The following is a 55,074-nucleotide window of genomic DNA, read 5'->3' as shown; positions in this document are numbered from 1 at the left end:
GCGAGTCGCCGGCAGACGGTGGCTTCGAGTTCGTCCCGATCGGTCGCCTGAACGACTGCCTCCGTCGTCTCTTGCAGCGTTTGAGTGATTCGGGTGAGTTCTTCGAGCCTGTCTCGCTGGCGTTCGACCGTCCGCTCGCGCTCACGCCGCGCAGTGACATCACGGATGCTCAATACGATGTTCGGATGCGCGTCGGCGTGGCCTTCGAGGACGCTCGCCGAGACCTCAGTCTCGATGACGGTTCCGTCCTTCCGGATACACGAAAGCGCCCCGGTCCGCGCTCGGCCATCCTCGAGTACGCGCTGGACGAACGCCTCGTACGCGTCTTGATCCTCGCGGTGGAGGTCAGCGGACGGCGACAGCGACACCAACTCAGACTCAGCGTAGCCAAGTAGTTCCGTCGCGCGGGGATTGCACTCCGCGATACGGTCGGCCGCTGGGTCGATAATCAAAAGAGCATCGTCGACAGCGGCGAAGATCGTCTCGTAGCGCTCTTTGCTCCGTTCGAGCCGAGTCGTGAGGTCTGCAGAGAGCCGCCGTCGTTCGAGGAGGTTTTCGAGTCGTCGTCGAAACTCCGGGACCTCAAGCGGCGTCGTGATCGTCTCGTCGACGACCGATCGGAGAGCGTCAGTAAGCGTCTCACCGCTGTCGGCCGTCGCGAGCAATACGGGGAAGAATCGCGGACGTTCGCGTTCTTTGCACGCTTCAACCCACTCGTGGTGGCGTGCGAGTGCAGCAGGGTCGACGAGACAGAGGTCGCCATCGACCGCGTCTTCGGGATCGGAGACGACGACGGGGGTGTACGGCGAGTCATCCCGGAGCCACCGTTTGAGGTGTCGTCGATTCTCCTCGTGCTCCAACAGGAGGAGGATTCGCCTGTCGCGCTGCACGGTCGGTGATTGGGGATCGCGCGGGTCGAGGCGGCCGTCAGTCATCGGTACGGGGCGACTCCCACTCGGGCGTGCCCGAGAGGATACCGCGGAGCCCCGTCAGCGGTTCACCGACGGAGAGCCCATCTTCGGTAATCTCGAACTCCCGGAGTGAACGCTCGAAGTTGCTGGTGCGTTTCTTGAGAACTCCGCCGATCTTCCGGAGCGTCCCTTGATGCTCGATGTGCTGGAGAACGACGATGTTGTCCGCGAGATAGCTCAGTTTGGCCCCCGTCGCCGAGAAATCGCCGGTCACAGTGTATGTCTCGTCGACGAGGATGACCGTCACACCCATATTCTTCAGATACCGGCTCAGCGCGTGCAGACGTCTGGTGAGTTCGTCTTCGGGACCGCGGACGGAAACCCGGTAGCCGTCGATACCGTCGATCATCACGATATCGGCGCCTTGCTCTTCGACCTCCTGTCGGACGCGCCCCGCGAACTGTTGCGGTGACAGTTGCAGCGGTTCCATCTCCTCGACGTACAGCGAGCCCTGCTCGCACATCTCCGCCACGGGGACGTCGACCGACTCAGAGCGCTCGTGGAACGTCGCCATATTCTCCTCGAAAAGGTAGATCACTGAACGCTCGCCGCGCGCTGCGGCTTCCTTCATAAAATGCGTCCCGAGGGTGGTCTTGCCGACGCCCGTAGGCCCGCTGATCACCGTGACCGTTCCCCGTTCGATACCGCCGTGAAGCAGTTCGTCGAGACCAGGAACGCCCGAAGAGAGCGGTTCGGCGACGAACTGCTGAGTGTGCTCGTCGGGCTGTAACGCCGGATAGACGACCATTCCTTCGTCCGATATCTCCATCGCGTGCGTTCCGCTCTGGGCCGCCGATCCGCGGAATTTCGGAACCGAGATCGATTGACCCCGATCAGCGTCGCCGAGTTCGATCGTCCCGTCGCTGAGGAACTGCAGGTCCTCGTCGGATGAACTCGCAGTATGTTGAGAGGTGAACAGCACAGTCGCGTCGTCTCGGGTGAGATACTCGAGGAAGCCAATCGCCTGTTTTCGGAACCCGCGGTCGTCGCGGGTCAGATGCCGCAGCCGAGTGATCGGGTCGACGAAAATGCGGTCGGGATCGATCGCTTCGACCGCGTCGGTGACGCTCTCGGCGAACGGCTCCCGTTCGACATCGCTCGCCTCGAAGACAGTGTACGATTTGTCCTCGAAGAACACGTCCGCACTCGGGCTCAGATCCAGGAACTCGACGGCGTCGAGATCGAAATCCAGCGCCGTGGCGTTCTGTTTGATATCTTCGGCGGATTCCTCGAGGTTGATGAACAGCGTCGTCTCGGCTTGTCGGACGCCTTCGAGTAAGAAATGACAGCCAAGAATTGTCTTTCCGGTCCCCGGGTCACCGCGAACAAGATAACTACGACCGGGGATCAGACCACCCTGCAACACCGAGTCGAGTCCGTCGACGCCCGTCGAGAGTCGACGATCAGTCACAGCGTGTCCCCCCACAGCCCGTATGACCGACAGGGGAGCACACGGCACTCGTTGTGTTCCCTGAGACAGCGTCCGGGTTCCCCACTACCATTTGGTTGTGCGTATGGCTGTGTTTACGATAGAAAAATTACTGTGATCATATGTACATATGAACTTTTATTTATATTGGATATTTCCACTCAGCGGCCAGTGTCAGCAGATCGACCATCGAGGAGGCTGCTGAGGAGGTGCCGCTGTGCTGCCCGAAGGCGGTTGTGGAACGACGAGGAAGAAATGTCCATCTTCGCGGCGAGTTCGGTACCGGAAAGCCCCTTCGGAGACTCGAAGTATCCGCCGTAATACGCAAGTTCGATGGTCTCTCGCTGACGGTCGGTGAGTCCGTCGAGGATGGACCCCGAAGAGTGCTCTGAGACGACAGGCGGGTCCTCCGGTTCCGTCACCGCGAGGAGTTCTGCGTCCGGATACGTCGCCGAGACGATGTCGACAGCGCGATGGACGGGCATCGTCGACGGAGTCGTAACACGGATCCGGGCATTGGTTTCGTCTTCGCCGACGATCTGCTGGAGCCGGATGCCGTGCTTGGCTAAGATGGTCGCGATAAACGGGTCTGAGAACGTCACCTGGAACAACACGTGGTCGCCGCCGTCACCGAGCTGTCGGATGGACGTGATTCCAGTCGACTCCACCGCCGTCTGGACAACCCGTTCGGCCGAACCCGCGAGCAGTCGTACGAAGACCGTCGTCTCGCCGCTTTCCTTCTGGTGGAGTCCGTCGAACGAGACAGAACACTGATGTTCCAGTGCGATCCGGATGAGCGGACACGACTGCGAGCGGATCTCGAAGTCGAGTTTTTGGCCCTGCTCCGAGAGAACAGCATCCTCCCACTCCATCATACTCATCATACAGCCCAGGAGTTCACCACACTCTTCGAGTACGGCGGTGGTCCACTCCGACACCGCGCCACGCTCGCTCGCGAAGACCGTGAGGACGCCGTAGAGAACGCCCTGGTACTGGAGCGGGATCGCGACAGCCGATCGAAAGCCACGGCGTACTGCGTCCCGACGCCAGGGTTGGTGTTGGATATCTGTCGCCGTATTCTGGACGACAGTCGTCTCAACGGTGCGAGCTGTCCGAACTGCGGGCTCTGCGACGGTCTCGTCGAGAGTGAACGCGTCAGTGTCGAGGTACCCCTGGTCCTGGCCAGCCCACGCTTCGGGGACGAGTTCGTCGCGTTCTGGACTCAGGCTCCCAACCCACGCGAACGTGAACGGGTCGGTGGTGCTAAAGAGTTCACACGCTTTCTGCTCGAGTTCCGCACGCGTGTCTGCCGTAATAGCGATCCGAACGATCTCACGGATGTCCGCGTTCAGTTGTTCGATCTGCTGGAGCGTCTCTGTCTGCGCTTCGAGTTCGCGGCGCTGTCGTCGCATCTCCTGTTCGCGCTCCGTGCGGGCAAAGACGGCCTCCGCGTTTCGCGAAAGCAGTTCGAGTAGCCGCTGATCCGTGACTTCGAACTCGTCGACAGAGGTGTGGCCGCAGACGATCGCTCCGAAACCATCGATCGGGGCAACGAGGACGCTCCGGATCGGCGTATCCGAGCTTTGGATGCACTCGTCCGTGCGGGCGTCGGCGAGTCGAACCGACTCGCTCGTCAGATATGCCTCACCGATGATACTCTCGCCGAGCGACAGCGGCAAGAGATCACCGAACGCCTCCGGGACGCCGTCCGAGTGCGCGATCGGATGCAGTCGTTCGTCGTCGGGATCGAAGAGATAGACTGCGACGAAGTCCCGATTGATGGTCTCGACCGCCGTCTCGACGATCGACTCCGCGATTTCGACGTCGGTCTCGGCGCGAACCAAGTCGCGCGCGTTCTCGTGGAGTTCTTCGAGCGTCTGCTCGTACCAGACTTGATCGGAGATATCGCGAAAGATACCGTGGATCAGCGTCTCGTCTGTCGGCGCATCGTCTGGCGCCTCGACGGCGGCGACGCTGATCTCCACGGGGACGGTGTCGCCATCCGCATCGACGACGTGGATCTGCTCGCCGTCAGGCCGATACCGCAGCGTACCACCCACTTCGAGGTGTCTCTCGAAGACTTCCTCGTATCGGTCCGATTCATCACCAGGGTGCAATGTCGTTATCTTCTCGCCGATCAGTTCGGATCGCGATCGCCCAGTCAATTGCTCGGCTTTGTCGTTCAGTTCGCGGAGATGTCCCGTCTCGTCGCTCACGAGAATCGGAACCGGTGCGTTTTCGACGAGCGCACGGTAGGGGTCGGCTGCCGCATCGGACTGCAGCGCGCCGTTCGTCGCCCCATCGAGACGACCGACGACGAAGCGCTGCTCCGCCGACTGGATCGTCGATTCCCAGACGAGGAGGTGGGAGCGTCTCTCACCGGCCGCGGAGGCACCGCCGATCACGATCGGTTGCTCGTCGACGCTCGGGTCCTCGGGGTCGCTGGAGTCTGACTCGAGTCGCTCGCGAAACGCCTCTCGAGCGTCTGCACGGCTGTGGGCGGGAACCAGCGCGTCGAACAGATCCGCATCGCGAAGCGTTTCGCTGTCGGTGCTGACGGCGTCACAGAACGTATCGTCGACGTACCTGATGCAGCCATCAGCGTCGACCGTCACGATCCCCGCCGAGAGCGATTCGAGAACCGATTCGAAGAACTGCGCTGACGGCATTCGAACTGCACTCCTTCCCCCTGACTGGTCATTCTATCGGTACGCGTGAGAGTCGCCACCATTCGACAATAATCCGAGGCGCAGGACGAACCACACACGGAGGGATGGGGACTTTTCACCCGCGACCTCGTTCGGGCGGGTATGGATACCCGCCGCACACTGCTCGTAGACGCCTTCGCCGCCGAACCGCTCGCCGGCAACGCGGCCGGCGTCGTCCCGGAGGCGGACGGCCTCACAGCGGATCAGATGCGAGCGATCGCCCGCGAACTCGCCGTCAGCGAGACGGCGTTTCTGCTCCCCTCGGAGACGGCCGACCGCCGAATCCGCTACTTCTCGCCGGAGCAGGAAGTCGACCTCTGCGGGCACGCGACTGTCGCCGCGCACGCACATCTCCGCGAGGCCGGGGCGATAGACGAGGGCGAACACACCATCGAGACGAACGTCGGCGTCCTCGACGTCGAGGTCGAATCTGACGGGAGCATCTGGATGACCCAAGAGATGCCGCGGGTCGAACGCGTCGAGGTCGACTACGAGCGGCTGGGGAACGCGCTCGGAATCGACCCCGCGGCGCTTCGCGATGTCGGCGCGGACGCTCCCGTTGCGGTCGCCTCGACGGGGCTCCCCTTCCTGATCGTTCCGGTGAACTTCCTTCAGAACCTCGGGTCGGCCGATCCAAACGACGGGGCGGTCGAAGCGATCGCCGACGAGCACGACGTCGCTGGCATCTACGCGTTCACCTTCGACGCGCTGGGCGCTGATTCGACGCTGCACGCGCGGGCGTTCGCGCCGTCGGTCGGCATCGCCGAGGATCCGGCGACGGGAACCGCGAGCGGCGCCTGCGGCGCGTACCTGCGCGACGTCGGCGCCTTCGAGGACTTCCCCGAGGAGATGGTCTTCGAGCAGGGGCACTTCGTCGACCGGCCCAGCGAAGTCCGCGTGCGCGTCGCGGGAGACGTTCGCGTGGGCGGGCGCGCGGTGACGTCGCTCGACGGCCGGCTCGCGGTCCCGCCGGCAGAAGAAGACGACATCGTCGAGGCGTGAGCACTCGACGCCGACGGGCGTACCGCAGACCGCGTATTCGGGAGGCGAACCGATCCGAACCAACCTGGATCGGCCGCAGTCTCTATTACAGGATCCGACTCAGCCGATGTACCGCAGGTCGTCGTCGGTCGGCATCCCCTGCTGTTGGCTCTGCATCTCCTGAATCTTCTCTGCGACCTCTTTCATCTCCTCGGCGCGCTCTTCGAGGGAGTCGTAGCCGACCTCGAAGCCGATGACGTCCTCGAGAACTTCGAGAACCACTTGCGCGCTCGTGGGATCGACCAGATAGCCGCTCGTCTCGCCCATCAGGCACGCGGCCGAGAAGTCGCGGCGGCCGCCGAGCCCGAGGAGCAGACCGCTGACGCCGACGATGCCGCCGGCGGGTTCGCCCTCACGGAACTCGACGCCGGCCTCGGCCAGCGCGTCGATGGCGTCGGCGTCGCTGACGGCACCGAGAACGTCCGGCTCCTCGACGAGTTCGCCCGTCGGGACGCCGCCGAGCGCGTAGATCTCGTCGACGCCGAACGACGTCGCGACGTCGAGGAAGGCGTCGGTGACGTGGTAGTGTCCCGAATGTGACTGTGCCTGGTGGTCGCCGGTGAGAACCAGGAGGTCGCGTTCGCCGGCGTCGACCGCGTGGAACTCGGCGCAGGCCAGCGAGGCGACGCCGTCGTCGTCGACGCCGACCTGCGGGGGGAACTCGTCGGAGTAGACGCGGGCGACGAGGTCCGAATCGAACTCCTCCAGTAGGTGCTCTACAGCCAGTTTTCCGACGTGACCGACGCCGGGTAGTCCCTCGACGAGAGCCGGCTCGCGGAGCTCAGGCTCTGCGAGCGTCTCGATTTCGATGTCGTCCATACCCTCACTCGCGGACGCGGCGTTTAAGAGCGCGTCGGTACTCGCCGTAGGCGTCCTCGGGGTCGAACGGCGCGGGCGCGGAGTTTTCCGTCTCGGCGCCGCACTCGGGACAGGTAGAAGAGAGCGTGTAGACCGGGCGCTCGTGGACGTCGCGCCAGGCGGAACACACGCGGATGTCGGATTTCACGAGCGGAAGGTGAGTCGTGGTCGCAGTCGGTCAGTCGGGGGCGTTATTCGTCTTCTTCGTGCCGGTCGCGGTGGTAGTTGGCGGTGCCGCCGTCGGCCTCGATCGACTCGCTGGCCCGGCCGGCCGCCGCCTCGAGGGCGTCCTCGGCCGTCTTGTAGTCCGGCGCGCGGACGCGGATGCGGTACTCCGGCGAGCCGACGTAGGTGACTTCGAGTTCGATCTCCTCGGGGATCTCGTCCTCGTCGCCCTCGGCCGCCTTGAGCGCCTCCTTGATCCGATCGACGCCGTCGCCGGTCGGACACCGGAGGTCGACGTAGCCCGTGACGTTCACGTACGGGACGGAGACGTTCTGGCGTGCGGTGTCGACGATCGCCTCGATCTCGTCGTCGTCGAGGTCGACGTCTTCGAGCGCGCTGGTGCCGTGGATCGCGGCCGACTCGAAACTGTCGTAGAGAGACTCGAACTCCGCCAGCAGCGCGTTCGCGACGGCGCTGTAGCGCTCGTCGTCGACGTCGTCGCCGAACGCGATCTCCATCCAGTTGTCGGCCTTCTGCTCGTTCTTCCACTCCTGGATCTTCTCTTTCCGCTGGTGCTCGTTGACGTCCTTGATCGAGAGATCGATCTGCTGTGAGCTCTCGTCGACGTCGATGACCTTCGCCACGACGGTCTGTCCCTCGCGGACGTGGTCGCGGACGTTCTTGATCCAGCCGCTGGCGACCTCGCTGATGTGACAGAGGCCGCGTTTGTTCTCGTACTCGTCGAGGTCGACGAAGACCCCGAAGTCCGTGATCTCGTCGACTTCGCCGACGACGAGTTCACCGGATTCAGGCCAACCGCTGTACTTCATATATTGGAACCTCCGAGCGGAGACTTACGCCTCGGCCGAGCGTCGCTCGACCGTCTCGATGACTTCGCCGTGGATCTCGGCGTCGCCGCCGGTCGGCGTCGCGAGCGTCGTCCCGCAGACGGCGCAGTTGACGGTCGTGGACGCCTTGCCGAAGACGACCTGTTCGTTGTCACAGTCCGGACACTGAACGCGGTAGAAGTTTCCTGCCATCGTTACTCCTGGAATGTGAGACGGCCTGCGCGCCACCCTTCTCGCATGTGGGCTTTGCCGCAGTCCGAGCAGATGTACTTCAGGTGGGTCTTCTTCGTCGGCTTGTCCCCACCGGGCACTTTCGAGAACTTACCGGCGTTTCCGATCGTCGCTTTTCCGCGGCGGGTCTGCCGCGCGTTCCACTTCATTCCGGTCGACCGGCCCGTTCGGACCTTCTCGACCTCGTGCTCGTGGTGCCCGTCACAGTTCGGGCAGTACGTGTTGAATCGGCGTGGCATCTCCATAGATATCGACCTTGTGCGCTTTTCGATGTGGCCAGTTAAAACCCGTTTGGTTCGGATCGACGCTCGCGACGCCCGCCAGACGGCTTCGGGAGGCCGGTCGCGTGTGAGACAACGACGAGCGGACGCGGAGGGGGAGATCCGCCGCGGTGGCCGCTGAGAGACGTCGGGAGCGCCCCCGAGGCGTCTCCGAAGCGATTAAGCCCCGACTGAGCAAACGTCGTCGTATGAAGAAGGTCATCATCCGCGGGGATCCGGACATCAATCGCGGCGCGACCATCGAGGTCGACGGCGAGGAGGTCGTCTGCTTCTCGATCGACCGCCAAAGCGACTACCACGGTGCCGAACGGCCGCAGCTGTGGTGTACGGTCGGGGCCGAAGACGAGCGCGAGGCCTTCGAGAAACGCGAGTTCGTCCCGCACTTCCTCGACGTCGTCGCCGTCGACGCCGAGGCCGTGAACGTGATTTCCAAACGCGGCGCGTAAGTCGGCTCGATCACGGGTCGATCAGCCGCTCGCCGGCCGATCGGTCGCTGTTTCTGCGGGAGGCGAGAGTGGCTACGCGGCGTCAGACGATTCTCGCTGGAGGTCTCCGAGCGCGACCTCGTAGATCGTCACGTCGCCCGAGCGGTGGACCGCCTCGATGGCTTCGGATCCGAACGATACCGAACCATAGCGCGCGCGTTCGTTGGGTCCGACCCAGATGTACTGTACCTGATACTCGTAGAGGAGCGCCGCCCGCGCCGAGGCGTTGCCGGTGTAGATCGTGTCGACGTCGCGCACGCGGTCGAAGTACGCCTCGCGCCCGCGGTAGCCGATCTCGTGTCGCCAGCCGGCCACGGTCGGCACGCCAGTTAGACTCGACGCGGGGTTTGCGTTCCAACTGTACATCGCGCGCTCGCGGCCGTCAGTCCCGCCGGGATAGGTGGTCGTTCCGGGCGCTTCGAGGATCGTCGGTCGGCCCTCCAGGTCGTCGATCCAGTCGATCGCCGCCGCTTGTTCGGGGTGGTCGGTCTCGACGAACTGCGTGGCGTCGAGCGTCGGTCCGCCAGCGGGGGCACGCTCGACGTGCGCGCCGACCGCGAGCACGCCGTAGACGCTCGTCGAGGTGACGAGGGCGACAGCGAGACCGATCGTGCCGACGCGTCGCCAAGGGATCTGCGACCACAACGTCGATCCAGAGGTGTCGCCGTCGCCACCGCCGTCGCGTGCGGCGTCTCGGTCACCCGTTGCCCACGGCCCGAGCACGAGCCCGGGGAGCGCGACGCCCATCGCGGTGCCCCAGAACGCCCAGATCTGCGCGTACGTCTTGAAGACGGTGTTCATCCGGCCAGGGCCAGCCTGCTCGTTGACGTACACGAGTTCGACGAGGGTGACCAGACCGGCACCCGCGACGACGAGCACGGCCTCGTAGCCGATCGACCGCGACGTGCGGAGGCCGACCCAAGCGACGACGAGGAGCGGCACCGAGACCGCGAGCGCGGCGAAGCCGATCGAGTGGCCGACGTAGCCTGCGGCGAGGAGTCCGGCCGCGAGGAGCCACGGGCGGGCGACGCGCAGGCGCGAGAGGAGGTAGCCGCCGAGGCCGACGACGAACGCGCCGTGGACGAGCAAGAGCGCGCCGAGTCCGCTTCGCATCTCGGGACCGAGGAGTTCGATCGACCGTTCGCCGCCGCCCGTCGCCGTGCCCAGGAGGAAGGGTGCAGCGAGCACGCCGGCGACGACCGCGGCGACGCCAGCGACGACGAGCGAACCGAAGATGCGGCTGCTCTCGGCCGTCGCTGCGGCGGTCGGCCCGTCGCCGTCAGCGGGTGCGATTCGCCCGGAGAAGCGGCGGAGTCGCGAGCGAAGCCCCGCCGTGCCGGGAAGGAGCGTCCACGGATCCGCGGGCGCGAAGGTCACCGCGAGCCACCCGAGCGCGAGCACGCTCGGGAAACTCCAGGTGTTCTGGACCGCCTGCCAGGCCGCGAGCACGGGGACGACGAGGAAGGCGAGCGCGCGCCTGCGACCCCGCTCGCGCGCGGGCGTTCGGTAGTACGCGTAACCGACGGCCGCCGCCAAAAGGAGCGTCGGCGTCCCCATCATATGTGCGTGCAGATCGCCGTTCAGCCACGCGAACAGCGGAAATTCGTTTATCGTCCTGGGGATGACGCGCGAGGCGTTCCAGTAGCTGAACGAGTCCGCTCCGGCGAGGATCCGCTCGGCCGTGTAGTCCGTTCGCGCCGCGACATAGGTGGCCGCCGACCGCCGGAGCGACTCGGGGAGCGCGAGCAGCGCGAACCGACCGGCCGTGACGAGGTTGCTCGCGAGGCCGACAAAGAAGACTGCGACGCCCCCGGCGAGGCGGCGCGGGAGTCCCCGATCGGCGCCGATCGAAGCCGCGAGTTCGAACGCGGCAGTGACGAACGCGGCGTAGAAGCCCGCGAGCGCGAGGTTGTAGGCGAACCGCGGCGGCGTGCCCGTCAGCCACGCGAGCAGCGTCGTCGTCAGGTGGCCGCCGTAGTAGTACTTCACCGGCGCGTTCGCGAACCAGAAGTCCTCCGGCGGGAGGACTGCCGAGCGCTGGAGCGTCTTCAGGAGCCCGAAATCGAGGAACTTCTCGCCGCCGCCGGGGTGGACGGCCGGGTCGAACGCGCGGAGCGCGACGACGAAGACGAAGCCGAGGAGGAAGATAGCCGCCGCGTCGCTCGCGGCGTTGCGGTCGATGTCCACGCCGAGGCGAACCCGACCGTCACGGAGGGCTGTGAGGTCGAGCGCGGCAGTCGCACTCGCGACGAGCAGCGTCAGAGCACCCGCTGCGAGCGCGAGCGGACCCCACGTCAACTGACCGACCCAGTAGGCGGGGACGCTGAGAACGACGAGCGCGGCGGGGACGGCGAGGCCCGCGCCCCGGCCGCTCGCGCGAGGGAGGAGCCTGGCGACGAGCGGGAGACCGAGAGCGAAGAGCGCGGCGTAGAGGACCAGCCAGCGGGCGACGAGGGCGTACTCCATTCTCCGTATCGCACGGACCGAGACGCCGAGACATACGTTTTGTGATGCGCCGGGCGGATACCGGAGGAAGTGACTCTCCGCCGACCGCTAGCGGTTCGTTTTTCACACAGAAGCCGGTATCTGGGGGTGATGACTCGTTCCGTCGGGATCGTCGTCCCCGCCTACCGGCCCGATCCCGAGCGTCTCGGCGCGTATCTCCGTGCGCTCGCGGAGCGACTCGATCCCGCGGTGGTCCGAGTCGAACTCGACGCGCCGCGGTCCAATCCCCGCAGTCAACTCGGCGCCCTCCCCGACTGTGTCGAGATCGCTGCCGTCGACGCCAGACGCGGCAAGGGGGCTGCGATCACGGCTGGGTTCGAGGCGCTCGTCGACTCGGTCGACGTGCTCTCTTTCGCCGACGCCGACGGGAGTACGCCGGCAGCGTCGTTCGCGGCTGTCGTCGACGCCGTCACGTCTGGAGACGCCGACGTCGCGACCGGCTCCCGTCGGCACCCCGACGCCGACGTCGCCTCGCATCAGACGTTCGCCCGTCGCCGCCTCGGCGACGGCTTCGCGTGGCTCGCGCGCCGCTTCCTCGACGAACGGCTCTACGATTACCAGTGCGGCGCGAAGGCGATCACTGCCGATGCCTGGCGCGAGGTCCGCGGACACCTCTACGAGCCCGGCTTCGCCTGGGACATCGAACTCGTCGCCGTCGCAGGCGCGCTGGATCACCGGATCGCGGAGGTCCCGGTGCGCTGGGAGGACCGCCCCGGATCGACCGTCTCGCCCGTCCGAACGACGCTTCGGCTCGGCCGAGCGCTCGTGACGGCGCGACACCGTGCGCGTCTCCTGCGGGAGGACCGGCTGCACGAACTGCTGGACGCGCGCCGCGAGGCCGAGCCGTCGCTGATCGAGCGCCTCGCTGCAACGGACGCCGCAGACGCCGTTGAGGCCGACTGAATGGTCCGCGAGACGGTCGACGCGCTCGCCTCGGGCGTCCGGTTCGGCAAGTTCGTCTCCGTCGGAGCGGTCGGCGCGGTCTTCGATATGACCACCACGACGGCGCTAATCGTCGGTTTCGGGATTCTCGGCGAGTACGCGAAGCTCGTTGGCGCGGAGGTCGCGATCGTCGTGATGTTCGCGATCAACGAGCGCTGGACCTTCTCGGAGCTGGGTGCGTCGGGGCCGCTCCCGACGCTGAGTCGGTTCGTCCGGTCGAACCTCGTCCGCAGCGGCGGTCTCGCCGTCCAGTTTCTGATCGTTCGAGGGCTCCGACAGCTCGATCTGTCGGTCGTCGTCTTCGGCTTCGACCTCTGGCAGTTGATTCCGATCCCGATCGCCATCGCGGGATCGATGTTCCTGAATTACGTCGCAGAGAGCCTGCTCACGTGGCGCGTAACGCGGTCCTGACCGCGAGGGAAATTGCCACACTGCGGGCGAAACACAACCCTTAACCGTAACCCACGGTTTCGTTTCAGTAGCGGGATGGGATAGCCAGGAGATTCCGCCGGGCTCATAACCCGGAGATCGGTAGTTCAAATCTACCTCCCGCTATGGTTCTGCCGAACGTAACACAGCGAGGCGTCGTATCGCCGAGTAACCCCTGCGTTCGGCAGTCATAGCACGAGTAGATTTGAACGAGACTGCGAGGGAGCGCCGCGACCGACGCAGGCGTCGTTCAAATCTACCTCCCGCTATTCTCCAGAGGCTCACCATCGAAGCCACAGCACTTTCGAGCCGATCGCACCGATTCTGAGGGCTGCTCGAACTGGACCACGTCCCGAAGAGTCCGACGTCTCTTTCGCGTGAAACGATATTCATCAACCGAATCTGACAGTACATACTGTCGACAGAACTATGTGAAAATTATCGTCAGCCGGTGGATGCCAACACGATTCACGAACTGCTGTCCGACAGTATCAGAAGTCGATCCGACCGCCCGAGGAGAGGTCGCGCTCCTCGGAGAGGCCGGGTTCGGCGGCGTCCCACTCGTCGTCGGTGAGATAGACCGCGCCGTCGTCGACGGTCACCTCGAAAGTGTCGAGGACCGCACCCTCACACGGACCGAAGTTGCAGTTTCCGCTCTGCTTTTCGAACGTCGCACCGTGTTTCTGACAGACGAGTTCGCCGTTGCGCACCAATGCGCTCGAACCCTTGTCTAATCGGACGTCGCGCCAGTGCGGACAGTAGTTCGTGAAGGCAATGACAGAACCGTCGTCGCGTCGAGTGAGGAGTCCTTCGGTCGTCTCGAATCCGGATTTCGCGGTGAAGACGACCGTCTCGTCCGCGGAGACCTCGTCGGCCGCAGCGATGCGGCGTTCCTCGTCCATAGCCGCGCGTTTGGGGTAGGGCGATTCAAGCGTGACGGTTTGGCGTCGACGCGGTGGGAGACGTGGGCGGAGTCACTCCCGGACGCCGCTGTCGCCCCCGCCATAGTGGTCGCGCTCGACGCGAGCGTCGTAGACGCGCTGGAACAGCGTCGTGAGCGGGCCGCCGCCGACGTCGATGCCGTCGACCGTTTCGACGGGGCGGACCTCCCAGGTCGTGTTCGTCACGAACGCTTCTTCGGCCCCGCGGAGGTCGTCGGGCGTGAACGCACCCTCGCGGACCGGAATGCCTTCGTCGCGGGCGATGTCGAGGACCTCTCTGCGCGCGATCCCCGGGCGGACGGGACCGTCGAGACTCGGCGTGCAGAGCGCCTCGCCGTCGACGAAGAAGAGAGTGGACGTCGCGCCCGCCGCGAGGCGACCGTCGCCGTCGAGCATCACGGCCTCGTCGGCGTCCGAAACGCGGAGTTCGATACGGGCGAGGACGCCGTTCAGGTAGTTGTGCGTCTGCGCTCGCGACGGGAGCGACTCGTCGGGGATGCGACGCGTCCGAACCGTCTGGAGCGTCGCCGGCTCGTCCCAGACGGAGGTCGAATCGACGCCGCCCCGGGGGCGCGGGGTCACTTGGACGACAACCGTCGGGTCGACCGCCGGGTCGGGCGTGAGCGCGTCCGACTGGACCCCACGGGTGACAGAGAGCTTCACAGAGGCGTCTTCGAGGTCGTTCGCCCGCAACGTCTCGTCGACACGCCGTTTCAGCTCCGGGTCCGAGAGGCCGTGATCGAGCGAGAGCGCCTCCGCAGAATCCGCGAGGCGGTCGGCGTGTGCGTCCCAGCGGAACGCGTCGCCGCCGTACGCGCGGAGCGTCTCGAAGATCGCGTCGCCGTACACAAATCCCCGGTCGCGGACGCTCACAGCCGCCGCTTCTGCCGGAACCAGTTCGCCGTCGACGTGGTAGCGGAGGTCGGCCATCCGGTCGGAGATCACGAGAGCGCTAAGACTGCTCGCGAGCGCGCTCGACCCAACCGGAGACGCGCTTCGATGAGACGCCGATATCGTCGGCGACGTCGTCGGCGTCAGCAGCCGCGAGGTCCGCGACAGTCTCGATGTCGACGGTCCCGAGTCGCTCGGCGTAGGCAGGACCGATGCCTTTGAGCGTCTCGACCGGTTCGCTCTCGTCTTCGCCGGTCTCTGCACCGGCGGCTTCGTCGTCCGCTGTCGCGTCCGCTTCGTCCGCTGTCGTATCTGCTTCCACCGCTGTCGCGTCCGCTTCGTCGTCAGCAGACGCAGCGTCGTCATCTTCCGCACTCGCATCCTCGTCTTCGCTCCCGTCTTCGGGCGCTTCCGTCGGCGTGACGGCCTCGGCGGGCTCTTGACCCGTCGCCTCGTCGACGAGCGTCTCGGTCGAGGCCGCAGCGTCGGTGTCTGCCGCGACCGCGTCGTCGGCCGTCTCGATATCCTCGGCGTCGGGGTTGGGGGAGACAGCTTCCTCACCTTCCCCGGCCGTTTCGACGGCCTCTGCGGGCTCTTTGCCGGTCTCATCGTCGAGGAGCGTCTCAGTCGACGCCGCGGCGTCGGTCTCGGCCGCTGCTGGCTCTGCGGTCGCATCCTCGATCGACGTCTCTGAGTCGGCCGTGTCCCCGGGCTCAGTCGCGTCTTCGGATTCGGTCGAGGTCTCGGCGTCGTCGGCGCCTTTGATCGTCGCCTCCGTCGACGCGTCCGCGTCCGTACGTTCCGTCTCGTGTTCGACAGAGACCTGCCCGCCCGCCCGCGTCGATCCCGGCGACGATTCAGACTCGTTCGTGCTCCCGCCGCCGACGAGCGAGCGCAGCGACGACAAGATCGTGTCGAAGATACTCATTACGTTGATGATATGGCCGTCGAGTATTTAAAAACCGTTGCGCCGCGTCGGTGTCACCGAGCGGCTGCCCGGATTGCGGTCGCTATGCGTCCGCCTCGTCCGCACTCGCGTCCGCTGCGTCGGCCTCGTCTGCGGCCTCCTCGTCGCTGTCGGCCGCGTCGTCCGCCGCAGAACTCTCGGCGGCTTCGGCCGCTTCCTGCAGTTGGCTCCGGACCTGCGGCATCGTGCCGGTGAGGTCGCCGACGAGGTCTTCGGCCTCGGCGAGCGACACAAGGAGTTCCTCGACTGACTCGACCTGCGCTTCGATCGCGTCGGGGTCGTCGAAGGCTTCCGCGCGTTGGCCCACGATGAAGGTCTTCTTCGCCTGGCGGAGGTGCTCTTCCGCCTCGCCGACGTCCAGTGCCGAACGGAGCGCGTTGAGAACCCCGAGGACGTTGTCTGCCTCCGCGTCCCACACCGCGTCGGAATCGGGGAGTTCCGCTCGCGCGTCGGCGAGGTGGCTCTCGACCTCCTCGCGCATCTCTGCAGCAGCCTCTCCGAACAGGTCGTCGTCACCGAGTGTGCTCTGGCTACTCATACCATCGGCTTCGACGCGGGAGGGGTTAAAAACACGCCCGAAAGTGAAAGTGAAATCGTGCGGCTGATGCGCGCTCGGGCGCGGTCACTCCTCGACCGCGACGAGTTTCATAAGCGGATAGTCGCCTTCCATCTCCATCCGCGTGCGGACGGTCACGCCCTCGTACTCGATCCGCATCTCGACGTCGACGAAGCGACCGGTCAGCTCCGTGTACTCGGCCGACTGCGCCTCCAACTCTGCGGCGATGCGGTCCGTTCGGACGTCGACGTCGACGTCGACGCAGTACGGCTGGTTCTCGATCGCTTCCTCCATCGCCCGGCCGAGGCTTTCGGCGCTCTGGGGGCTCACGGGCGTGCCCGCGAACTGGTGATAGAGCGTGCCGAACTTGATACCCGCCTCGAAGCACGCGCGCTCTGCATCCGTCCCTGCCTGCCCCGCGTCGGTCATATCCGGTCTCCGTCGCCGTGGGCTAAGGGACTATCGGCTACGGCGACGGATCGGCCCAGTCAGGATGGGCTCCGGGCGGGGCAGCCGACCCCCGAGACGTAGAAAACCGAAGCGAGACCTGTCGGCTCGCCGTCACGGGCGCGAATCGGACGTTTCTTGGCCTCCCTGCCCGGATGGTCGTTCGAATGGACGACCCGGTTCTCCTGACAGGGGCGGGCGGACGCGTCGGGCAGGCCATCCTCCGCCACGTCGGTTCCGAGTTCGACTGGCGACTGCTCGACCGAGAGCCGCTGCCGGACGCGAAGCGTCCCGAGAGCGTCGACGACGACGACGTGTTCGTCGCGGACGTCACCGACGACGAGGCGGTCCACGAGGCGCTCGAAGGCTGCCGCGCCGTGGTCCACCTCGCGGGCGATCCGCGCCCGGAGGCGCCGTGGGAAAGCGTCCTGCAGAACAACATCGACGGGACGCAGACGATGTTCGAGGCGGCCGTCGAGACGGGCGTCGAGAAGTTCGCTTTCGCCTCATCGAATCACGCCGTCGGCGCGTACGAGACGGACGCGCGGACGCCGGAAATGTATCGACCCGAAGACGAGTTCCGCTTGGACGGGACGGAGCTTCCCCGCCCCAGCAACCTCTACGGCGTGAGCAAAGCGACCGGCGAGGTGCTCGGGCGGTACTACCACGACCATCACGACCTCTCGGTCGTCAACGTCCGCATCGGCAACCTCACCGAGGGCCATCCCCCGATCGACTACGAGCGCGGGCAGGCGATGTGGCTCTCCTACCGCGACTGTGCGCACCTCTTCGAGCGCTGTATCCTGGCGGACTACGACTACGAGATCGTCTACGGCATCTCCGACAACGACCGGAAGTACTACTCCATCGAGCGCGCGAAGGAGGTCCTCGACTACGACCCGCAGGACAACTCCGCGGAGTGGCGCGACGACGAACGCGTCGTCGAGAAGTGAGGCACGCTCGCGGTCGAACCGAGACGATTAGTCCTCCCAGGCGTCGTGGCTCTGTATCTCCTCGCGGACCGTCTCGCAGTCGTCCGCAGAGGACATCCCGAGCGCGTCGACTACCTTCGAGCGCGTCTGTCTGTCGGCGACGCTGGTCCCGTCAGGCGTTTCGAGTCTGAACGTCGGCGACGACGAGAGCCCGCCGAGGCTCGATCCACCCGATTCGACGATCGTTGGGAGAACGCCGTGCGCCGCCAGCACGCGAACGAGCTCGTCTCGCCCGTCACCGATGGCGTCTTTGATATCGTCTTGGACTACCATACCAGAGAGTCGTACGCGCCGACAGTCGTTCAATTTTTTGACCGATTCGGGCGTTCAGTCGAACAGCCCGGCGACGTCGCGCTCTTTGCTCCGCTGCCGTTCGACGTGCCGCTGGAGTCGATCGTAGACGAGCGCGCGTCGCTCGCGGTCGGCCGCGAAGTCGAACAGCATCCCGACGAAACCCCGCGAGCGCGAGGGCGCGAGCGCCGTATCGGGCGAATCGCCGTCGGGGCTGTCGCTCTCGTCCGCCTCTGATCGCGCGTACCGAATCGCGTCGTCGACGACCGATTCCTCGAACGCCTCGTACTCGCGCGCCAGGAGTGCTGCCGCGGCAGCGACGTGCTCGAAGGAGAGATCCGTCGGCTCCAGCGCGTCGCCGTCGTAACGGAGCGCGGGCGGCCGACGACGTTCGGCGAGTTCTGGGTCGGCGGCGAGTCGCCGGAGATACGCACGCACGTCCGCGACGTTCACGTCCCGGGACGCTGCGTCGACGTCGGCGAGGTACTGCGCCGCGCTCTCGGCCAGTCCGCGCGCCCCGCTCCAGTTGCGCCGGCGGGAGTGATGTACCGCCGCCGCGTACTGGATCAGCCCGTGGAGCAGTCGCTCCTCGGGCGTCCCGTCGTCGAGGTCGAGCCACGGGTCCTCCCAGGCGTCGTGTGCGGCGCGATGGTCGCCGGCGTTGAACACCGCGATACCGATCCGGAGCGCATCTTGCACAGTCGGAAGTTGTCGTCGCGCGAGTAAATACTCGGCGTTCGGCAGGATTCCGCCCTCCTCGATGCCAGCGAGAGTGTGCCAGCAGGAGTGTGACAGTGGGTGACGAACTTATCCGCTTGCAGGACTATCGTACAGGTGAACAGCATATGACTACACAGCCCACATCCCCGCCCCGGAGGCGAAGCCAATGACCCGCGCGCACGTCACCTGTCTCGACTGCGGTACCGAGTTCGTCCGCCCGAACGGCTACGGAGGGAACTACTGCCTCTCGTGTCACGAGTCGTGGGCGGCCGACGCCGACGAGCGCGAGTCCGAGGAGACGGGCCCCCGCCGGCTCCGGCGTCGGACGACGCCCTCCGTGCGGCGACTCGACGACGATGACGCCGACGCGCCGTCGCGCTACGACGACGAGTGAGCGGCGCTGGCGAGCTTTTTTCTCAGAGGCGGCGTCTCGTGTGCTCGTCGTGTGGCGCCGGTGAAATGTAGCGTCCTGACGGAGATTTGAACTCACTCGCATCGCTTCGCGATGCTCGCTGCTCAGATCTCTTTTCGGAGTTTTGCGAGACGCAGACGACTCGCTCCGCTCGTCGCGTTGCGTCTCGCAGAAACGTCCTGACGGAGATTTGAACTCCGGTCCCTGGCTCCGCAAGCCAAGAGGATAGTCCACTACCCTATCAGGACTCATCTCTTCGTACTCCGCATTCACTTATGAGGGTTACGATGCGACGATGCTACGGCACCGACACACACGGAGGCGATCGGCCAGCAAATCGAACGCGAAGCCTGATCGAGGAGTGACACAAGAGACCGTTTGAGCCTCCGACACCGCTTTTGGGTGGTACGTGCTATCACAAAGTATGCTGCGCCGAACGGTCCTCTCGGGCCTCGCAGTCGCCCTCCCGACCGCCGTCGCCGGCTGTACCAGCTCAGAGCAGGCGACGCCGGGGACGGACACCGCGAACGGAGCCACCGAGACAGACACGCCACCCAGTTCCACCGTGACGACGAATCACATCACAGCGACGTTGGTACCGCGAGCGAAGTGCCCCGAGCCGGGCGCGGCGACCGTCTCGTTCGGCGACGACGGCGAAATCTCGGTCGTCGGCTGCGTCGTCGGCAAGAACGCCTGTACCGTCCCGCGGTTACAGGACATCAGCTACGATGCCGACACGAGCGTCGTCACCGTCGTCGTCGCAGCCGTCGAAGAACGCGAGGAAGACGAGGCGTGCGCGGAAGTGCTCACGAATCTCGGCTACGAGATCGACGTCGAGACGAGCGGCACAGCGCCGACCGGTGTGGAGGTCGTCCACGACGACGTCGACGGGCGACGGACTGTGGCGGACGTGACGAAGTGACCGCGTTCCAGCAGAGAGGAGACGGCGCGCCGGCGACGTGACGAACAGATGGCGCACCGGCACCGACGGGCGCATCGAACGTTCAGGTCCAGCGAACGTTCATATAGGACGACGGAACCACACCTCGCGTGCCAGAGATCGACCGGGGGATACAGCGCGTAGCACGGGGGCAAATCGGGGAACCGCGAGACGGCGAGACGGCCCGCACACGGCGCAGAACCACCGACAAGACAACGCTTAAGCGGCGGCCTACCCTGGCTGTGGATATGCCTGTGGCCGTATCCGCTCGACCCGCGGGTTTCGCGCTCGAACCCGACGGCCGTCGCCGCGATGGGGGTGTCGCGTAGATGGGAGCAATCGAAGACGTGTACGACGACCTCGACACCGACGTCGACTTCGAGGAGTTCGAGGCCGCCGTCGAGGACAAGGTCGAACAGATGGGGGGCCTCGCCGACGAGGAGACCGCCGCGATGCTCATCGCCCACGAACTCCGCGACGAGGAGGTCGAGGGCGTCGCCGACGTCGCACCGGGGATGGACGACGTGAAGTTCCTCGCGAAGGTGATGAGCGTCGGCGACCTCCGGACGTTCGAGCGCGACGGCGACGACGACGACGGGAGCGTCGTCAACGTCGAAGTCGCCGACGAATCCGGCCGCATCCGGATCACGATGTGGGACGGTATGGCCGAAGACGCCGTCGAAAGGCTCGAAGTCGGGCAGGTGCTCCGCGTGGCGGGGCGCCCGAAAGAGGGCTACAACGGCGTCGAAGTCGACGTCGACAAGGTCGAACCCGCCCCGGACGCCGAAGTCGACGTGGAGGCGCTCGACACCTACCGCGTCGAGGACCTCGCGCTCGGGCTCTCGGACGTGAATCTGAAGGGTCGCGTACTCAGTACCGACAGCGTCCGGACGTTCGACCGCGACGACGGCTCGGAGGGCCGCGTCGCGAACCTGACGCTCGGCGGTCCGACCGGTCGCGTGCGCGTCACGCTCTGGGACGAGAAGGCCGATCTGGCGACCGAGTTCGACACCGGCGACTCCGTCGAAGTCGTCGACGGCTACGTCAGAGAGCGCGACGGCACGCTCGAACTCCACGTCGGGAACCGCGGCGCGGTCGAAGCCCTCGACGAGGCGATCGAGTACGTCCCCGACACGACGGACATCGACGCGCTCGAACTCGGCGAGACCACCGATATCGCGGGCGGCGTCATCGAGACCGATCCCAAGCGAACGTTCGACCGCGACGACGGCTCCGAGGGACAGGTCCGGAACGTCCGAATCAAAGACGAGACCGGCGACATCCGGGTCGCACTCTGGGGCGAGAAGGCCGACCTCGACATCGACCTCGCGGACTACGTCGTCTTCACGGACGTCGAGATTCAGGACGGCTGGCAGGACGACCTCGAAGCCTCCGCCGGGTGGCAATCGACGATCAGCGTGATGGACGACGCGCCGGAAGACGCCGCCGACACTACCGCCGAAGCAGCGCAGTCGACCGGACTGGGCGCGTTCGAGGCGAGCGGTAGCAACGATACGGACGACACCACAGCGAGCGACGGAGCGGCCAGCGTCGACGGGTCGGGGTCAGGCGCAGTCGCCGCGACAGTCACGGACCAGTCGGCGGAGGCGACGACCACGGACGGGGAGACGGGCGGCACCGAGACGTTCACCGGCACGGTCGTACAGGCCGGAAGCCCGGTCGTCCTCGACGACGGGACCGAGACGCGAAGCGTCGAAACCGACGAGTCGCTCCGCCTGGGCGAGGAAGTGACCGTTACCGGCCCCGTCAGCGACGGAAGGATCACCGCGGCCGACGTCGAGCGGACGGAGTAAGCCGCGACGGAGCAGAGACGACGTTCGCCAGTCGCGCCGCGCAGAACCGCCGAGCGACGGCGTCGGACAGACAGCGAGCGGCACAGGGGTCGCTACGGAAAGGATTATACGCCGGTCGAACCGCATATGTTGGTAATGAGTGTCGAGTTGCCGTTCGCCCCCGTGGACACTATCATTCGACGGAGAGCCGGCGACCTCCGGGTCAGTTCCGGGGCAGCCGAGGAACTCGCTCGTCGCGTCCAAGAACACGGGGCGGCGCTCGCCGTCGAGGCCGCCGAGAAAGCGGCCGAAGACGGCCGCAAGACGTTGATGGCCGAGGACTTCGACGTCCAGCAGGTCGTCAGTCGTCGCGAACTCGAACTGCCGATCGCGCCGATCGACCGTATCGCCCGCCTCGAAATCGACGACCGGTACCGCGTCTCGATGGATGCCCGGATCGCCCTCGCGGACATCCTCGAAGACTACGCCGACAACGTCGCGAGCGCGGCCGCGACGCTGGCTCAGCACGCGGACCGGCGAACGGTTCAGGCCGAAGACATCGAGACGTACTTCGCCCTCTTCGAGTAGCGATGCAGTTCGGCTACAGCGAGACTTGTCTCGCACACGACACCGGCGACCGGCACCCGGAGACCGCCGACAGACTCCGCGCGATCCGCCGCGCGCTCGCGAAGCGACACGGCGTGTCCTACGTCGAAGCCGACGCCGCCGACGAGTCGTCGGTGACGGCCGTCCACGGCGCCGACTACGTCGACGAGATCAGTTCGTTCTGCGACGACGGCGGCGGCAACTGGGATCCCGACACCGTCGCGTCCGAAGACACCTGGGACGCCGCTCTCGCGTCGGCGGGGCTCTCACAGTGGGCCGCCCGGGAGGCTGCCGACGGCGCGGACGGCCGCGACACGCCGTTCGCGATCGGCCGCCCGCCCGGGCACCACGCCGTCGCCGACGACGCGATGGGGTTCTGCTTCATCAACAACGCGGCGGTCGCCGCCCAGACGGTACTCGACGATCCGGACGCGGACGTCGACCGCGCAGTCATCTTCGATTGGGACGTCCACCACGGCAACGGCACCCAGGACATCTTCTACGATCAGGGCGACGTCCTCTATGCCTCCGCCCACGAGGAAGGACTCTATCCGGGGACCGGTGAGGTCGACGAGACGGGAACTGGCGACGGCGACGGGACGACGTTGAACATTCCGCTCGCTGCGGGCGCAGGCGACGAGGACTACCTTCTGGTCGTCGAGGAAGTGCTCAGACCCGCCATCGAGCGGTACGATCCGGATCTGTTCATCGTGAGCGCCGGCTTCGACGCCCATCGGCACGATCCGATCTCGCGAATGCGCGTCTCGACGGAAGGGTACGCTCTCCTAACCGATCGGATCCGCTCGCTCACCGACGACGTCGACGCAGGACTTGCGTTCGTGCTCGAAGGTGGCTACGGCCTCGACACCCTCTCAGAGGGCGTCGCGATCGTCCACGAGACCTTCGACGGCCGCTCGCCGATGGATCCCGACGACGACCCCGACGAACAGACCGAGCGGTTGGTCGAAGACGTCCGGAAGGCCCACGGCCTCGACGAGTAAAGAGACGGACCCGACGCCAGCGATCAGCCCACCGCTATGGCTGCGGGTCGAAATACGCCGCTAACTCCGAGCCGAATTCGTCACAGAGCGTCGCGACCGCGTCGCCGACGAGCACGTCGTAGTCGTCTTCCAGTGTGGTCTGGATCCGCGCGCCGAGGCCGACCGTAAACAGTTCCTCGGAGGCGAGCAGTTCGGCGGCGTCGGTGAACTCGCGGGCCCGTTCGACGACGTATCGGTCGCCGTCGACGAACGGCCCGTAGACGTCGGGAGCAGAGTCCGAGTCGGGCTCGTCGTGTCCCTCCTCGTCGTCCGCGTACGCATCGCCGTCGTCCGCATACGCCTCGTAGAAGCCCTCAGCGTGCTGGCGAACGTGCACGGGCGGACCGTCGTGGCGTTCGATCGACGGGAGCGTCCGGTGGGCGAGTTCGACGAACAGCACCGCGCGCTCGTCGGCGAACGTCGCGGCGCGGATCGGCTCGAACCCACGGCGATCGAGTTCGTCGCGGACTCCCGACAGTGACTTTCTGAGCTGGGGGTACAGCTGATCGTCGACGATATCCGGTGCGTCGAAGACGATCGCGACGGGCGTCGTCTCGCGGCGGTCGACGTGGGTACGGACTGCCTCGGGGGCGAGCGGAGCCGGTGTCGCGGACTCGAACAGTTCCGGGCGCGGGTCGTCGAGAAAGTCGCGAGCGTAGTGCTGGAGACGCGCGAGATTCGCGGCCGAGCAGACCGCGGCGACGTTCCGCGTCGAGTCTGTCGGGTCGACCATCACGAGCGGGTCGTCGTGGGACTGCGAGCCGTGATCCTCGGGGTCGAAAACGACCGGCGGGTGCCAGTCTGCGGCCGCCTCAAGCAGCGATGCGAAGTCGCCGTGTTCGAGAACGAGCAGTTCAGAGAGATACCCCGAGAAGCCCTCGGTCCGGAGATTGCTCCCGTAGACGCCGATACCCTTCAGGAACTGTTTGAACACGCGCATCTCGGTCGCGAGGTCGTCGTCGATGTGCGCCCGGAGATAGGCGTTGTGGTGGGGCGTACGGTCGACAGCCGACTGCAACGCAGACCCCTCGCCGACGTCGTAGCAGGGAACGAGATCAACGTCGAAACTCTCGAACTCGCCGGTGACGTAGGGGTGTTCGGCGTACTCCTCGTGTCCTCCGGGGAGAACTGCGTTGCCGATTTCGAGGCCGTAGCGCTCCAGCGTCTCGCGGTCGAGCGACGGCGGGAACCGGACGAACAGGTCGATGTCACGGTCGCCGGCGAGCCACGTCCCGCGAGCCGTCGATCCCACCTGAACGACGTCGCCCTCGACCGGGAGCTCGGCGAGTTCGGCTTCGACGCGCTCGGTGAGCGACGCCACTGCGGCCCGCATCGCCTCGCGCTCCGCGGCGTCGGGCGTGATCCGCTCGCGGACGCGTTCGATCACCTGGCGTCTCTCGTCGGCATCGACCATCGTTGTCACCGCTTCGGGTGGGCTCGGCGAAAGAGTGTCGATGCGCCCAGGACAGTCGCCGTGTGGCGTCTCGACTGTGCCGGTACCTCGCATCCGTGCGGTGAAAACGAAAGCCCTATCATACTACCTCGGTGTACGTTCGTGTGCAGGCACGAGCCGTCGTAGCTCAGTTGGTAGAGCACCTCGCTGTTAACGAGGTGGTCCCAGGTTCGAGCCCTGGCGACGGCGCTTCTTCCTCTCGACGCCGAGGTCTGAGCCGCTGGTATCGTCGCTGCGGTGCCGAGTCGCGCCACGACAACGATAACGTCTAAGAGGGAGACCGCGGAACGATAGACCGTCGGGCCCTTAGCTCAGTCTGGTTAGAGCGCTCGGCTCATAACCGAGTGGTCGATGGTTCGAATCCGTCAGGGCCCATACGAGTGTCCGAGCGGAAGCGAGGACCGAGCCTGCAACGCTGACGGAATCGAATCAGGGAGCAGCTTTGCTGCGACCGAAGTTCGAATCCGTCAGGGCCCATCTTTTATTACCACCGAGCCCGCTCAGCCGAGCGAGACATCGAGATACAGCATCACGACGATACCGATGATCGTCCCGAGCGTCGCGACGCGCTCGTGGCCGCTGACGTGTGTCTCCGGGACGATCTCGTCACTGATGACGAACAGCATCGCACCGGCAGCGAAGCCCATCGCGTAGGGGAGCAAGACCGAGACTGTCTGGACGGCGTAGGCACCGAGAACCGCCAGCGGGATCTCCACGAGACCCGATCGAATGCCGGTGAAGACGGCGTATGTACGCCGATTGAGTCCCGCGTTGACGGCGGCGACGGACACGGCCAGTCCCTCGGGGATGTTCTGGATGCCGATCGCGAGCATCAGGGGGATCGCACCCGCGACGTCGCCGCTGCCGAATCCGACACCGACAGCGAGCCCCTCGGGCATATTGTGCAGCGTGATAGCAAGGATGAACAGGACCACGGGCGCGAGTCGGTCGTCGGTAAGCGGTAGCGACTCGCCCGGGTCCGCCGCGTCTGCTCGGCGACGTCCCGTCAGGAGGAAGTGCGCGTGCGGAACGAGGCCGTCGGAACGGTCGAGAAACAGCGCGCCGAGAAGGAGACCGACGAGAACCGGAATCGGATTGCCGTTCGAGTACGTCTCTATCCCCGGAATGATGAGGCTCGTGAAACTGGCTGCGAGCATCACCCCGGCGGCGAATCCGAGCGCCCCATCGAGCGCCCGTTCGGACGGGTCCCGCCAGACGAACACGAGCGACGCGCCGAGGAGATTCATCCCCGCGATCACGAGGCCGCCGACGAGGCCGTGAACGATCGGGTTCGAGCCGAACAGCTCGACGAACGTATCAGCGAGCATGTCAGCTCCCCACGCCGGGTCGAATCAGTCCCGTAGCGCCGTGGTGTCGCTGCCGTCTAGGGAGACGAGCAGGAGTCGTGAGAGCCGTCCGACAGGAAGCCATAGCAGACGACTCGTCGGCGAGGGGCTTATATCATCGGCTTCCACGTGGGAGCGTCGCTCCCGGCGGTGGATCGTATGAGAGAGATCGAAAACCCACAAGACCTAATCGGTCGGGTCCGAAAGTGTACGTATGAGTAGCCAGCGGGAGAAGCGGCCGTGGCTCGCGGCGTTCCTCGGCACGCTCGCCACCGGGCTCGGACACTTCTACCTCAGACGGTGGAAGCGTGGGCTCGGATGGTTCGCCGCCGCGGTTGCCACCTCGGTGCTGTTCGTGCCACCCGAGGCCGCACGGACGCTTCTCGACGGCGGCGGCGATCCGGCGACGCTCGCGCCCGTCCTGATAGTCGGCGTCGCGAGCGTCGCCGACGCCTACGTCCTCGCCCGGAGCCGACAGCACCGATCGCGGGTTGCTGACGCTCGTCGGGCGGCGACGGGTGGCGAGTACGGCCGCGACGGCGTCGACGGGGCGGCGGCTGACACCGCGACGTCGACGGGCGAGACGGTGACGGCGGACGCCGAGGAGACGTGTCCTCACTGCGGGAAGGAGTTGGACCCGGATCTGGACTTCTGTCCGTGGTGTACGACGCGGTTGGCCGACGGACCGCGGCGCACCGAGTGAGGAGCGTACCGCGGCCGGTTCTTATAGGGAGTACGTAACTGTTCGGGGTATCGTCCGGCGAGACATCTATGGAGACGTACGATAATCTGCTCTGTTGAATAGATGCTGAGCCACGGTTACAGCGGCTCACACAGTGATTCTATGTTGATGATGGCGAACATCAGGACAATTTCACGAAACTGGCGATACCAGCCGAGCGCTCGCACGGCGTCGCCGAGCGAGCGCTTGGCTGTTGAGTACGACGTTTCGGCCATCCAGCGCTGAGAGTAGCCGTTTGCCCGGTTGAGCGCGTTGTTCAGGGCTGATTTCGGTGATGATCCACGATAGTGAACAAGATACTCAAGGTCATACGCGGCGATCTCGTACTCGGTGTGCCAGTCTTGGAAGCCGTTGTCGGCAGCGACGGACTGCAGGTCGTCCGCGTTTCGGCGGACGACCTGCGGTCCGGTCTTCGTATCGTGCTTCCACCGTGCTGTGATGTGAACGTCAAGAACCGCAAGCGATTCCACATCAGTTAATGTCGTCACTTTCAGCGTCTGTACGGTGCTTCCCGATCGCTGGCGGAAATACGAGGAAGCACGACGACGGTCAAAGAACGTGCTGTCGAGAGCGGCGTGACCAGACTGCGGGTGCTGCTGCGCAGAAACGCGCAGCAGCGCCCGCCACACCCACATTTTCAGCCGGTCAAAAGATTTGTAGATCGTGCTGTAATCCGGCAGGTCGTCCCGATCTAGGCCGAGGGCGTCACGAACCTCAGTCAAGTACTTCAACCGATTCGGCGTTTCACGGTAGCTGTGGCCTTCTTCGAGCCGAAAGCAGTGCAGAACAACGTGGACCCAGCGGGCGAACCCGCCGCTGGCGGGCTCGCCCGCGTGCTTCCCCAACGCTTGTTTAGCTAGGTCACGACACTGCTCAACGAAGTCGAGGAGGTCGACTTCCATAGGCAAGAATCGAATTCCTCGGCTTCATCCTTCTAAACCCGTGATATCGGCTGAATAGATCGCTCTTCAACAGAGCACGATAATCCCTATTACTCTTCGGTCGGAATGCCGCTGAACTCGTCGACTGGCATCACCGAGTAATCGACGCTGAGCGTGTCTTTCGTCGCACGGATCTTGCCGACGAACGTGGAGATGTCTTCGAGACCCCCTTCCAGGACGAACAGTTCCATACAGCGGTGCTCGCCGACGTGACTGTGGAAGTTCGAGGCGACGAGGTTCTCGTACTCGTGGCGGAGTTTCATCATCCGCTCTTCGACGTTCGTCGTCTCGTACTCGAAGACGACCGTCACCACGGCCATCAGTTCTCTATCTTCCAGTCGTTTGTCCTCGAACTCTCCGAGCAGATTCCGCGAGGCCTCGCGGACGACCTCGCTCCGGCCGGTGTAGCCGTGCTCTTCGGCGAAGGCGTCGATTCGCTCGACCAACGCTTCGGGCATCGAGACGCTGACGACGGTCATATATTAACTCAGAGGCCGTCGGATATTAATTCCTAGGAATCGGGGGCGCCGTACGTCGATCGGAGAGTCTCAGCCAACACCCCGTCGCGACGAAAGACCACGTAGACGACGAGGAACGGTTCGTCCGCGGGCCGAAGGGCGAACACCGCTCGGGCTTGCTCCGTCTCGGGCGGGATCGACTCGCCGCGATCGGCGCGGCGCACGAGCGGGTCCAGCGGCGTGACACCGGTGCGAAACTCCTCGAAAAGGTCGCGAGCGCCAGCCTGCTTGGCGAAGACGTAGAGCGCGCCGTTGGGTTCGCCGTCGGTGTTCTTGGTCACGCGGCCGTTCATCGCCGCGTTGTCGGCCTCGGCGACCATCCACGTCTGTTTGGCCGCCTCGAAGATCCCGGTGACGCCGTCGTAGAACTCGAAGACGGAGTCGGCGACGACGTCGATCGATTCGAACCGCGGGTCGCCGTCGGACCACGCGAGCGTCGCGTCGACGAGCGTGCCCGCGCGGAGCGACGCGACGGCATCAGCGAGTGCACCGTCGTAGCCGGTGGTGTCGACGTACATCGGGGCGAACGCTTCGTCGGGGTCGGAGTCTGCCCGCGCTGCCTCCTCCTCGGAGTCGACAGTTGCGGCGTCTGCATCGTCGGAATCGGCAGCCACTGCGGCGGCGTCGTCGAAGTCGTCGGCCTCGACGAGCAGGAGTTCGTCGGGGTCGCGAGGGCGGCCGAGGACGCGGTATCGATCGCTCGTCTTCAGATCCATCACGCACTCATCACCGCGAGATGCCGCCACCCTGTTCGGCGACGACGCGTTCGACTTCGGCGGGCGTGACGACTGCTAGGTCGCCGTCGACGGTGCGCTTCAGCGACGCCGTCGCCGCCCCGTGTGCGAGCGCGTCGGGAACGTCGCCACCGGCGACGCGCTCGGCGAGATAGCCGCCGACGAAGGCGTCGCCGGTGCCGATGGCGTCGAAAGTGTCCGCGTCGTAGACTGCCTGTTCGAACACCTCTCCCTCGTGGACGGCGAGCGAGCCGTTTTCGCCGCGAGTGAGGACGACCGTCTCGAAGTCAAAGTCGTGCAGGAGGCCGTTTGCCACCTCGACGGGATCGCCGTCCCGACCGAGGCAGGTGGCCGCGTCGCGCTCGGCCGCGACGAGCACGTCGATATGCGGAAACAACGATTCGTAGCCCGCTTTCGCCTCCTCGGGCGTCCACAGCTTCGAGCGGTAGTTCAGGTCGAAGGCGGTGGTCACGTCCGCCCGTCCGGCCGCCCGGAGCAGCGCGTCGGTCGTCTTCGCGAGCGTCGACGAGAGCGCGGGGGTAATCCCGCTCGTGTAGAAGAACTCCGCACCGTCGAGTGCGGTCGCCGGCAGTTCGTCCGGCGTCGCAGTCGTCACCGATGCGTCCGTCCGATCGTAGATCACGTCGGTGCCGCGGGGTTCGCCCCCGTGTTCGAGGTAGTACGTCCCGAGGCGCGCGTCCTCGGAGTCGTCCCACGCGATGTCCGTCTGGACGCCGTGGCTGCGCAGTTCGGAGACGATCCGTCGGCCGAGCGGCGAGTCGGGGAGTTTCGAGACCCACGCCGCGTCACAGCCCAGTCGCGAGGCCGCGACGGCAACGTTGCTCTCGGCACCGCCCGTTCGCGCGTCGAGTTCGCGGGTCCGTTCGAGGCGCTCGCCCCGCGGCGGCGAGAGTCTGAGCATCGTCTCGCCGAAAGTCACGATATCCGCCATACCCGCTCGTTCTCCGAGGGGATACATAAGTTCCGGAGATGAGCAGTCTCCGCGCTCGGGGTGCGGCGGGAACCGAATCCGCGCTCGGGAGGCAGGAGCCGACTCTACGCTCGGGTGGATGAGACAGAAAACGCAGACTCAGGCGTCCCGCCGGCCGCCGTGTCCCGGGTAGTCGCGCTCGAAGCGGTCGCCGATCTCGTCGCCGTCGATCGCGACGACGACCGGGCGGCCGTGCGGGCACGCGTAGGGGTTCTCGCAGTCGTCGAGCGCTTCCAGCAGATCCACGACCGAACCCTCGGTGAGCGAGGTGTTGCCGGTCACGGACGGGTAACACGCCAGGTCCGCAAGCAGGTCGTCGGCGACTGCCTCGACCGTCTCCGCGCCGCCGTCGCCGTCCTCGGCGACGAACGCCGTGAGCGTATCGCGCAGGAGTTCGGGATCGAGCGCCTCCGCGAACACCGCGGGGACAGCCTCGACTGCGACGGTGCGCTGGTCGACGCGTTCGGCGCGGAAGCCAATTGACGCCAGCGCCTCGCGGTACTCCTCGAACAGCGCCGCCTCGCGCGCGGTGAGTTCGAGTTCGACGGGGTCCGCGAGCGCCTGTGTGGCGACGTCGCCGTCGAGTTCAGACTGGAGGCGCTCGTAGTTCACCCGCTCGTCGGCCGCGTGCTGGTCGACGAGCACCATCCCCGAGTCGGTCTCGGCGACGACGTAGGTATCGTGGAGTTGGCCGAGGATCCGCATCGACGGCAACGAGTCGAAGTCGGGTTCGAGCGTCGCCGCCTCACCGTGGAGGTCGCGCTGGGTCGTCGGCCCGACGATGCCCGTCGGGCGCGGCTGTGAGGCGTCCGAGCGCTCGTCGCGGGCCGTGCCGCGGGCGTCGTCGACGTCGAAATCACCGCTCGATCGGGAGTCCGTGTCTGCGCTCCGCGCCGTCTCCGTCGGATCAGCAGCCGTTCCCGGTGGCGTAGCGGTCCGCGACGACTCCCCGATCGAATCAGCCTCCGACTCGCCGAACGTCGATTGATCCGACGTCGAGGTCCGGGAGTCGCGGGCGGGCGGACGGTCGTCGCGGCCGCGCTCTCGTTCGCTGCCAGCGTCGGTGACAGTCCAGGCGTCCTCGTCCGTCGGATCGACCGTCTGAGCGCGGTCGTCGCCGTCGCCGCTGTCACGGTCGCGCTCGAAGCCGTCGCTGTCGGTGTCGACGCTGTCGGTGCCGTCTCCGGTGTCCCCCGAGCGGCCGTCGCCGCGATCCGCGAAGCGGTCGGCGTCGAGACGCTCGTCCGAGGTGGTGTCCAGATCACCCGTTTCGGAGCTGCTGTCGCGCGCTCGCCCGGTCTCGGAAGACTGCAACGCGTCGCCGTCTTCGGTGGCGGTGACGCTATCAGCCACCGTGCCTCCGGCGTCGTCTCCACTGCTCGGCTGCGGGCTGTGTCCCGCGCCGCCGCGCACCTCCGAGTCGGGCGATTCGGGCTCGATCGCGGTCTCCGCGGGTGCTGAACGGCCTCTAGGCGCCGTCGACCTGATCAGCCCCTCGTCGAGCAACGCGGTCCGCACGGCGTCGGTGACGGCCTCGCGGACGCCCGCCTCGTCGCCGAAGCGGACCTCCATCTTCCGCGGGTGGACGTTCACGTCGACCGCGTCGGCGGGGACGTCGACGAACAGGACCGCGAAGGGGTAGCGGTCGGTGGCCAACTGGCCGCCGTAGGCGTCGAGGACCGACTCCCGGAGGACGCGGGCGGTGACGTACCGGTCGTTGACGAACGTCGAGAGGTACTCCCGAGTGCTGCGGGTCGTCTCCGGATGGCTGACCAGTCCCGTGACGCGCTCGATCGGCCCCGCATCGGGGTCGTGTTCGACGCGGATCATCGACTCGGCGACCTCGCGGCCGTACACTGAGAGGACCGCCGACTGGAGGCTCCCGCGGCCCTCGGTCGCGAACACCTCGCGGTCGTCGTGTTCTAAGGAGATGGCGACGTCCGGGTTCGCGAGCGCGTAGTGCGTGACGACGGTGTTGACGTGATCGAACTCCGTCGCGGTCGTCTTCAGGAACTTCCGGCGGGCGGGCGTGTTGTAGAACAGGTCGTCGACCTCGACGACAGTCCCCTCGGGGCAGCCCGCAGCGCTCACGTCCGTTACTTCGCCGCCCTCGACGCGGAGTTCCGTGCCGACGCCGTCGCCACCGCGGGGCTTCGTCCGGATCCTCACCCGCGAGACCGCGCCGATCGTGTGGAGCGCCTCGCCGCGGAACCCGAGCGTTCCGACGCCGGCTTCGAGGTCGTCGATGTCGTCGATCTTGCTCGTGGTGTGTTCTTCGACCGCGCGCTGGACCGCCTCGCGGTCCATCCCGACGCCGTCGTCGCGGACGCGAACGCCCTCGGTGCCGCCCGCGTCGACCGCGACGGAGATGCGATCTGCGCCGGCGTCGAGGCTGTTTTCGAGGAGCTCCTTCACGACCGACGCGGGCCGTTCGACGACCTCGCCGGCCGCGATCTGTCGCACGGTCTGCTCGTCGAGCGCGCGGATCGTCGGCGTCGGATCGGCGTCTGCGGCATCGCCCGCGGCGTCGTCTCCGCTCACGGGTCGTAGACCTCCGTCGCCGTCAAAACTGCCTCGGACTGTACCGCGCTCAGTCGGTCGGCGGCCGCTTCCGGCGACAGCCACGCGTGCGTCGAGTGTTCGTGGCTGAGCTGGACTGGATCGTCGGCGACGACGTCGAGTCCGGCGGGGACCGCACACCAGTAGTAGACCGCGAAGCGTCCCTGGTCGGTGTCGTTTCGCCACGACGCCGTGTGGATGGGCCGGCCGACGTGAACGTCGAGCGCCGTCTCCTCGACGATCTCGCGGTGGATCCCGTCGGGCGCGTCCTCGTACGGTTCGAGCCGGCCACCGGGGAGTTCCCACCCGCCGTCGGTGCTCCGGCGGACGACGAGCACGTCGCCCGAGGCGGCGAAGAGGACGCCTCGCTGACTGATCGTCGCCTCCAAGTGGTCGTCGGCGTCGGTCACGTCGGCACTCCCTGCCGTGAGGTGGTCGCCTCACACCGCGTCGAACGGCCGATTCGGCCCGACAGCAGACAGCGCGGTCGCTCGTCCCAACACATTTGCTATCCGGGTACTGGTCGTATGCGCCCTAATCGTTACCGGTCGTGGCGATAGCGACGGCCGGCCCGTCGGGCGCGCTCTACTCGTCCAGCCGCTGCTTCCACTCCTGAACGGTCGTCATCAGTTCGATCGGGGATATGTCGTTCAGATCCAGTTCCGTCAGTTCGGCGGCGATGTCGTCCAGTTCCGGGTCGACTGCGGCCGGCCGCGACGAGTCGGCGTCGGGGTCTGCGGCAGAGGTGGTCGACGCATCGGCCGCCGCGTTCTCCTCGCCCGTCCGACCGCCGTCGGTCGCCTCCGCGCTCGCCGTCTCGTCGACGAACTGGCCGGCCGAGAGGTCGAAGACGGCCTGCGTCGGTTCACTATCGCCGCCACCGCTTCCGCGGGCCTCGATCGCCTCCTCGGCGCGGAGGCGCGCGAGCACCGCGTCCGCGCGGGAGACGACCGGGTCGGGGACGCCGGCCAACTCCGCGACGTGGACGCCGTAGGAGCGATCTGTCGGACCGTCCTCGATCGTCCGGAGGAACGTCACGTCGTCACCCGCATCGTCGACGGCGACGTGGACGTTCGCGACGCGATCGAGGTGGTCCGCCAGCGACGTGAGCTCGTGGTAGTGCGTCGCAAAGAGCGTCTTCGCGCGGACCTCGTTGTGGAGATACTCCGTCGCGGCCCACGCGATCGAGATGCCGTCGTAGGTCGCGGTGCCGCGCCCGACTTCGTCGAGTATGACCAGCGAATCTTCCGACGCCGAGTGCAGGATGTTCGAGAGTTCCTGCATCTCGACCATGAACGTCGAGCGGCCCTGCGCGAGTTCGTCGAGCGCGCCGACACGGGTGTAGATGCCGTCGACGACGCCGATCGTCGCCGAGCGCGCCGGGACGAAGCTCCCGACCTGTGCGAGCAGCGTGACGAGCGCGACCTGCCGCATATACGTCGACTTCCCGCTCATATTCGGCCCGGTGACGATCAGGAACTCCCGATCTCCGTCCATTCGGACGCCGTTGGGGACGAACTCGGTCGTCTGCTCGACGACGGGGTGGCGACCGGCGTCTATCTGCAGCGGTCCCGGCTCGGTCAGTTCCGGACGGGTCCAGTCGTTACCGGCGGCGTGCGTCGCGAGCGACGCCAACGCGTCGACCTCGGCGAGAGCGCGACCGACGTCCTGCAGGAGTTCGGCGTGGTCGGCGACCCGCTCGCGAAGGTCACAGAAGAGGTCGTACTCCAGATCGCCGCGGGCCTCCTCTAATCTGAGAATCTCCCGCTCGCGCTCCTCCAGTTCGTCGGTGACGAACCGCTTGGAGTTCTTCAGCGTCTTGATCTCCCGGTAGTGCTCGGGCACCTGATCGGCGACCGACTTGCCGACCTGGATGTAGTGCCCGTCGGTCTTGTTCCGATCAACGGTGACGTGGCTGAGGCCGTGCTGGCGCTTCTCGCGTTCGGCGAGCGTGTCGATCCACTCCTGTGCGTCCTCGTGGCGGTCCAGCAAGTCGTCGAGTTCGTCGTCGTAGCCGCGGCGGAACAGGCCGCCCTGCGTCACCGTCTTCGGTGGGTCGTCGGCGAGCGCCGCCGCCAGTTCCTCGCGGAGACGGCCGGCCGCATCACGGTCGGGCCGGTCGGCGACTGCGGTGAGCGGCGACGATTCGAGGCGTGATCCCTCGATAGCGTCGGCGACGTCCGGCAGGATTCCGAGCGTGTCGCGGACGGCCAGCAAGTCGCCAGCGTCGGCACTGCCGGACGCCGCCCGGGCAGCCAGCCGTTCGAGGTCGTATCCGCCGTCGAGCGCCTCGCGGACGCGTTCGCGGGCGAGTGCGGCCGCGGAGAGCGCCTCAACCGCGTCGAGTCGGCGCGTCAGTTCCGCGCGGTCGCGTCGCGGACGGGTCACCCACTCGCGGAGGAGTCGCCCGCCCGGACTCGTCACCGTGTGGTCGATCGTGTCGACGAGGGTGCCGTCGCGGTCGCCCTGCATCGTCTCCGTGAGTTCGAGGTTCCGCTGCGTCGTCGAATCGAGTTCGAGGTGCTCGTTCGTCTCGAACGAGCGCAGGCGCGTCATCGACGGCAGGACGCCCGCGCCGGTCTCCTCGACGTAGCGGAGGGCCGCGCCCGCCGCGCGGATCGCCGAGTCGCGCTGGAGGCCGACGCTGTCGAGCGTCTCGCGGCCGAAGTGCTCGCGGAGGCGGTGTTTCGCGCGTCCCGGTGCGAAGGCGTCGGCCTCGAAGAGCGAGACGGTCGCGTCGGTCTCCTCGCGAAGCCGGCGGGTGAGCGCGTCGTCGCCGCGGACGTCAGGGCCCGGAAGGATCTCGACCGGCCCAAACCGATAGAGTTCCGAGAGCGCGTCGTCGGCGTCGTCGGCGACCGTCACGAGGAACTGTCCGGTCGTCGCGTCGGCGAAAGCGAGGCCGATGCTGTCGTCGTCGGAACCCGAGACGCCGCCGGTGGATCGGCGCTCGTCACTCGTTCCGCTCGTCTCGCCCACGACTGCGGCGATATAGCGCGCGTCGGCGTCGTCGGTCTCTAAGAGCGTGCCGGGCGTGACGATCCGCGTGACGCTTCGGTAGTGGTCGCCGCTTTCGTCTTCGAACTGGTCGGCGACGGCGACCCGGTAGCCGCGCTCGACGAGTGCCTTTAAATATGGTGTGAGGTCGTCGACGGGGACGCCGGCCATCGGATACGACGACCCGTGCGAGGACTTCTCGGAGATCTTCAGATCGAGTTCGTCACCGACCAGTTCGGCGTCGTCGGCGAAGAACTCGTAGAAGTCGCCACACTGCATCGTCAGGACGTCCGCGTCGGTGTCGGATTTCAGAGAGAGAAACTCCTCGACGATTCCCTGCGAGGCCATACGCGCACCTGGGCTGCGCGCGGATAAAACGCTGCGGTGTGGGCGGACGGCGCGCGCAGATGAGCACGGCGCGACCCTGGGTTTATATCGGATGAAGAGGCCAGCGTCTCCGTGACGTAGCATCCGTCCCGCGTCGGGCAGCGGTCGTTCGGCACGTCGACGCGGGCAGTGACGCGTGTGCCGACTGTTCGCCAGCGGGTCGACGCAGAGCGCTGCCGCCGTCCCGAACGAAAGGAGGGGCTCACGAACGCCCTCGCAGCGACGGGTTCAGTCGCCGCCGACCGCACAGGCCGCCGTGTACTCCACCTCGTCGATCGAGTCGATCGGGTCGTCGCCGCAGACCGGACAGTCGGGGTTCTTGCGGTACGGAACCTTCTCGAAGGAGAGTTCCATCGCGTCGTAAAAAAGCAGTTGTCCTGTCAGCAGATCGCCGGCGTCGAGGATGAGTTTCACTGCTTCCGTGGCCTGGATACAGCCGACGGTTCCGGGCAGGACGCCGAGGACGCCAGTGGTCGCACAGTCCGGGACCGTTCCGGGCTCGGGCGCTTCGGGGAACAGACAGCGGTAACACGGTCCGCCGGGAACGAGCGTCGTCAGCTGTCCTTCGAACTTGTAGATCGCGCCGTGGGCGATCGGGATCTCCCGGAGCCGACAGAAGTCGTTCAGGAGGTACCGCGTCGGGAAGTTGTCCGAGGCGTCGACGACGAGGTCGTAGCCGGGGACCACCTCCTCGACGTTCGATTTCTCCAGTCTGGTCTCGTAGGTCTCGACGTCGACGTCCGGATTGAGGCCCTCGACGAACGCCGCCGCGCTGTCGACTTTCGGTCGGCCGACGTCGGCATCGTGGTGGATGACCTGGCGCTGGAGATTGCTCCGCTCGACGACGTCGTCGTCGACGATGCCGAGCGTGCCGACCCCCGCGGCGGCGAGGTACTGAATCACCGGCGCGCCCAGGCCGCCCGCGCCGACGACGAGCACCCGGGCGTCGAGCAGGCGCTTTTGTCCCTCGGGACCGACCTCGTCCATAATGATGTGTCTGGAGTAGCGATCCAGTTGCGTAGCGTCGAGTGAGAGTGACATAGTCGTACTCGGGAGTGGGGAGGGATAACTTCTCGTGGAAAATTAGTCCAACCCCAAACGGGAGCGGTTACTCCGCGCAGCAGGCTTCCGCTTCGTCGCCGTCGCCCTCGGCGGGGTGGGTCTCCGGTGCGTCGTCGGTGAGCTGATAGAGATTCTGTCGCGCGTCGGCGAAGTAGACGTCCTCGTCGACGACGTCGATTCCCTCGAGTCGTTCGAGTGCGTAGCGGACCGTCCGGGCCGAGAGCATCGATTCCTGGACGATTCCTTTCTGGGTTAGCGGGCCGTTGTACTCGAGTACTTTGAAGACCAACTTCGCGCTCGGAGGGAGGTCGTCGAGACTCTCCTCTTCTGCCTCTGCCATTGTTACAATTCGAGCAGTCGAACGGTCATAAACCTTCGCGAGTCGGGACGGAGAGAACGGCCAGATTACGGTGCTACAGCAGGTTACGCCCGTGTAATCACTTGGACTGTCACGGCGACGGCAGCGACGATTGATACTGTCGGACGGAACGATGTGAAAATCATCGGCACCCCGTGGGTGCCAACATAATTCACGAACGTCTGTCCGACAGTATGTACCCTACTCGGCTTCGAGTTCGATCGCGGGCCGGAACGGGACCGCCTGCTTGCGCGCTTCGACGTCTTCGCCTTCCTTCTGGACGACGATCTCGGCGTCGAACTCCCGGCCGAGGAAGTCGGCCGCGCGCTCGTAGGCGTCCTGTTCGTCGAGACCGGCGAGCGCGTCGAGTTCGTCGTCGTCGCGACCGCGGGCGAACTCGATCAGTTCACCGACGAGGTCGTTGACGGCGTTGCCGCGCTCGCGGAGATCGGGGTCCTGCATCACTTCGCCCATCACTGCGCCCTGGTCCGCACCGAGGTCGGCGACCGTGCCGAACACGTCGTGCTTCCAGTCGGCCGCGACGGTGACCCGAATGCGGTCGGGGTCCGCCTCGGGGACGTCCTCGTCGGCGTTCTGCAGGGACTGGCGGATGCCCTGGATGTCGTCGACGAGCCGTTCGATCTGCGTTTCCGCGGCCTCGATGCCGCGGTCGAGCAGGTCGTCGTCGACTTCGGGCCACGGCGCGTCCTCCGCAGGCGTGCCCGTCAACTGTTCGTGGAGTTCGTTCGTCAGGAACGGCACGAACGGCGCGAGCAGGCGCAGTCGCGTCTCCAGGACCTCCCGAAGCGTCCAGCGCGCCGCGGGGCGCGAGCGGTCCGTCCGGCGGCGGTACCAGCGCAGGTCCTCCTCGAAGTCGTAGAAGGCGGCCTGACTCGCAGTCCGGGTCTCGGATCCTTCCATCGCCTCGGTGACCGTAGCGACGGTCCGCTGGAGGCGCGACAGCAGCCAGCGGTCCGCCGTCGCCAGATCGGGGCGTTCCTCCGGGCCGGGGTCGTCGACGACGTCTTGGGCGCGGTTCCAGAAGCGCTCCAGTTGCGTCTGCACGGACTCGACCTGTTCGGCGCGCCAGTCGTAGTCCTGCCACGGCTCCGCGGAGTTGAGCAGGAAGAAGCGCACCGTGTCCGCGCCGTACTCGTCGATCGCCGCACCGGGGAGGACGACGTGCCCCTTCGAGGACGACATCTTCTCGCCTTCGAGCAGACCCATCCCCATAATGACGATGCCCGCGGGCCACTGGGCCTCGTCGAACAGTTCGGCGTGGTGGAACAGATAGAACGTCAGGTGATTCGAGATGAGGTCGTTCGCCGAGAAGCGGTAGGTGACGGGGTACCAGTAGAGCCACTCCGCACGCAGTTCCAGCGCGCGCTCGTCGGGGTCCTCAACCGCGTCGGCACCGTAGAACAGCGCGTCGAAGAACTCCCGATCGAGGTCCTCGACGGGGATCTCGTCCAGCCGGTGGGCGATCGTGTAGTACGCCATATAGATCGTCGAGTCCGACAGCGGTTCGATGACGAACTCGTCGTCCCACGGCAGGCGCGTGCCCAGCCCGTAGTTCCGGATGCAGGGCCACTCGTTCAGCCAGTCGATCGTGTGATCGTACTCGCCGCGGGTGTTCTCCGGGATCGCCTCCATCCGCGAAACCACGTCGTGGGCTTTCTGCTTCCACGCCTCGTCGTTGTAGCGCAGGAACCACGTGTCCTGTTCGGCGACGACGACGTCGCCGCCGCAGCGGCAGACGACCTCCTCGGAGAACTCCTGCATCGTGCCGAACGCGCCCTCGTCGCGGTAGGCGTCCCTGAATCGGCCGCGAACGTCTTCGACGATCTCGCCGGCGAACTCCCCGTACTCGTCGTTCAGGCGGCCGCTGTGGAACTCGCTGTTGTACAGCTCCTTCGTGGCCTCTTCGAGTGCAGGGTCAGCGCTGGACTCGATGCCGGCCTCCTCGACGGCGGTCTTCGCTGGGATGTCGCCGTAGCCCTCGATCGAGAGAATCGGAATCGGTTCGATCTCCTCGACGTCGGCGGGATCGATGCCGTACTCGCGCATCCGCTCGTCGTCGGCTTTCGCCTCCTGGAGTGCGACGTAGTCGTCCGGCGAGTGCGCCGGCACCGACATCACGACCCCGGTGGCGTTCTCGGCGTCGACGAAGTCCGCAGGCAGGACGAGGACCTCCTCACCCGTGATGGGGTTCGTGACGCGCTCGCCGACCAGGTGCTCGCCGGCGACGGTGCGTTTCGGCGTGACGTCGTGACCCTGCAGTTGGAGTTTCTCGACGGCGGGCGCGGAGACGAACCACTCCTCGCCGTCGACGTCGGCGATCACGTAGTCGGCGTCGGGGTCGATGTAGGCGTTCGTGACGCCGCGGACGGTCTCGGGGCGGAGCGTCGCCATCGGAACGACGGTGTCGCCGTGGCCGAACCGGACGAGCGTGTACTCCTGGAACTCGGCCTCCTCGCCTTCCAGTAAGTCGTGCGTCGTGACCGGCTGTTTCTCGTTTGTGCAGTACTTGACGGGGTGTAGCCCCTTCTCCAGGAGGCCGCGGTCCCGCAGCGTCTCGTACTGCCAGGTGATAAACTGCGAGTAGCGGTCGTCGTTGGTGGTGAACTCCCGCCGCCAGTCGATCGAGAGCCCGAGGTTCTTCATCCCCTTCTTGTAGTGCTGCTCGATGAAGTGGCGGGCGTAGCCCATCGGCGTCTCCAGGTCCGCGAGCGTGTCTTCGGAGACGTTGTAGGTGTCGCGGAGAACCGACAGTTGCTCTTCTTCCCCCTTCTTCAGCCGTTCGACCGCGCCGATGATCGGCGTGCCGGTGACGTGCCAGGCGATCGGGAACAGGACGTTGTCGCCCTGCTGGCGTCGGTAGCGGGCGTAGACGTCGGGGACGGTGTACGTCCGGGCGTGGCCGATGTGCATCCCGCCGCTGGGGTACGGATACGGGACGGTAATGAACGTCGCGTCCTCGTCGGCGGCGGTGTCGGGGTCGTCGGCACCGACGGGGTCGGCCTCGTAGCGACCCTCCTCGGCCCACCGCTCGCGCCACCGCGCTTCGAGTTCCTGCGGGTCGTAGTCCATATCTCCTCTCTGGCGACCCCACGGTAAAATATCTCCTAACTCGATGCCGCGGGGCGTGAGTTGGTTCGCACAGTCGGGAGGTGTGAGTTGGTTCGCACAGTCGGGAGGTGTGAGTTGGTTCGCACGGTCGAGGGTCCCCACGAAGCGCGACCGCACAGGGAAGGGACAACGCTAAGGCCGCCGCCCGGCCGCCTACGAGTATGCACGCAGACGCGGTCGTCCTCGACATCGACGGCGTGCTCCTCGACGTGGCCGACTCGTATCGTCGCGCTATCGTGGAGTCCGTCGAGCGCCTGTACGACCGGACGATCGACCGCGACGACGTTCAGTTGTTCAAGGACGCCGGCGGCTTCAACAACGACTGGGACGTGACCTACGCGGCGGCGCTGTACGTCCTCGTCGACGCGCGCGCGTCGATCGGGCTCTCGGCGTTCACCGACCAGATAGAATCCCAGGGTGGCGGTCTCGACGCCGCCGAAGCGGTCGCGAGCGCTCATCTCGACGCCGACGCGCTCGCGGCCGTCCGCGACGAGTGGGACCGTGAGGGGCTCCGCGAGGCGTTCCAGGCGCTGTATCTCGGCGCGGACCTGTATCGAGAACTAGAGGGCGGCGAGCCGCCGTTCGAGACCGCGGGATACATCCACGACGAGCCGATCATTCTCGAACCCGAGACGATCGACCGACTGCGGCAGCGCGCCGACGTGGGCGTCCTCACGGGACGCCCCGCGGCGGAGGCCGACATCGCGCTCGACCGCGTCGGACTCTCGGTTCCCGACGAGCACCGTTTCACGATGGACGACTGGGAGGAGGGCAAGCCGCACCCCCACGCGCTCGTGACGCTCGCAGAGCGCTTCGACGCCGACAGCGTCGCCTTCGCCGGCGACACCCTCGACGACGTGAAGACCGCGGTCAACGCCGCCGAGAGCGATCCCGAGCGGGAGTACTACGGCATCGGCGTCCTGACCGGCGGGCTGACCGGCGAATCGGGGCGACGGGCGTACGAGGCCGCCGGCGCGGCCGCCGTCGTCGACTCCGTGAACGACCTCCCGGCGCTGCTCTTCGAGTAGGTCCGGCGGCGGCGACAGCGCGTCTCGGCAGGTGCGCTACGAGCACCCAACGAGCACGCTTTTTGCGTCCCCGTCTAACCCTCACGCGATGGACGCGCTTCGCATCGAACGACTCGCCTGGGCCGGCATCTTCGCCGCGGTCGTCGCCGTCGTCGTGACGACCGTCCTCGCGCCCGACCCGACCGGCCTCCTGCCGCTCGGCGTCGCCCTCGGCACCTTCGTCGTCGTCGCCCCGCTGGCCGCCTGGTTCGCACTCGATTCGATCTCGCCGGAGGCGGAAGCGGGCGATCAGACCGTCCAGTATCTCGTCTTCTTCGGCGTCGCGCTCGGCGGTCGTCTCGCACTTGGTGCGCTCGGCGTCGGCGGCCCGGTCGGCGGCCTCGTCCCGCTCGCAGTCGGCTGGCTGGTCGCGACCCAGGCGAAAGGACTGAATCCGCGGCGCTGGAACGGGAGTGAGACGGTATGAGCGACGTCCGCTCGAACTTCCTCCGGTTCGCCGCAGTGGTGATCGTCGTCGACGTCCTCGGACTCGGCGTGTGGCGACTGCTGCCCCCGGAGACCTCGATCCGAACGGGTCTGCTTCTCGGGACGCTGATCGTCGCTCCCCTGGTGGGATTCCTCGTCGTGTACCTCCCGATGGCGACGGCGGCACAGGAGAGAGCGAACGACTGGGAGTGAGCGAGACGGCCAGCGACACCGCGACACAGGGGCGAACACCGGCAGCCATCCCCGGTCACGCAACCCTTTACCCGACCGCCTCCTCACGGCCACCTATGCGAATTGCACTTCTCGGCGGTACCGGCGACGTCGGCGAGGGCCTCGCGCTCCGCTGGGCCTACCACACGGACCACGATGTCGTAATCGGCTCTCGGGACCCCGACGCCGCACACGACGCCGCCGCCGCGTATCAAGAGACCGTTGCAGAACACGGCCGCGAGACGAAGATCACCGGCTTCGAGAACGCGATGGCGGCCGATCGGGCTGACGTCGTCGTCCTCAGCGTCCCGCCGTACCACGTCGCGGACACGGTCGACGCCGTCGCCGACAGCCTCGATGCGGACGACGTGCTGGTCACCCCCGCCGCGGGGATGCAGCGCGACGAGGACGGCTTCCACTACCACCCACCGGGCGCGGGCAGCGTGACCGCACTCGTCGCCGACGCCGCCCCCGAGGACGTGCCCGTCGTCGGCGCGTTCCACAACCTCGCGGCCGGGCGCCTCGCGAATCTCGACGCCGACCTCGGCATCGACACGCTCCTCGTGGGCGAGGACGAGGGCGCGAAAGACACCGTCGCCGGAATCGCAGAGGACATCGACGGCCTCCGCGCGCTCGACGCCGGCGGCATCGCGAACGCCGCAGAGGTCGAGTCGCTGACGCCGCTGTTGATCAACGTCGCCCAGAACAACGACGGCCTGCACGACCTAGGCGTTTCGTTCCGATAGCGTTCTTTTCCCGGTCTGCGGTCCGCCTCAGAACCGATCGCGGAGTTCCGTTCGGAGATCGTCGAGCGTGACGTCCTCCATCGCGAGCACGACGAGCAGGTGATAGACGAGGTCGGCGCTCTCGGCCAGCAGTTCCTCCTCGTCTTCGTCTTTCGCGGCGAGAATCGTCTCGGTGGCCTCCTCGCCGATCTTCTCTAAGACGGCGTTTTTCCCCTTCTCGTGGGTGAAAAGCGACGTCGTGTAGGAGCCCTCGGGTAGCGTCTCCTTGCGGTCCTCGATCGTCGCGAACAGTTCGTCGAGCACCTCCGCCGGCGGCGTGTCCGATTCCATACCCGAGAGTACACCGGTCGGGGGAAGAATCGTCCGATTCAGCGAGGGCCGGTGCGACTGAGCGGATCCGACGAACGCCGTGAATCAGGCCGGGTGGACCGTGATCCGCTGTTTCCGGTCGATCGCCTGTTCGAGTTCGTCCGCGATGGCGCTGCCGCGGGAGACCTGGATGTCGCCGCCGCGACCGACCGTCGCGGTGAAGAGGTACTCGCCGTCGGCGCGGATCTCGACGGTCTCGCCGACGTGTTCGTCCATCCGGACGACGACGTGCCGGGAGGTGACTTCGGGCGTGACGACGATGCCCTCGGAGGACTGGGCGCCGCCGCCTGCACCCCCGGAGCCGCCGGCGCTTCCACTCGCGCCGCCGCGACCCGGTTTCTCGTCGTGCGTCCGAACGTCGATCTCGATGCCGAGGCGGTCTTCGACGTCGGAGATACGGCCGCCGCCCTTGCCGATCACGTAGGAGATGTCGTCCTCCTCGACGTAGACGACCGCCTTGTTCTGGCCCTTGAGTTCGACGTCGACGTGCCCGCGGGCGATCGAGCGGATCTCGCGTTCGATCTCCTGGCGGGCGAGGCGGCCGACGCCGCTCTCCTCGCTCTCTCCGTCGCCGGTGAGCGGGACGGTGATGACCTGCCGGTTGAACGTGTAGATCTCGTACTCCGGTTTTCCGGTCTCGAAGTTCGTGACCTGGATGACCGGGCGTGCGAGGTCCTCCGCGGTGAGTCCTTCGGGGACTTTCACCTCCGTCTTGACGTCGTAGACGGTGTCGACGCGCCCGTCTTCGATGTAGACGACGGTGTCTACGACCTGCGGGATCATCCCGAGTTCGACGCGGCCGACGAGACGCTGGAGCGCGTCGATGGCGCGCGTGGCGTGGACGACGCCGACCATCCCGACGCCCGCGAGGCGCATATCCGCGAAGACGCCGAAGTCCTTCGTCTTCCGCACCTCGTCGTAGATCGTGTAGTCCGGGCGGACGAGGAGGAGCGAATCGGCCGTCTTCTCCATATCGCCGCCGAGCGCGGTGTACTGGGTGATGTCCGGACCGACCTGGAGGTCGCGGGGCTTCTCCATCGTCTTGACCGCGTAGTCGCTCTCGGTGAGGAACTCCGCGACGGCCTGCGCGAACGTCGATTTCCCGGCTCCGGGAGACCCGGAGATGAGGACGCCGCGCTGGCGCTCTTTCAGCCGATCCCGGAGTTCGTCGGCGAACTCGTAGTCATCCAGGTCGGTCTTGACGATCGGCCGGACGGCGGTAATCTCGATGCCGTCGGCGAAGGGCGGGCGCGCGACCGCGATGCGGTAGTCGCGGAACTGCACGATGCTCATCCCCGGTTCGGAGAGTTCGAGAAAGCCCTCGGAACTGGTGCGGGCCGTCTCCTCGATGTCGTCGGCCCACTCTTTCATCTGCGCCTCGTCGGAGACCTCGTCGTCGATCGTCTGGTAGTGCATCTCGCCGATGGCGCCGCGCTTGGCTTTCGGCTTCGTCCCGGTCTTGAGGTGGACCGACATCGTCTGGTCGTCGAAGAACTCCTCGATGACGAGTTCGCCGGAACCGCGGACGCGCGGTTCGACGTACTCGACGTCGATCCCTTTCGCCTTCGCGACCTCCGACTGGACGACGTCGCTCGTGAGAAGCGTCGCCTGCTCCTCTTCTGCGATGTCGCGGATGAGCGCGTCGATGTCGCCCTCGTGCGCGCCGGTGGCCTCGCTGGGTTTCGTCCGGCGGCCGACGTACCGGACGTCGACGTCGCCCTCGTCGGCGAGTTCCGCGAGGCGCTGGAGCTCTTCGAGGCCCGCCCAGCCCGTGTCGAGGCCGTCGTTGGCCTGGGATTCGAGTTCTCCGACGACGGCTTCGGGGACCAGAACCGTGACCTCGCCGTCCGACTCGACTCGCTCGGACACGCGACCGTCGATGACCGCGCTCGTGTCCGGCACTATCTTCATATCTCCGGATTCGACCGGCGGACAAATAAGGGTATAGACTGCTGGCGGACCAATCAGCGGCGAGACAAAACGGAGTCGTCGAAGTCAGTCATCAGAGGCCGCGCTAGCGGCGGGGCCTCCGGCATCCACGGAGCCGTCGGCGTCGCTGACAGGTTGCTCCGTCCACTCGAACCCTTCGTCGCGGTGTTCCTCGAGGATCTCGAAGGAGTCGACGAGGTCGTCGAGGTTGTTCGCGCGTTCGCAGAGCTGATCTGCCTGCGTTTCGAGTTCGGTGAGCGACTCCGACTGCTGGGTCGCGTCCTCGACGGCCGCGGCGGTCTGTGCGGTCGTCTCCTCGGAGATGTTCGCGACCTCGTCGACGCGGGCGGCGACGTCCTGCGAGGAGTCCGCCTGCTGGTCGGTCGCGTTACTCACTTCACGGATGCTCGCGTCGATTCCCTCGACGTCGTCGACGATCGACTCGAACTCCTCGATGGCCTCCGCGACGGTCTCGACGCTGGATTTCACCTGCTGGTCGGTCTCGTGAACGGTCGCGAGCGTCTCCTCGGAGCGCTCGGTGACGTCTTCGATGAGCGTCGAGACCTCGTCGGCGGACTCGCGGGTCTCCTCGGCCAGCGATTTGACCTCCTCGGCGACGACGCCGAAGCCGTCACCGGCGGAGCCGGCGTGGGCCGCCTCGATCGAGGCGTTGATCGCGAGCAGATCGGTCTGGGAGCCGACCGAGTCGATGAACTCGGCGATCTCGTCGATCTCCTCGATGTGTGCCGCTAGTTCCTCCATCGCTGCCGCCGTCTCTTCGATTCGGGCCTCGGCGGCGTCGAGTTCTTCCATCGCCGTCGTGGCGACGTCGCGGCCGGCGCGTCCGCGTTCGGCGGCGCGCTCTGCGGTCCCCGCGACCTCGTCCGCAGAAGCGGCGATCTCCTCGACGGTCGCCGAGAGCGTCGAGAGTTCCGAGGCGACCGTCTGGAGGTGTTCGGTCTGTTCGTCGGCGCCGGCTTCGATCTCGTCGACCGCGGCCGCGACGGCCTCGCTCGCTTCGGTCGCACGCCGGACGTGCGTTTGAGCGTCCGAACTCATTTCTGCGACCTGGTCGGCGAACGTCTGGACGTCGCCGAGCGTCGCCGAGAGCGTCCGGAGGAACTCGTTGTACGAGCGGGCGACTTCGCCGTAGCGGTCGTCCTCAGCGGCGAGTTTCTCGGCGGGCATCAGCGCTGTGAGGTCGCCCTCGCGGGCGCGCTCGGTCGCCTCGCCGAAGGCGTCGACCAACTGCTGGAGCGCCCGCGTGTGCGTCGTGAGGTCTGAGGCCATCCGGCCGAGCGAGTCGCCGAACTCGCCCGGAAGTCGTTCCTCGAGCACCGGATCGTCGAACTCTCGATCCGCCATCGCCGTCGCCTGCGCGGACACGAGTTGGAGGTGCTCGTGCATATCTCCGAAGTCTTCGACCAGTTGGGCGACCTCGTCGTCGCCGTCGGTCGTCGGTGGCGACGTCGAGAGATCACCGGCCGCGACGGCAGACGCGGACCTCGAGAGCTGATCGATCGGCGTGACGACGTCGCGCCGGACGATCAGGACCGTATTGAGGAACGCGACGACCGCGCCGACGAGGAGCAGCGCCGACAAGAGCGTCTGCGTCTCCCCGCTGGCGATCCACGGAAGCGCCGCCTGTGCGACCGAGATCGCGAACTGGATCCCGACCGCGACGTGCACCTTCCGGGCGACCGAGCGGGAGACGCCGAGGACGTCCATCGTCCCCCACAGGAGCCGTTCGTACGATTCGAGCAGATACATACCCTACCGTCTCTGGACGCATCCCATAAGCCTATCATTGCGTTCTCATCAGATGAAAACAGAATTTGCCGAGAGATAGCTGTCTAAATCAACGTTTGCCTCTCGCTATCAGATTCGATACGTGACGTGGGCAGCTGCCTCGAACAGAATCGGTCAGCCGGCGACAGCCGAGACAGCGGCGGCGTCAGGGCGCGCGGTCTTCGAACCACTCGGCGAACTTCGCGAAGGCGCGGCCGCGGTGTGAGACGGCGTTCTTCTCGTCGGCGGTCATCTCTGCGAACGTCGTCCCGTCGTGTTCGAAGATCGGATCGTAGCCGAAGCCGCCCTCACCGCGCGGTTCGACGATCCGGCCGCGGACGGAGCCACGGAACAGTTTCACGGGGAGTGCGTCGGCGTCCGCGGCGGCGTCGCCATTGCCGTCTTCGTCGACAGATGCCGCCCCAGCGGCCGCGGCGGCGCTGCGGTCCGCGCGGTCGACTGGGTCGGGCGATGCCGCGAAGTCGTCGCCGTCGCAGTACGCCAGCACGCACTGGAAGGAGGCCCGGCGCGGCGCGTCGATCTCGGTAGCGACGAGTCGCTGGACGGCGTCGATGCCGAGCGTCTCCTCGACGTACGAGGAGTACGGACCGGGGAAGCCCTCGAAGCCTTCGACGAACAGACCGGCGTCGTCGACGAGGACCGGCTCGCCCGCGTAGCGGTACGCTTCCCGGGCGCCGCGGGCCGCGATGGGGCCGAGATCCGAGGCCTGGACCTCGGTGTAGTCGTAGTTCAGTTGCTCGACGCCGTCGAGATACTCGCGGGCCTCGCGCACCTTGCCCGCGTTGGTCGTGACGTATCGGAGCATTCGCTCCGAGGTCGGGCGGGTCGGGAGAAAGCGTCGTCGGTTCCGCGTCGCGTCCGACCGCCGCAGTGCGACGGCGCGGCGACGGCGGAGTCGAAAGTGGAACGGTCAGTCGACGATGACTTCGACCGGGCCGCCCTCGTCCTCGTCGGCTTCCTCGGCGTCGCTGCGGGACTTCTGCTCCTGCCAGAGCAGTCCGCCGACGACGACGAGCGCGATCCACGAGCGCCAGTTCGCGAGGTTGAGCGTGTAGCCGATACCGAACGGCTTCTTGACGAGCATTCCCTTGCCGGGCTGCCAGTACGACGACAGCATTCGGCCGATCGAGGGGCGCTCGAAGTTGTACGGGATCCCGAGAATCTCACCCTGTTGCGGTTTGTCTACCATACGACAGCGTACGCCGGGCTCTAATAAATCGTTTTGGCATCGTGCTGCCGCGTTGGGCGATTTTCGCTTCGCGCCGGCGGTCCACTCCCGATGATCCTCACTGATACCGGCCGCGTCCTTCGATCGCTCGAAGCCGGGTACGGACCTCTGCGTCGCCCGCAGCGGCGTAGCCCGCCTCGAAGGCGTCGAGCAGGGGTGCGGACTCGGCCGCCGTCCCCGCAACGCTCTGTTTGAACACGTGGAGATCCATCGCGTGATCCTCGACGTGCCCGGTGTGGTAGCCGAGACCGAAATCGACGAGGTACGTCCGCTCCTCGCCGACGCGGACGTTTCGGGTCGTGGGGTCGCCGTGGACGAAGCCCGCGTCGTGGATCGCCGCGAGGTGGCGGCCGACGGCGCGGCACCGATCGACCGTGAGCGCCGCCGCGAGGTCGTCGTGGCCGACGTACTCGAAGACGAGCGTGCCGTCCTGCGGGTCGATGTCGTACACGACTGGCGTCGGGACGCCGACGCGGCGGGCAGCGCTGGTCAGGCGCGCCTCCGCGCGGGTCCGCTCGGCACGGAGACGTTCGTCGAGCGCCGGGTGGCGGTACGCTTTGGGTACGCGGCGTTTGATCACCCGGTCGTCCTCGAAGGTGACTGTCGCCTCCGCGCCGCGGATCGTCCCCGACGCGCTGGGGTCTCTGACGACCGACTCCCCCTCGCCGCGCCACGTGACGGGCACCTCGTCGGGTCGGAAGTTGGGGTCGACGGAGGAATCGGCGACGTCGAGGGTGTCGCCGGCGGCATACATCTTCGCGCCGAGCACCGCGATCATCCCCGCGTTGTCCCGCAGGAACCGCGGTTCCGGCGCGTAGAAGTCCGCGCCGCGCTGTTCGCACATCGACGCGAGCATCGCTCTGAGCCGCGCATTCTGCCCGACGCCGCCGCCGAGGACGAGTTCGTCCGTCCCCGTCAGCGACAGCGCCCGCTCTGCGACCTCCGTCAGCATCCCGAAGATCGTCTCCTGGAGGCCGGCGCAGACGTCTTCGACCGGGACGCCGTCGTCGACGGCGTCTTTCGCCGCGGACATAATGCCCGAAAACGAGAAGTCCATCCCCTTGACGACGTACGGGAGGTCGTAGTAGTCGCCGTCTTTCGCCCGCTGTTCGACCTTCGGCCCGCCGGGATGGGACCAATCGAGATGGCGCGTGAATTTGTCGATGGCGTTGCCGACGCCGGTGTCCATCGTCTCGCCGAGGATGCGGTACCGGCCGTTGTGATAGCCGAGCAAGTGTGCGTTCGCCCCCGAAGCGTTCAGACAGACCGGCGAGTCGAAGCCGGACTGGTGCCGACCGATCTCCAGGTGGGCGACCATATGGTTGACGCCGACCAGCGGGACCGAGAGCGTCTGGGCGAGGGCACGCGCCGCAGTCCCGACGATGCGGAGACACGGGCCGAGACCGGGTCCGCGGGAGAACGCCACGGCGTCGACGTCGAGACCGTCGCCATCGGCGGTTTCGGCGGCCTGATCGAGAACCGTCGCGACGACGTCGGGGATGGCCGTGCCCATATGTTCGGCCGCCTCGCGCGGGTGAATACCGCCGCTGTCGGGCTGGTAGGGATCGGATTCGATGACGACCTCGTCGGTCTCGGTGTCGTAGAGCGCGGCGCTAGCGGCCCACGCGGTTCCTTCGATTCCGACGATTCGCATCGAAAAAAGTACTCGTTAGGGCCGAATCAGGCTTCTTCGGCTTCCGCTTCGCCGCCTTCCTCGGCCTCGATCTTGTTCCGGTCGAGCATATAATCCTGCTCGATGTCGCGGGCGAAATCCGGGGAGTCGTAGACCTTCGCGTAGCCGACGGTCTTTCGCATTCCGAACTTCGTATCGAGTTCGTGGACGACGACCTCGTCGGAGTCCTTGTTGAGTTTCGCCGCGAGACTGTCGCGAACGGAGAGTCGAGACGGCGTCGCATCCTCGTGAACGATCTCGAACCGGACGTCGGACCGATGCAACATCGGGTTCTCGTCCTCGGAGATAATGTCGATTTCCATGGTTCAGTTGTTCTACCATCCATCCGAAAGGAGTAAAAGGATTTCGAAGGGGTAGAGCGGTGAGAAAATCGGTCGAGAGGCCGTTTTCACGACGCGTTTCCGATCCAGTGCCGGAACTGGCAATCGGAGTCAGTAGCTCAGACGACCGGCTGTTGTCAGCGCCGCGACAGTCACGGCGTCGGAGTCGGGTCAGTCCTCGACGCCGAGCGTCGCCAGCGCGGCGTCGACGTCGCCTTCCATCCGCTCGAACAGCGAGCGCATCTCGGCTTTCGCGTCCGCCGTCACCTCGACGCGGACCATCCCCTCTCCGGGCTGGCCGTAGACGACTGTCGCGCCCGTCGGGGCGGCGAGAACGGCTGGAAGCGCCGCGAGGTCCTCCTCGCCGTCGACGACGATGGTGATGGGGACGTCGGCGTCGAGGGCGTCGACGAGCGCAACGAGCAGGGCTTCGGAGATGACGCCGGGGGCGTTTTCGACCGCCCGACGGTGCTCGGGGTCCGAGAGCGCGACGCTGATCTCCTCGTCGACCGCCTCGCGTTCAGTCCGGCCGTCGACGAGCGCGACGGCGGGGATATGGCCGGCCTGCCGGAGGTGGTAGGTGACGACGTCGCCGACGGCGATCACTGGGCGTCCGGCGTCAGCCAGCAACGCCTCGGCGTCCTCGTAGACGGGGCCGAACGGCTCTTTGAACGCGCCACGCAGCTCCGCTGGCAGGGTGAGCATCCGTTCAGCGGACCTTCAGCGCGTAGCCGCCCGGTTCCCTGACGTTCATCTCCTCGGCGATCTCCGATTGCTCGGGATGCGTGATGACGACGTAGCCCGCCCAGTCCTCGGTGAGGCTGCTGGATCCGCAGTTTTCACACGCCTGCGCGTCGGCGTGGTTGATGTAGTGGCACTCCCGGCAGGCGAGACGGGACTCCGCCATCTACGTTCCCTCCGCCTCGGTCGTGGCGGTGTTGGCCTGTCGGTCGGCTTCGAGCCACCCGTGCTTGCCGAGACCGGGCTGTTTCGCGGTGAGGCCGATCTTCGAGTCGCGCGGGTTGCGCTCGTCGATGCTCTTCGTGACGACCCGCACGCGGACGGAGTCGCCGACGCTGAGCGTCCGGTTCGATTCGGTGGACGCGAGCTGCTGGTTCTCGCCGTCGTAGGCGAGATACTCGTCGGAGATCTGCGAGACGTGCAGCAGTCCGTCGACCGGCCCGATGCCGACGAAGGCGCCGAACTCGACGACCTCGACGACCTCGCCGTCGACGACCTCCTGCATCGAGGGATCGAAGGTGATCGCGTCGAACTCCGCCTCGTAGTAGACGCCGGCGCGGCCGGGGAGCACCGTCCCCTCGCCGATGTCGTGGACGTCGATGACGCTGACGACGCTGCCGACGTCTTCGTCCATCCGTCCTTCGAGTTTGTCCTGCAGGAGCCGCTTGACCCGCTGTGGCGTCACGTCCGCGAGGTGCGCTGGCGGCACCTCGACTGTGTCTTTGAGTCGTACCCGTTTGTACATACGTTATGGTTCTGTTATTTCCAATGTGTTTCGGCCCCTTAAACCGATTACGCGAATTCCGCGTTCGAGCAATCGGTCCCGGAGCGGCCTGTCGTTCGTGAGGACGTAATCGCCCTCGGCTTCCGCGAGTTCGACCACCGCGTCGTCGGCGTACGATTCGCCGGTCTCGACGATGCGACACCGCGAGACGAGGTCCCGACCGACGCTCGCAGCCGTCGCCTCGGCGCCGTTGCCCGACTCGCTGAGCTTCTCCAGCTCGGCGACGACCGATCTGGTGGTGACCAGATCCGCGTCCGCGCCGACGAGGCGGTCGAGCTCGTCGAAGATCCGGACGTCGAGTTCGACCGGCATCATCAGCGCGTTCGTGTCGAGTATTACCGTCGTCATCGTCTCGTGGGGTCCCGGCGTCATCTCGTGGCTTTCCGCGTCAGTTCGTCGTCCGGCGCGCGGCGTCGCTCGCGGTGATCACTGCAGCGTTCCGATTCCGATGAGTCGCCAGCGAGCGCCGACGCGGCGGTTGATGGCGATCTTCGAGCCGGATTCGGCGCAGACGGGGCGCTTCAGCGCCACCTCGGCCTCGCCGGAGCGAGCGCTCGTGACCGAGCCGACGGTCGTCGCGGTCCCGACGGTGAGCATCAGCGGCTCGCCGGTCGAGATCTCCTCGACGCTGCCCTCGTCCTCGCCGACGATCCGGTCGAGCAGTTCCACGTCCATCGTGAACTTCTCGCGCGTCGGCGGTAGCGTCCCGGGTTCGCCCGCGACCTGGCCGGCCAGTGCGTCGCCTTTCGTGAGGCTCGGGTCGAGTCCGGTCCCGATGCCGCAGAGACCGCCGGGGCGGACCTCCTCGACGGAGCGGCCGCCGGCCTGCAGCGAGCGAATCTCGGTCGTGATCGGCTGCCACTCCGAGGAGCCGCCCTCCTCGACCTCGCGGCCGGGGCGCAGTTCGAGTTCCTCGCCCGTGGCGAGTTTGCCCTGCACGACCGACCCGCCGACGACGCCGCCGGAGAGGTCCTCCCAGGTCGTGCCCGGGCGGTTGATGTCGAACGAGCGCGCGGCGAAGAGCCGCGGGGACTCCGTCTCGTCGCGCTCGGGAGTCGAGATCTCCCGCTCGATGGCGTCGATGAGGAGGTCGATGTTCACTTCCTGTTGCGCGCTGACGGGGACGATCGGCGCGTCCTCGGCGACGGTGCCGGAGACGAACTCCTTGATCTGCTCGTAGGACTCGACCGCGCGCTCGCGGTCGACGAGGTCGATCTTGTTCTGTGCGATGACGATGTTCTCGATCCCGATGATGTCGAGCGCCATCAGGTGCTCTTCGGTCTGGGCCTGCGGGACGTCCTCGGTCGCGCTCACGACGAGCACGGCCCCGTCCATAATGGCCGCGCCCGAGAGCATCGTCGCCATCAGCGTCTCGTGGCCCGGCGCGTCGACGAACGAGACCGTTCTGAGTACCTCTGTCTCCTCGCCGTCTGGGCCGGTCTCGTCGACCGTGTAGCACTCCGGCGCGTCGACGCCGGGAATCTGCCGGAACGTGGCGTCAGCGTACCCCAGTCGGATGGAGATGCCGCGCTTCATCTCCTCGGAGTGCTGGTCCGTCCACGATCCGGACAGCGCCTGCACGAGCGTCGTCTTCCCGTGGTCGACGTGACCGACGAGCCCGATGTTCACCTCCGGTTGTTGTGTTTGTTGTGTCACCATTGACCTCCTAGAGAGTAATCTTGGGAGCAATTCGCCGCGAGCGACTGATAAAGTTGCTGTTCTCTACTCGCTGTGGGAGCATAAATCGTCCGTGAACGGGGCGAAACGGCCGTCAGAGGGGTCGATCGTGTGATGTGGGACCGAACCAATGGGTCGGCGTCCACCCGCGACGACCGGGGTAGCATCCGCGCGCCACATCAGATAGCATCCGCGCGCCACTTCAATCCGAGAGCGCGCGTTCCAGACTCGTCGCTACCGACCGCGCTTTCTCCGCGGCCGCGTCCGGGACCAGCCCCGCGTCGACCGCCGCGTCGAGTTCGTCGTCGTCGACGCGCTCGACCGTGCCGTCGGGGTGTTTCACGACGTCGACGTGGAGGTCGACGTACCGGATCTCGTCGGGGAAGCACTCGACGGGCGTACAGACGTTGACGTAGGTGCCTTTCGCGTCGCCGTCGGCGCTCCGGTAGACAGTCGGGTACCACCAGCGGCCCTCGCGGAATTTCGTCAGCGCGGTGTCGCCATCCTCGCGCGTCGTTCCGAGCGCGTCGTAGGTGCCGCCGCCCGAGAGCGTCCGCGTCACGGCGATCGTCCCGTCTGCGTCCCAGTCGGTGACTTCGCCCCGGCCGAGCGAGAACGCCCGGCCATCGGGTTTCCCGTGCTCGATCTCGACGAAATCGCCCTCGACGGGGCCGAACTGCCGGGTCACGACCTCGAACGGGAACTCGCTTCCCTCACCGGGGCCGCACAGCGCCTCCGCGAGATCGACGCCGGCGCTGGCGGATTCGCTCGCTGCCTTCGTCCGGTGGTGTCCCGGCATCGTCGCGGCGACCGCGCGACGGGCGTCGTCGAGCGCGAAGCGCGACTCGCGGCCGAACCACAGCCAGCGGCCGGTTGTCGGCGCGGCGTGGAGGCCGACCTCCGTTCCGTCGGACTGGGACGGCTCGTCGAGCGCCGCGGTGAGTGCGTCCGTCCGGTCGACGGCGCGTTCGAGTGCGGCTTCGAGCGCGTCCATATCGGCGCGGGTGGCGGCGTGGGACCACTCGATGCCCCAGCCGTCTGGAGCTTCGACCGAGAGGAACTCGGTCATCCCGGCGAGTTCGCGCCCGGCGGCGTCGTCGCGGGTGTCGACCGTGACGCCGTCGCGGCCGCGAACGAGCGACGCGAGGCCGCCGTCGGCCCGGATCTCGGTGCCGAGTTGCGCGCGGTGGTCGACCCACGGCGGCGCGCTCTCGCGGACCTGCACGCGGGCGGTGTCACCCTCGTCGACGTACTCGTCGGCGTCGCTGTACGGGAGGAATCCCTCGGCGTCTCCGAGATCACAGATCGCACCGGAACCGAGCGTGTCCGTCACGCGGGCGTCGAAGAC

The 55,074-nt window shown here is 66.6% G+C and carries 56 protein-coding genes and 4 tRNA genes (2 of these 60 cut by a window edge); 18 read left to right on the top strand and 42 right to left on the bottom strand.

What is annotated here, in order from left to right; all coding sequences use genetic code 11:
- From NO362_RS05195 to NO362_RS05185, 3 genes are all read right to left on the bottom strand, one after another.
- Positions 1-935: the 5' portion of a PAS domain S-box protein gene (locus NO362_RS05195; RefSeq protein WP_256546372.1), read on the bottom strand. The gene continues 1,432 nt to the left of window position 1, outside the view; 935 of the gene's 2,367 nt are visible here — the first part of the coding sequence; the start codon lies at positions 933-935; the stop codon falls past the left edge of the window.
- Positions 928-2,382, bottom strand: coding sequence for a DUF7125 family protein (locus NO362_RS05190; RefSeq protein WP_256546371.1), 1,455 nt, complete (start codon positions 2,380-2,382; stop codon positions 928-930). The genes NO362_RS05195 and NO362_RS05190 overlap by 8 nt, the downstream gene beginning before the upstream one ends.
- Before the next feature lie 179 nt (positions 2,383-2,561).
- Positions 2,562-5,069 carry a PAS domain S-box protein gene (locus NO362_RS05185; protein ID WP_256546370.1) on the bottom strand — a complete coding sequence of 836 codons (2,508 nt, stop codon included), beginning with the start codon at positions 5,067-5,069 and terminating at the stop codon, positions 2,562-2,564.
- Between the two features lie 141 nt (positions 5,070-5,210).
- On the opposite strand from NO362_RS05185, the gene NO362_RS05180 reads away from it, so the two are divergent.
- Positions 5,211-6,110, top strand: a complete 900-nt coding sequence (locus NO362_RS05180) for a PhzF family phenazine biosynthesis protein (protein WP_256546369.1) — start codon at positions 5,211-5,213, stop codon at positions 6,108-6,110.
- 99 nt (positions 6,111-6,209) lie between these two features.
- On the opposite strand, the gene NO362_RS05175 is transcribed toward NO362_RS05180, so the two are convergent.
- Genes NO362_RS05175 through NO362_RS05155 form a run of 5 tightly spaced genes read right to left on the bottom strand, consistent with a single transcriptional unit; the run spans position 6,210 to position 8,496 of the window.
- Complete coding sequence (locus tag NO362_RS05175) at positions 6,210-6,968, bottom strand: proteasome assembly chaperone family protein (RefSeq protein ID WP_256287759.1); 759 nt, start codon at positions 6,966-6,968, stop codon at positions 6,210-6,212.
- Positions 6,969-6,972: 4 nt separating this feature from the next.
- Positions 6,973-7,155 (bottom strand): RNA-protein complex protein Nop10, encoded by a 183-nt coding sequence (locus tag NO362_RS05170; RefSeq protein ID WP_256546368.1) that lies wholly within the window; start codon positions 7,153-7,155, stop codon positions 6,973-6,975.
- 43 nt (positions 7,156-7,198) lie between these two features.
- Entirely contained in the window at positions 7,199-8,002 is an 804-nt protein-coding gene (locus NO362_RS05165; protein ID WP_256546367.1) for a translation initiation factor IF-2 subunit alpha, read from the bottom strand.
- A 24-nt stretch (positions 8,003-8,026) separates the two neighbouring features.
- Positions 8,027-8,212: a 30S ribosomal protein S27e gene (locus tag NO362_RS05160; protein WP_121558855.1), complete on the bottom strand. Its 186-nt coding sequence runs from the start codon at positions 8,210-8,212 to the stop codon at positions 8,027-8,029.
- Between the two features lie 2 nt (positions 8,213-8,214).
- Positions 8,215-8,496, bottom strand: a complete 282-nt coding sequence (locus tag NO362_RS05155) for a 50S ribosomal protein L44e (RefSeq protein ID WP_121568992.1) — start codon at positions 8,494-8,496, stop codon at positions 8,215-8,217.
- 224 nt (positions 8,497-8,720) lie between these two features.
- Between NO362_RS05155 and NO362_RS05150 the strand changes: the two genes are divergently transcribed.
- On the top strand, positions 8,721-8,978 hold the full coding sequence (locus NO362_RS05150) for an HAH_0734 family protein (protein WP_121568993.1): 258 nt from the start codon (positions 8,721-8,723) through the stop codon (positions 8,976-8,978).
- 72 nt (positions 8,979-9,050) lie between these two features.
- On the opposite strand, the gene NO362_RS05145 is transcribed toward NO362_RS05150, so the two are convergent.
- A complete protein-coding gene (locus NO362_RS05145; protein ID WP_256546366.1) occupies positions 9,051-11,483 on the bottom strand; it encodes a DUF2298 domain-containing protein in 2,433 nt (810 codons plus the stop codon).
- Between the two features lie 129 nt (positions 11,484-11,612).
- Here NO362_RS05145 and NO362_RS05140 point away from each other — a divergent pair, with 129 nt between their 5' ends.
- From NO362_RS05140 to NO362_RS05130, 3 genes are all read left to right on the top strand, one after another.
- The gene (locus NO362_RS05140) at positions 11,613-12,425 is read left to right on the top strand and encodes a glycosyltransferase family protein (protein WP_256546365.1); all 813 of its coding nucleotides are present in this window, start codon (positions 11,613-11,615) and stop codon (positions 12,423-12,425) included.
- Entirely contained in the window at positions 12,426-12,875 is a 450-nt protein-coding gene (locus NO362_RS05135) for a GtrA family protein (protein WP_256546364.1), read from the top strand.
- A 69-nt stretch (positions 12,876-12,944) separates the two neighbouring features.
- Positions 12,945-13,019 (top strand) — tRNA-Met (locus NO362_RS05130).
- A gap of 365 nt (positions 13,020-13,384) precedes the next feature.
- On the opposite strand, the gene NO362_RS05125 is transcribed toward NO362_RS05130, so the two are convergent.
- From NO362_RS05125 to NO362_RS05105, 5 genes are all read right to left on the bottom strand, one after another.
- Positions 13,385-13,795 (bottom strand): Rieske (2Fe-2S) protein, encoded by a 411-nt coding sequence (locus NO362_RS05125; RefSeq protein ID WP_256287753.1) that lies wholly within the window; start codon positions 13,793-13,795, stop codon positions 13,385-13,387.
- Between the two features lie 72 nt (positions 13,796-13,867).
- Positions 13,868-14,764: an aminotransferase class IV gene (locus tag NO362_RS05120; RefSeq protein ID WP_256546363.1), complete on the bottom strand. Its 897-nt coding sequence runs from the start codon at positions 14,762-14,764 to the stop codon at positions 13,868-13,870.
- Positions 14,765-14,786: 22 nt separating this feature from the next.
- Positions 14,787-15,653 (bottom strand): helix-hairpin-helix domain-containing protein, encoded by an 867-nt coding sequence (locus tag NO362_RS05115; RefSeq protein WP_256546362.1) that lies wholly within the window; start codon positions 15,651-15,653, stop codon positions 14,787-14,789.
- An 82-nt stretch (positions 15,654-15,735) separates the two neighbouring features.
- Positions 15,736-16,230 carry a DUF5790 family protein gene (locus NO362_RS05110; RefSeq protein WP_256287750.1) on the bottom strand — a complete coding sequence of 165 codons (495 nt, stop codon included), beginning with the start codon at positions 16,228-16,230 and terminating at the stop codon, positions 15,736-15,738.
- An 84-nt stretch (positions 16,231-16,314) separates the two neighbouring features.
- Entirely contained in the window at positions 16,315-16,677 is a 363-nt protein-coding gene (locus NO362_RS05105; RefSeq protein WP_121569001.1) for a dihydroneopterin aldolase family protein, read from the bottom strand.
- A gap of 185 nt (positions 16,678-16,862) precedes the next feature.
- Between NO362_RS05105 and azf the strand changes: the two genes are divergently transcribed.
- Positions 16,863-17,648, top strand: a complete 786-nt coding sequence (gene azf, locus NO362_RS05100; RefSeq protein ID WP_256546361.1) for an NAD-dependent glucose-6-phosphate dehydrogenase — start codon at positions 16,863-16,865, stop codon at positions 17,646-17,648.
- A 27-nt stretch (positions 17,649-17,675) separates the two neighbouring features.
- On the opposite strand, the gene NO362_RS05095 is transcribed toward azf, so the two are convergent.
- Positions 17,676-17,960: a hypothetical protein gene (locus NO362_RS05095; protein WP_256546360.1), complete on the bottom strand. Its 285-nt coding sequence runs from the start codon at positions 17,958-17,960 to the stop codon at positions 17,676-17,678.
- 54 nt (positions 17,961-18,014) lie between these two features.
- Positions 18,015-18,677 (bottom strand): DUF309 domain-containing protein, encoded by a 663-nt coding sequence (locus NO362_RS05090; protein WP_256546359.1) that lies wholly within the window; start codon positions 18,675-18,677, stop codon positions 18,015-18,017.
- A 187-nt stretch (positions 18,678-18,864) separates the two neighbouring features.
- Between NO362_RS05090 and NO362_RS05085 the strand changes: the two genes are divergently transcribed.
- Positions 18,865-19,092 carry a DUF7564 family protein gene (locus NO362_RS05085; protein ID WP_121569004.1) on the top strand — a complete coding sequence of 76 codons (228 nt, stop codon included), beginning with the start codon at positions 18,865-18,867 and terminating at the stop codon, positions 19,090-19,092.
- Positions 19,093-19,285: 193 nt separating this feature from the next.
- On the opposite strand, the gene NO362_RS05080 is transcribed toward NO362_RS05085, so the two are convergent.
- Positions 19,286-19,358, bottom strand: a tRNA-Arg gene (locus tag NO362_RS05080).
- Between the two features lie 176 nt (positions 19,359-19,534).
- On the opposite strand from NO362_RS05080, the gene NO362_RS05075 reads away from it, so the two are divergent.
- The 4 genes from NO362_RS05075 (at position 19,535) to NO362_RS05060 (ending at position 23,450) form a co-directional block, all read left to right on the top strand.
- Positions 19,535-20,032 (top strand): hypothetical protein, encoded by a 498-nt coding sequence (locus NO362_RS05075; RefSeq protein WP_256546358.1) that lies wholly within the window; start codon positions 19,535-19,537, stop codon positions 20,030-20,032.
- A gap of 347 nt (positions 20,033-20,379) precedes the next feature.
- Positions 20,380-21,864, top strand: coding sequence for a single-stranded DNA binding protein (locus NO362_RS05070; protein WP_256546357.1), 1,485 nt, complete (start codon positions 20,380-20,382; stop codon positions 21,862-21,864).
- A 135-nt stretch (positions 21,865-21,999) separates the two neighbouring features.
- Positions 22,000-22,431 (top strand): histone family protein, encoded by a 432-nt coding sequence (locus NO362_RS05065; RefSeq protein ID WP_121569007.1) that lies wholly within the window; start codon positions 22,000-22,002, stop codon positions 22,429-22,431.
- Between the two features lie 2 nt (positions 22,432-22,433).
- The gene (locus tag NO362_RS05060; protein WP_256546356.1) at positions 22,434-23,450 is read left to right on the top strand and encodes a histone deacetylase family protein; all 1,017 of its coding nucleotides are present in this window, start codon (positions 22,434-22,436) and stop codon (positions 23,448-23,450) included.
- Between the two features lie 34 nt (positions 23,451-23,484).
- Here NO362_RS05060 and cca read toward each other — a convergent pair whose 3' ends face one another.
- Positions 23,485-24,903 (bottom strand): CCA tRNA nucleotidyltransferase, encoded by a 1,419-nt coding sequence (gene cca, locus NO362_RS05055; RefSeq protein ID WP_256546355.1) that lies wholly within the window; start codon positions 24,901-24,903, stop codon positions 23,485-23,487.
- A 155-nt stretch (positions 24,904-25,058) separates the two neighbouring features.
- Between cca and NO362_RS05050 the strand changes: the two genes are divergently transcribed.
- Both NO362_RS05050 and NO362_RS05045 read left to right on the top strand, forming a co-directional pair.
- Positions 25,059-25,131, top strand: a tRNA-Asn gene (locus NO362_RS05050).
- Between the two features lie 111 nt (positions 25,132-25,242).
- A tRNA-Ile gene (locus NO362_RS05045) sits at positions 25,243-25,317 on the top strand.
- Between the two features lie 125 nt (positions 25,318-25,442).
- Here the strand turns inward: NO362_RS05045 and NO362_RS05040 are convergent.
- Positions 25,443-26,270, bottom strand: coding sequence for a ZIP family metal transporter (locus NO362_RS05040; protein ID WP_256546354.1), 828 nt, complete (start codon positions 26,268-26,270; stop codon positions 25,443-25,445).
- Between the two features lie 232 nt (positions 26,271-26,502).
- Here NO362_RS05040 and NO362_RS05035 point away from each other — a divergent pair, with 232 nt between their 5' ends.
- Positions 26,503-26,991 carry a zinc ribbon domain-containing protein gene (locus tag NO362_RS05035; protein ID WP_256546353.1) on the top strand — a complete coding sequence of 163 codons (489 nt, stop codon included), beginning with the start codon at positions 26,503-26,505 and terminating at the stop codon, positions 26,989-26,991.
- A gap of 116 nt (positions 26,992-27,107) precedes the next feature.
- On the opposite strand, the gene NO362_RS05030 is transcribed toward NO362_RS05035, so the two are convergent.
- The 10 genes from NO362_RS05030 to leuS all read right to left on the bottom strand — a co-directional run bounded on the left by NO362_RS05030 (position 27,108) and on the right by leuS (position 40,667).
- Positions 27,108-27,932, bottom strand: coding sequence for an IS5 family transposase (locus NO362_RS05030; RefSeq protein ID WP_256546352.1), 825 nt, complete (start codon positions 27,930-27,932; stop codon positions 27,108-27,110).
- Between the two features lie 89 nt (positions 27,933-28,021).
- Positions 28,022-28,450 carry a CopG family ribbon-helix-helix protein gene (locus NO362_RS05025; protein WP_121569013.1) on the bottom strand — a complete coding sequence of 143 codons (429 nt, stop codon included), beginning with the start codon at positions 28,448-28,450 and terminating at the stop codon, positions 28,022-28,024.
- A 32-nt stretch (positions 28,451-28,482) separates the two neighbouring features.
- A complete protein-coding gene (locus tag NO362_RS05020; protein ID WP_256546351.1) occupies positions 28,483-29,205 on the bottom strand; it encodes a DUF6663 family protein in 723 nt (240 codons plus the stop codon).
- 10 nt (positions 29,206-29,215) lie between these two features.
- The gene (gene kdgK1 / locus NO362_RS05015; RefSeq protein ID WP_256546350.1) at positions 29,216-30,175 is read right to left on the bottom strand and encodes a bifunctional 2-dehydro-3-deoxygluconokinase/2-dehydro-3-deoxygalactonokinase; all 960 of its coding nucleotides are present in this window, start codon (positions 30,173-30,175) and stop codon (positions 29,216-29,218) included.
- 138 nt (positions 30,176-30,313) lie between these two features.
- The gene (mutL, locus tag NO362_RS05010; RefSeq protein ID WP_439331166.1) at positions 30,314-32,755 is read right to left on the bottom strand and encodes a DNA mismatch repair endonuclease MutL; all 2,442 of its coding nucleotides are present in this window, start codon (positions 32,753-32,755) and stop codon (positions 30,314-30,316) included.
- A complete protein-coding gene (locus NO362_RS05005; protein WP_256546349.1) occupies positions 32,752-33,183 on the bottom strand; it encodes an NUDIX hydrolase in 432 nt (143 codons plus the stop codon). The genes mutL and NO362_RS05005 overlap by 4 nt, the downstream gene beginning before the upstream one ends.
- A gap of 175 nt (positions 33,184-33,358) precedes the next feature.
- Positions 33,359-36,118, bottom strand: a complete 2,760-nt coding sequence (gene mutS / locus NO362_RS05000) for a DNA mismatch repair protein MutS (protein ID WP_256546348.1) — start codon at positions 36,116-36,118, stop codon at positions 33,359-33,361.
- A gap of 267 nt (positions 36,119-36,385) precedes the next feature.
- A complete protein-coding gene (gene ubaA, locus NO362_RS04995; RefSeq protein ID WP_256546347.1) occupies positions 36,386-37,198 on the bottom strand; it encodes an SAMP-activating enzyme E1 in 813 nt (270 codons plus the stop codon).
- A 67-nt stretch (positions 37,199-37,265) separates the two neighbouring features.
- The gene (locus NO362_RS04990; protein ID WP_121569020.1) at positions 37,266-37,559 is read right to left on the bottom strand and encodes a MarR family transcriptional regulator; all 294 of its coding nucleotides are present in this window, start codon (positions 37,557-37,559) and stop codon (positions 37,266-37,268) included.
- Positions 37,560-37,778: 219 nt separating this feature from the next.
- Complete coding sequence (leuS, locus tag NO362_RS04985; RefSeq protein ID WP_256546346.1) at positions 37,779-40,667, bottom strand: leucine--tRNA ligase; 2,889 nt, start codon at positions 40,665-40,667, stop codon at positions 37,779-37,781.
- A gap of 200 nt (positions 40,668-40,867) precedes the next feature.
- Between leuS and NO362_RS04980 the strand changes: the two genes are divergently transcribed.
- The 4 genes from NO362_RS04980 to npdG all read left to right on the top strand — a co-directional run bounded on the left by NO362_RS04980 (position 40,868) and on the right by npdG (position 43,176).
- Entirely contained in the window at positions 40,868-41,734 is an 867-nt protein-coding gene (locus NO362_RS04980) for a TIGR01548 family HAD-type hydrolase (protein ID WP_256546345.1), read from the top strand.
- Positions 41,735-41,822: 88 nt separating this feature from the next.
- Positions 41,823-42,200, top strand: coding sequence for a hypothetical protein (locus NO362_RS04975; RefSeq protein ID WP_256546344.1), 378 nt, complete (start codon positions 41,823-41,825; stop codon positions 42,198-42,200).
- Positions 42,197-42,412 (top strand): hypothetical protein, encoded by a 216-nt coding sequence (locus tag NO362_RS04970; RefSeq protein WP_256546343.1) that lies wholly within the window; start codon positions 42,197-42,199, stop codon positions 42,410-42,412. Before NO362_RS04975 ends, NO362_RS04970 begins: the two co-directional genes overlap by 4 nt.
- A 95-nt stretch (positions 42,413-42,507) precedes the next feature.
- Positions 42,508-43,176 (top strand): NADPH-dependent F420 reductase, encoded by a 669-nt coding sequence (gene npdG, locus NO362_RS04965; protein ID WP_256287728.1) that lies wholly within the window; start codon positions 42,508-42,510, stop codon positions 43,174-43,176.
- 27 nt (positions 43,177-43,203) lie between these two features.
- Here the strand turns inward: npdG and hisE are convergent, their stop codons facing one another.
- The 13 genes from hisE to NO362_RS04900 all read right to left on the bottom strand — a co-directional run.
- Entirely contained in the window at positions 43,204-43,506 is a 303-nt protein-coding gene (hisE, locus tag NO362_RS04960; RefSeq protein WP_256546342.1) for a phosphoribosyl-ATP diphosphatase, read from the bottom strand.
- Positions 43,507-43,590: 84 nt separating this feature from the next.
- Positions 43,591-45,456 (bottom strand): PINc/VapC family ATPase, encoded by a 1,866-nt coding sequence (locus NO362_RS04955; RefSeq protein WP_256546341.1) that lies wholly within the window; start codon positions 45,454-45,456, stop codon positions 43,591-43,593.
- Positions 45,457-45,540: 84 nt separating this feature from the next.
- Complete coding sequence (locus NO362_RS04950; RefSeq protein WP_256546340.1) at positions 45,541-47,244, bottom strand: methyl-accepting chemotaxis protein; 1,704 nt, start codon at positions 47,242-47,244, stop codon at positions 45,541-45,543.
- 184 nt (positions 47,245-47,428) lie between these two features.
- Entirely contained in the window at positions 47,429-48,088 is a 660-nt protein-coding gene (locus NO362_RS04945) for a non-canonical purine NTP pyrophosphatase (RefSeq protein ID WP_256546339.1), read from the bottom strand.
- Positions 48,089-48,193: 105 nt separating this feature from the next.
- A complete protein-coding gene (locus NO362_RS04940) occupies positions 48,194-48,472 on the bottom strand; it encodes a DUF5808 domain-containing protein (RefSeq protein WP_256546338.1) in 279 nt (92 codons plus the stop codon).
- Positions 48,473-48,569: 97 nt separating this feature from the next.
- Positions 48,570-50,165 (bottom strand): bifunctional N(6)-L-threonylcarbamoyladenine synthase/serine/threonine protein kinase, encoded by a 1,596-nt coding sequence (locus NO362_RS04935; RefSeq protein WP_256546337.1) that lies wholly within the window; start codon positions 50,163-50,165, stop codon positions 48,570-48,572.
- Between the two features lie 26 nt (positions 50,166-50,191).
- Entirely contained in the window at positions 50,192-50,506 is a 315-nt protein-coding gene (locus tag NO362_RS04930; RefSeq protein WP_121569032.1) for a 30S ribosomal protein S24e, read from the bottom strand.
- A gap of 189 nt (positions 50,507-50,695) precedes the next feature.
- Positions 50,696-51,229, bottom strand: a complete 534-nt coding sequence (locus NO362_RS04925; RefSeq protein WP_256546336.1) for a GTP-dependent dephospho-CoA kinase family protein — start codon at positions 51,227-51,229, stop codon at positions 50,696-50,698.
- A gap of 4 nt (positions 51,230-51,233) precedes the next feature.
- The gene (gene spt4, locus NO362_RS04920; RefSeq protein ID WP_121569034.1) at positions 51,234-51,431 is read right to left on the bottom strand and encodes a transcription elongation factor subunit Spt4; all 198 of its coding nucleotides are present in this window, start codon (positions 51,429-51,431) and stop codon (positions 51,234-51,236) included.
- Complete coding sequence (locus tag NO362_RS04915) at positions 51,432-52,010, bottom strand: DNA-directed RNA polymerase (RefSeq protein ID WP_121569035.1); 579 nt, start codon at positions 52,008-52,010, stop codon at positions 51,432-51,434.
- A gap of 3 nt (positions 52,011-52,013) precedes the next feature.
- The gene (locus tag NO362_RS04910) at positions 52,014-52,397 is read right to left on the bottom strand and encodes a type II toxin-antitoxin system VapC family toxin (protein ID WP_233560589.1); all 384 of its coding nucleotides are present in this window, start codon (positions 52,395-52,397) and stop codon (positions 52,014-52,016) included.
- 78 nt (positions 52,398-52,475) lie between these two features.
- Positions 52,476-53,705: a translation initiation factor IF-2 subunit gamma gene (locus NO362_RS04905; RefSeq protein ID WP_256546335.1), complete on the bottom strand. Its 1,230-nt coding sequence runs from the start codon at positions 53,703-53,705 to the stop codon at positions 52,476-52,478.
- 223 nt (positions 53,706-53,928) lie between these two features.
- Positions 53,929-55,074, bottom strand: the 3' portion of a protein-coding gene (locus NO362_RS04900) for a ribonuclease FAU-1 family protein (protein WP_256546334.1). It continues 336 nt past the right edge of the window; 1,146 of the gene's 1,482 nt are visible here — the last part of the coding sequence; its start codon lies off the right edge, out of view; its stop codon occupies positions 53,929-53,931.

This window comes from Halobellus inordinatus, from assembly GCF_024498335.1.
Lineage (GTDB): Archaea > Halobacteriota > Halobacteria > Halobacteriales > Haloferacaceae > Haloquadratum > Haloquadratum inordinatus.
The sequence above is the reverse complement of the archived record's forward strand: the minus strand, read 5'-3'. Positions and strand labels throughout refer to the sequence as shown.

What these genes read in the sequence shown, in the direction of transcription:
- NO362_RS05180 (WP_256546369.1), top strand. Translation starts at nt 5,211, where the DNA reads ATGGATACCCGCCGCACACTGCTCGTAGACGCCTTCGCCGCCGAACCG.
- NO362_RS05135 (WP_256546364.1), top strand. Translation starts at nt 12,426, where the DNA reads ATGGTCCGCGAGACGGTCGACGCGCTCGCCTCGGGCGTCCGGTTCGGC.
- NO362_RS04940 (WP_256546338.1), bottom strand. Translation starts at nt 48,472, where the DNA reads ATGGTAGACAAACCGCAACAGGGTGAGATTCTCGGGATCCCGTACAAC.
- NO362_RS04950 (WP_256546340.1), bottom strand. Translation starts at nt 47,244, where the DNA reads ATGTATCTGCTCGAATCGTACGAACGGCTCCTGTGGGGGACGATGGAC.
- NO362_RS05030 (WP_256546352.1), bottom strand. Translation starts at nt 27,932, where the DNA reads ATGGAAGTCGACCTCCTCGACTTCGTTGAGCAGTGTCGTGACCTAGCT.
- NO362_RS04910 (WP_233560589.1), bottom strand. Translation starts at nt 52,397, where the DNA reads ATGACGACGGTAATACTCGACACGAACGCGCTGATGATGCCGGTCGAA.
- NO362_RS05035 (WP_256546353.1), top strand. Translation starts at nt 26,503, where the DNA reads ATGAGTAGCCAGCGGGAGAAGCGGCCGTGGCTCGCGGCGTTCCTCGGC.
- NO362_RS04990 (WP_121569020.1), bottom strand. Translation starts at nt 37,559, where the DNA reads ATGGCAGAGGCAGAAGAGGAGAGTCTCGACGACCTCCCTCCGAGCGCG.
- NO362_RS05065 (WP_121569007.1), top strand. Translation starts at nt 22,000, where the DNA reads ATGAGTGTCGAGTTGCCGTTCGCCCCCGTGGACACTATCATTCGACGG.
- NO362_RS04975 (WP_256546344.1), top strand. Translation starts at nt 41,823, where the DNA reads ATGGACGCGCTTCGCATCGAACGACTCGCCTGGGCCGGCATCTTCGCC.
- NO362_RS05075 (WP_256546358.1), top strand. Translation starts at nt 19,535, where the DNA reads ATGCTGCGCCGAACGGTCCTCTCGGGCCTCGCAGTCGCCCTCCCGACC.
- hisE (WP_256546342.1), bottom strand. Translation starts at nt 43,506, where the DNA reads ATGGAATCGGACACGCCGCCGGCGGAGGTGCTCGACGAACTGTTCGCG.
- NO362_RS05120 (WP_256546363.1), bottom strand. Translation starts at nt 14,764, where the DNA reads ATGGCCGACCTCCGCTACCACGTCGACGGCGAACTGGTTCCGGCAGAA.
- NO362_RS05110 (WP_256287750.1), bottom strand. Translation starts at nt 16,230, where the DNA reads ATGAGTAGCCAGAGCACACTCGGTGACGACGACCTGTTCGGAGAGGCT.
- NO362_RS04930 (WP_121569032.1), bottom strand. Translation starts at nt 50,506, where the DNA reads ATGGAAATCGACATTATCTCCGAGGACGAGAACCCGATGTTGCATCGG.
- NO362_RS05185 (WP_256546370.1), bottom strand. Translation starts at nt 5,069, where the DNA reads ATGCCGTCAGCGCAGTTCTTCGAATCGGTTCTCGAATCGCTCTCGGCG.
- leuS (WP_256546346.1), bottom strand. Translation starts at nt 40,667, where the DNA reads ATGGACTACGACCCGCAGGAACTCGAAGCGCGGTGGCGCGAGCGGTGG.
- cca (WP_256546355.1), bottom strand. Translation starts at nt 24,903, where the DNA reads ATGGTCGATGCCGACGAGAGACGCCAGGTGATCGAACGCGTCCGCGAG.
- NO362_RS04935 (WP_256546337.1), bottom strand. Translation starts at nt 50,165, where the DNA reads ATGCGAATCGTCGGAATCGAAGGAACCGCGTGGGCCGCTAGCGCCGCG.
- NO362_RS04980 (WP_256546345.1), top strand. Translation starts at nt 40,868, where the DNA reads ATGCACGCAGACGCGGTCGTCCTCGACATCGACGGCGTGCTCCTCGAC.
- NO362_RS04945 (WP_256546339.1), bottom strand. Translation starts at nt 48,088, where the DNA reads ATGCTCCGATACGTCACGACCAACGCGGGCAAGGTGCGCGAGGCCCGC.
- NO362_RS05060 (WP_256546356.1), top strand. Translation starts at nt 22,434, where the DNA reads ATGCAGTTCGGCTACAGCGAGACTTGTCTCGCACACGACACCGGCGAC.
- NO362_RS05020 (WP_256546351.1), bottom strand. Translation starts at nt 29,205, where the DNA reads ATGGATCTGAAGACGAGCGATCGATACCGCGTCCTCGGCCGCCCTCGC.
- NO362_RS05165 (WP_256546367.1), bottom strand. Translation starts at nt 8,002, where the DNA reads ATGAAGTACAGCGGTTGGCCTGAATCCGGTGAACTCGTCGTCGGCGAA.
- NO362_RS05025 (WP_121569013.1), bottom strand. Translation starts at nt 28,450, where the DNA reads ATGACCGTCGTCAGCGTCTCGATGCCCGAAGCGTTGGTCGAGCGAATC.
- NO362_RS05040 (WP_256546354.1), bottom strand. Translation starts at nt 26,270, where the DNA reads ATGCTCGCTGATACGTTCGTCGAGCTGTTCGGCTCGAACCCGATCGTT.
- kdgK1 (WP_256546350.1), bottom strand. Translation starts at nt 30,175, where the DNA reads ATGGCGGATATCGTGACTTTCGGCGAGACGATGCTCAGACTCTCGCCG.
- mutS (WP_256546348.1), bottom strand. Translation starts at nt 36,118, where the DNA reads ATGGCCTCGCAGGGAATCGTCGAGGAGTTTCTCTCTCTGAAATCCGAC.
- NO362_RS05175 (WP_256287759.1), bottom strand. Translation starts at nt 6,968, where the DNA reads ATGGACGACATCGAAATCGAGACGCTCGCAGAGCCTGAGCTCCGCGAG.
- NO362_RS05155 (WP_121568992.1), bottom strand. Translation starts at nt 8,496, where the DNA reads ATGGAGATGCCACGCCGATTCAACACGTACTGCCCGAACTGTGACGGG.
- NO362_RS04915 (WP_121569035.1), bottom strand. Translation starts at nt 52,010, where the DNA reads ATGTACAAACGGGTACGACTCAAAGACACAGTCGAGGTGCCGCCAGCG.
- NO362_RS04925 (WP_256546336.1), bottom strand. Translation starts at nt 51,229, where the DNA reads ATGCTCACCCTGCCAGCGGAGCTGCGTGGCGCGTTCAAAGAGCCGTTC.
- NO362_RS05150 (WP_121568993.1), top strand. Translation starts at nt 8,721, where the DNA reads ATGAAGAAGGTCATCATCCGCGGGGATCCGGACATCAATCGCGGCGCG.
- NO362_RS05125 (WP_256287753.1), bottom strand. Translation starts at nt 13,795, where the DNA reads ATGGACGAGGAACGCCGCATCGCTGCGGCCGACGAGGTCTCCGCGGAC.
- NO362_RS04970 (WP_256546343.1), top strand. Translation starts at nt 42,197, where the DNA reads ATGAGCGACGTCCGCTCGAACTTCCTCCGGTTCGCCGCAGTGGTGATC.
- NO362_RS05085 (WP_121569004.1), top strand. Translation starts at nt 18,865, where the DNA reads ATGACCCGCGCGCACGTCACCTGTCTCGACTGCGGTACCGAGTTCGTC.
- NO362_RS05160 (WP_121558855.1), bottom strand. Translation starts at nt 8,212, where the DNA reads ATGGCAGGAAACTTCTACCGCGTTCAGTGTCCGGACTGTGACAACGAA.
- spt4 (WP_121569034.1), bottom strand. Translation starts at nt 51,431, where the DNA reads ATGGCGGAGTCCCGTCTCGCCTGCCGGGAGTGCCACTACATCAACCAC.
- ubaA (WP_256546347.1), bottom strand. Translation starts at nt 37,198, where the DNA reads ATGTCACTCTCACTCGACGCTACGCAACTGGATCGCTACTCCAGACAC.
- azf (WP_256546361.1), top strand. Translation starts at nt 16,863, where the DNA reads ATGGACGACCCGGTTCTCCTGACAGGGGCGGGCGGACGCGTCGGGCAG.
- NO362_RS05140 (WP_256546365.1), top strand. Translation starts at nt 11,613, where the DNA reads ATGACTCGTTCCGTCGGGATCGTCGTCCCCGCCTACCGGCCCGATCCC.
- NO362_RS05115 (WP_256546362.1), bottom strand. Translation starts at nt 15,653, where the DNA reads ATGAGTATCTTCGACACGATCTTGTCGTCGCTGCGCTCGCTCGTCGGC.
- NO362_RS04955 (WP_256546341.1), bottom strand. Translation starts at nt 45,456, where the DNA reads ATGAAGATAGTGCCGGACACGAGCGCGGTCATCGACGGTCGCGTGTCC.
- NO362_RS05070 (WP_256546357.1), top strand. Translation starts at nt 20,380, where the DNA reads ATGGGAGCAATCGAAGACGTGTACGACGACCTCGACACCGACGTCGAC.
- NO362_RS05105 (WP_121569001.1), bottom strand. Translation starts at nt 16,677, where the DNA reads ATGACCGACGCGGGGCAGGCAGGGACGGATGCAGAGCGCGCGTGCTTC.
- NO362_RS05145 (WP_256546366.1), bottom strand. Translation starts at nt 11,483, where the DNA reads ATGGAGTACGCCCTCGTCGCCCGCTGGCTGGTCCTCTACGCCGCGCTC.
- NO362_RS05095 (WP_256546360.1), bottom strand. Translation starts at nt 17,960, where the DNA reads ATGGTAGTCCAAGACGATATCAAAGACGCCATCGGTGACGGGCGAGAC.
- npdG (WP_256287728.1), top strand. Translation starts at nt 42,508, where the DNA reads ATGCGAATTGCACTTCTCGGCGGTACCGGCGACGTCGGCGAGGGCCTC.